65 protein-coding genes and 2 pseudogenes (1 of these 67 only partly in view) are annotated in these 55632 nt (G+C 41.6%); 43 read left to right on the top strand and 24 right to left on the bottom strand.

The features are described 5' to 3' along the window. The 13 genes from ACFX4X_RS00330 to ACFX4X_RS00275 all read left to right on the top strand — a co-directional run. A protein-coding gene (locus ACFX4X_RS00330; RefSeq protein WP_377380707.1) for a methionine ABC transporter permease crosses the window boundary here: on the top strand, positions 1-96 show its end. The gene continues 573 nt to the left of window position 1, outside the view; 96 of the gene's 669 nt are visible here — the last part of the coding sequence; its start codon lies off the left edge, out of view; it ends in the stop codon at positions 94-96. 14 nt (positions 97-110) lie between these two features. Further along, positions 111-947, top strand: coding sequence for a MetQ/NlpA family ABC transporter substrate-binding protein (locus ACFX4X_RS00325; RefSeq protein ID WP_377380704.1), 837 nt, complete (start codon positions 111-113; stop codon positions 945-947). Between the two features lie 151 nt (positions 948-1098). Next, positions 1099-1251, top strand: coding sequence for a YuzK family famiily protein (locus ACFX4X_RS25510; RefSeq protein WP_477626575.1), 153 nt, complete (start codon positions 1099-1101; stop codon positions 1249-1251). Between the two features lie 452 nt (positions 1252-1703). Then, positions 1704-2489, top strand: a complete 786-nt coding sequence (sufC, locus tag ACFX4X_RS00320; RefSeq protein ID WP_061465489.1) for a Fe-S cluster assembly ATPase SufC — start codon at positions 1704-1706, stop codon at positions 2487-2489. A 15-nt stretch (positions 2490-2504) separates the two neighbouring features. After that, entirely contained in the window at positions 2505-3806 is a 1302-nt protein-coding gene (sufD, locus tag ACFX4X_RS00315; RefSeq protein ID WP_061465488.1) for a Fe-S cluster assembly protein SufD, read from the top strand. Further along, positions 3806-5035, top strand: coding sequence for a cysteine desulfurase (locus tag ACFX4X_RS00310; RefSeq protein WP_061465487.1), 1230 nt, complete (start codon positions 3806-3808; stop codon positions 5033-5035). Before sufD ends, ACFX4X_RS00310 begins: the two co-directional genes overlap by 1 nt. Continuing rightward, positions 5025-5453 (top strand): Fe-S cluster assembly sulfur transfer protein SufU, encoded by a 429-nt coding sequence (sufU, locus tag ACFX4X_RS00305; protein WP_284469319.1) that lies wholly within the window; start codon positions 5025-5027, stop codon positions 5451-5453. The genes ACFX4X_RS00310 and sufU overlap by 11 nt, the downstream gene beginning before the upstream one ends. 55 nt (positions 5454-5508) lie before the next feature. After that, positions 5509-6906: a Fe-S cluster assembly protein SufB gene (gene sufB, locus ACFX4X_RS00300; RefSeq protein WP_144478059.1), complete on the top strand. Its 1398-nt coding sequence runs from the start codon at positions 5509-5511 to the stop codon at positions 6904-6906. Between the two features lie 190 nt (positions 6907-7096). After that, on the top strand, positions 7097-7945 hold the full coding sequence (locus ACFX4X_RS00295) for a DUF72 domain-containing protein (RefSeq protein ID WP_377380700.1): 849 nt from the start codon (positions 7097-7099) through the stop codon (positions 7943-7945). A gap of 85 nt (positions 7946-8030) precedes the next feature. Further along, positions 8031-8858: a sulfite exporter TauE/SafE family protein gene (locus ACFX4X_RS00290; protein WP_377380697.1), complete on the top strand. Its 828-nt coding sequence runs from the start codon at positions 8031-8033 to the stop codon at positions 8856-8858. Positions 8859-8874: 16 nt separating this feature from the next. Continuing rightward, positions 8875-10260 (top strand): bifunctional metallophosphatase/5'-nucleotidase, encoded by a 1386-nt coding sequence (locus ACFX4X_RS00285; protein ID WP_377380696.1) that lies wholly within the window; start codon positions 8875-8877, stop codon positions 10258-10260. 60 nt (positions 10261-10320) lie between these two features. After that, positions 10321-10623 carry a YunC family protein gene (locus ACFX4X_RS00280; protein ID WP_061465481.1) on the top strand — a complete coding sequence of 101 codons (303 nt, stop codon included), beginning with the start codon at positions 10321-10323 and terminating at the stop codon, positions 10621-10623. Between the two features lie 174 nt (positions 10624-10797). After that, complete coding sequence (locus ACFX4X_RS00275) at positions 10798-11778, top strand: HD-GYP domain-containing protein (RefSeq protein ID WP_377380693.1); 981 nt, start codon at positions 10798-10800, stop codon at positions 11776-11778. Between the two features lie 132 nt (positions 11779-11910). On the opposite strand, the gene yunB is transcribed toward ACFX4X_RS00275, so the two are convergent. Both yunB and ACFX4X_RS00265 read right to left on the bottom strand, forming a co-directional pair. After that, complete coding sequence (gene yunB, locus ACFX4X_RS00270; RefSeq protein ID WP_061465479.1) at positions 11911-12660, bottom strand: sporulation protein YunB; 750 nt, start codon at positions 12658-12660, stop codon at positions 11911-11913. An 87-nt stretch (positions 12661-12747) separates the two neighbouring features. Continuing rightward, positions 12748-13755 (bottom strand): M23 family metallopeptidase, encoded by a 1008-nt coding sequence (locus ACFX4X_RS00265; RefSeq protein WP_377380690.1) that lies wholly within the window; start codon positions 13753-13755, stop codon positions 12748-12750. Positions 13756-13919: 164 nt separating this feature from the next. Between ACFX4X_RS00265 and lipA the strand changes: the two genes are divergently transcribed. After that, positions 13920-14834 carry a lipoyl synthase gene (lipA, locus tag ACFX4X_RS00260; RefSeq protein ID WP_125162574.1) on the top strand — a complete coding sequence of 305 codons (915 nt, stop codon included), beginning with the start codon at positions 13920-13922 and terminating at the stop codon, positions 14832-14834. 42 nt (positions 14835-14876) lie between these two features. On the opposite strand, the gene ACFX4X_RS00255 is transcribed toward lipA, so the two are convergent. After that, positions 14877-15536 (bottom strand): YhcN/YlaJ family sporulation lipoprotein, encoded by a 660-nt coding sequence (locus tag ACFX4X_RS00255; RefSeq protein ID WP_317777283.1) that lies wholly within the window; start codon positions 15534-15536, stop codon positions 14877-14879. A 112-nt stretch (positions 15537-15648) separates the two neighbouring features. Here ACFX4X_RS00255 and ACFX4X_RS00250 point away from each other — a divergent pair, with 112 nt between their 5' ends. After that, positions 15649-15924, top strand: a complete 276-nt coding sequence (locus ACFX4X_RS00250) for a YutD family protein (RefSeq protein WP_061465475.1) — start codon at positions 15649-15651, stop codon at positions 15922-15924. A 31-nt stretch (positions 15925-15955) separates the two neighbouring features. Here the strand turns inward: ACFX4X_RS00250 and ACFX4X_RS00245 are convergent, their stop codons facing one another. Then, positions 15956-16249 carry a hypothetical protein gene (locus tag ACFX4X_RS00245; RefSeq protein WP_061465474.1) on the bottom strand — a complete coding sequence of 98 codons (294 nt, stop codon included), beginning with the start codon at positions 16247-16249 and terminating at the stop codon, positions 15956-15958. A 66-nt stretch (positions 16250-16315) separates the two neighbouring features. After that, positions 16316-16582 carry a DUF3055 domain-containing protein gene (locus ACFX4X_RS00240; protein ID WP_061465473.1) on the bottom strand — a complete coding sequence of 89 codons (267 nt, stop codon included), beginning with the start codon at positions 16580-16582 and terminating at the stop codon, positions 16316-16318. Positions 16583-17029: 447 nt separating this feature from the next. On the opposite strand from ACFX4X_RS00240, the gene ACFX4X_RS00235 reads away from it, so the two are divergent. Together ACFX4X_RS00235 and ACFX4X_RS00230 are read left to right on the top strand one after the other, a co-directional pair. Continuing rightward, on the top strand, positions 17030-17467 hold the full coding sequence (locus tag ACFX4X_RS00235; protein WP_061465472.1) for a DUF86 domain-containing protein: 438 nt from the start codon (positions 17030-17032) through the stop codon (positions 17465-17467). Positions 17468-17490: 23 nt separating this feature from the next. Beyond that, entirely contained in the window at positions 17491-18258 is a 768-nt protein-coding gene (locus ACFX4X_RS00230; protein WP_284469325.1) for a TIGR01457 family HAD-type hydrolase, read from the top strand. 78 nt (positions 18259-18336) lie between these two features. Here ACFX4X_RS00230 and ACFX4X_RS00225 read toward each other — a convergent pair whose 3' ends face one another. After that, the gene (locus ACFX4X_RS00225) at positions 18337-18834 is read right to left on the bottom strand and encodes a phosphatidylglycerophosphatase A family protein (RefSeq protein ID WP_061465470.1); all 498 of its coding nucleotides are present in this window, start codon (positions 18832-18834) and stop codon (positions 18337-18339) included. 199 nt (positions 18835-19033) lie between these two features. Here ACFX4X_RS00225 and yutH point away from each other — a divergent pair, with 199 nt between their 5' ends. From yutH to thrB, 5 genes are all read left to right on the top strand, one after another. Continuing rightward, on the top strand, positions 19034-20035 hold the full coding sequence (gene yutH / locus ACFX4X_RS00220; protein WP_377380682.1) for a spore coat putative kinase YutH: 1002 nt from the start codon (positions 19034-19036) through the stop codon (positions 20033-20035). A gap of 108 nt (positions 20036-20143) precedes the next feature. After that, positions 20144-21058: a L,D-transpeptidase family protein gene (locus ACFX4X_RS00215; RefSeq protein ID WP_377380680.1), complete on the top strand. Its 915-nt coding sequence runs from the start codon at positions 20144-20146 to the stop codon at positions 21056-21058. 188 nt (positions 21059-21246) lie between these two features. After that, entirely contained in the window at positions 21247-22545 is a 1299-nt protein-coding gene (locus ACFX4X_RS00210; protein WP_284469328.1) for a homoserine dehydrogenase, read from the top strand. Beyond that, on the top strand, positions 22542-23603 hold the full coding sequence (gene thrC, locus ACFX4X_RS00205) for a threonine synthase (protein ID WP_061465467.1): 1062 nt from the start codon (positions 22542-22544) through the stop codon (positions 23601-23603). The genes ACFX4X_RS00210 and thrC overlap by 4 nt, the downstream gene beginning before the upstream one ends. Beyond that, on the top strand, positions 23600-24544 hold the full coding sequence (thrB, locus tag ACFX4X_RS00200; RefSeq protein ID WP_284469329.1) for a homoserine kinase: 945 nt from the start codon (positions 23600-23602) through the stop codon (positions 24542-24544). The genes thrC and thrB overlap by 4 nt, the downstream gene beginning before the upstream one ends. Before the next feature lie 193 nt (positions 24545-24737). Here thrB and ACFX4X_RS00195 read toward each other — a convergent pair whose 3' ends face one another. Then, positions 24738-24974: a NifU family protein gene (locus ACFX4X_RS00195; RefSeq protein ID WP_034310199.1), complete on the bottom strand. Its 237-nt coding sequence runs from the start codon at positions 24972-24974 to the stop codon at positions 24738-24740. 173 nt (positions 24975-25147) lie between these two features. Between ACFX4X_RS00195 and ACFX4X_RS00190 the strand changes: the two genes are divergently transcribed. Beyond that, the gene (locus ACFX4X_RS00190) at positions 25148-25471 is read left to right on the top strand and encodes a YuzD family protein (protein WP_284469330.1); all 324 of its coding nucleotides are present in this window, start codon (positions 25148-25150) and stop codon (positions 25469-25471) included. Positions 25472-25570: 99 nt separating this feature from the next. Here the strand turns inward: ACFX4X_RS00190 and ACFX4X_RS00185 are convergent, their stop codons facing one another. Beyond that, complete coding sequence (locus tag ACFX4X_RS00185; protein WP_061465464.1) at positions 25571-26638, bottom strand: NAD(P)/FAD-dependent oxidoreductase; 1068 nt, start codon at positions 26636-26638, stop codon at positions 25571-25573. Between the two features lie 301 nt (positions 26639-26939). Between ACFX4X_RS00185 and ACFX4X_RS00180 the strand changes: the two genes are divergently transcribed. Continuing rightward, positions 26940-27176: a YuzB family protein gene (locus ACFX4X_RS00180; protein ID WP_061465463.1), complete on the top strand. Its 237-nt coding sequence runs from the start codon at positions 26940-26942 to the stop codon at positions 27174-27176. A 67-nt stretch (positions 27177-27243) separates the two neighbouring features. Here the strand turns inward: ACFX4X_RS00180 and ACFX4X_RS00175 are convergent. Next, positions 27244-27911 (bottom strand): annotated as a pseudogene (locus tag ACFX4X_RS00175) (DUF2225 domain-containing protein). Between the two features lie 255 nt (positions 27912-28166). Between ACFX4X_RS00175 and ACFX4X_RS00170 the strand changes: the two are divergent. Next, the gene (locus ACFX4X_RS00170; protein WP_061465461.1) at positions 28167-28529 is read left to right on the top strand and encodes a HesB/IscA family protein; all 363 of its coding nucleotides are present in this window, start codon (positions 28167-28169) and stop codon (positions 28527-28529) included. A 380-nt stretch (positions 28530-28909) separates the two neighbouring features. Here the strand turns inward: ACFX4X_RS00170 and ACFX4X_RS00165 are convergent, their stop codons facing one another. Next, the gene (locus ACFX4X_RS00165) at positions 28910-29902 is read right to left on the bottom strand and encodes an NAD(P)/FAD-dependent oxidoreductase (RefSeq protein WP_377380674.1); all 993 of its coding nucleotides are present in this window, start codon (positions 29900-29902) and stop codon (positions 28910-28912) included. Between the two features lie 465 nt (positions 29903-30367). On the opposite strand from ACFX4X_RS00165, the gene ACFX4X_RS00160 reads away from it, so the two are divergent. The 4 genes from ACFX4X_RS00160 to ACFX4X_RS00145 all read left to right on the top strand — a co-directional run bounded on the left by ACFX4X_RS00160 (position 30368) and on the right by ACFX4X_RS00145 (position 33569). Next, positions 30368-31585 carry an NAD(P)/FAD-dependent oxidoreductase gene (locus tag ACFX4X_RS00160; RefSeq protein WP_061465459.1) on the top strand — a complete coding sequence of 406 codons (1218 nt, stop codon included), beginning with the start codon at positions 30368-30370 and terminating at the stop codon, positions 31583-31585. A 249-nt stretch (positions 31586-31834) separates the two neighbouring features. Further along, complete coding sequence (locus ACFX4X_RS00155) at positions 31835-32317, top strand: NUDIX domain-containing protein (RefSeq protein ID WP_375166192.1); 483 nt, start codon at positions 31835-31837, stop codon at positions 32315-32317. A 108-nt stretch (positions 32318-32425) separates the two neighbouring features. After that, positions 32426-32743: a YuiB family protein gene (locus ACFX4X_RS00150; RefSeq protein ID WP_061465457.1), complete on the top strand. Its 318-nt coding sequence runs from the start codon at positions 32426-32428 to the stop codon at positions 32741-32743. Positions 32744-32873: 130 nt separating this feature from the next. After that, on the top strand, positions 32874-33569 hold the full coding sequence (locus ACFX4X_RS00145) for a 3D domain-containing protein (protein ID WP_061465455.1): 696 nt from the start codon (positions 32874-32876) through the stop codon (positions 33567-33569). A gap of 64 nt (positions 33570-33633) precedes the next feature. On the opposite strand, the gene ACFX4X_RS00140 is transcribed toward ACFX4X_RS00145, so the two are convergent. Next, positions 33634-34422, bottom strand: coding sequence for a cobalamin-binding protein (locus ACFX4X_RS00140; protein ID WP_284469337.1), 789 nt, complete (start codon positions 34420-34422; stop codon positions 33634-33636). Between the two features lie 9 nt (positions 34423-34431). Then, a complete protein-coding gene (locus ACFX4X_RS00135) occupies positions 34432-34914 on the bottom strand; it encodes a divergent PAP2 family protein (protein ID WP_061465453.1) in 483 nt (160 codons plus the stop codon). 275 nt (positions 34915-35189) lie between these two features. On the opposite strand from ACFX4X_RS00135, the gene ACFX4X_RS00130 reads away from it, so the two are divergent. After that, positions 35190-36695 carry a leucyl aminopeptidase gene (locus ACFX4X_RS00130; protein ID WP_377380669.1) on the top strand — a complete coding sequence of 502 codons (1506 nt, stop codon included), beginning with the start codon at positions 35190-35192 and terminating at the stop codon, positions 36693-36695. Positions 36696-36756: 61 nt separating this feature from the next. On the opposite strand, the gene ACFX4X_RS00125 is transcribed toward ACFX4X_RS00130, so the two are convergent. Then, a complete protein-coding gene (locus ACFX4X_RS00125) occupies positions 36757-37086 on the bottom strand; it encodes a YuzC family spore coat inner layer protein (RefSeq protein ID WP_141133612.1) in 330 nt (109 codons plus the stop codon). Positions 37087-37407: 321 nt separating this feature from the next. Between ACFX4X_RS00125 and ACFX4X_RS00120 the strand changes: the two genes are divergently transcribed. From ACFX4X_RS00120 to ACFX4X_RS00095, 6 genes are all read left to right on the top strand, one after another. Then, complete coding sequence (locus ACFX4X_RS00120) at positions 37408-38157, top strand: GTP cyclohydrolase II (protein WP_284469339.1); 750 nt, start codon at positions 37408-37410, stop codon at positions 38155-38157. 14 nt (positions 38158-38171) lie between these two features. Continuing rightward, complete coding sequence (gene ribD, locus ACFX4X_RS00115; RefSeq protein ID WP_318682483.1) at positions 38172-39272, top strand: bifunctional diaminohydroxyphosphoribosylaminopyrimidine deaminase/5-amino-6-(5-phosphoribosylamino)uracil reductase RibD; 1101 nt, start codon at positions 38172-38174, stop codon at positions 39270-39272. A gap of 16 nt (positions 39273-39288) precedes the next feature. Further along, positions 39289-40383, top strand: coding sequence for an FAD-dependent monooxygenase (locus ACFX4X_RS00110; RefSeq protein ID WP_377380665.1), 1095 nt, complete (start codon positions 39289-39291; stop codon positions 40381-40383). Between the two features lie 15 nt (positions 40384-40398). Next, positions 40399-40962, top strand: coding sequence for a 5' nucleotidase, NT5C type (locus ACFX4X_RS00105; RefSeq protein WP_089361868.1), 564 nt, complete (start codon positions 40399-40401; stop codon positions 40960-40962). Positions 40963-41103: 141 nt separating this feature from the next. Beyond that, a complete protein-coding gene (locus ACFX4X_RS00100) occupies positions 41104-41496 on the top strand; it encodes a hotdog fold thioesterase (RefSeq protein ID WP_284469342.1) in 393 nt (130 codons plus the stop codon). 98 nt (positions 41497-41594) lie between these two features. Then, positions 41595-42314 carry an MOSC domain-containing protein gene (locus ACFX4X_RS00095; protein WP_377380662.1) on the top strand — a complete coding sequence of 240 codons (720 nt, stop codon included), beginning with the start codon at positions 41595-41597 and terminating at the stop codon, positions 42312-42314. Positions 42315-42368: 54 nt separating this feature from the next. On the opposite strand, the gene mnhG is transcribed toward ACFX4X_RS00095, so the two are convergent. The 7 genes from mnhG to ACFX4X_RS00060 are packed head-to-tail and all read right to left on the bottom strand — an operon-like array spanning position 42369 to position 48097. Beyond that, positions 42369-42707 (bottom strand): monovalent cation/H(+) antiporter subunit G, encoded by a 339-nt coding sequence (gene mnhG / locus ACFX4X_RS00090; RefSeq protein ID WP_284469344.1) that lies wholly within the window; start codon positions 42705-42707, stop codon positions 42369-42371. Next, the gene (locus ACFX4X_RS00085; RefSeq protein ID WP_061465443.1) at positions 42691-42975 is read right to left on the bottom strand and encodes a Na(+)/H(+) antiporter subunit F1; all 285 of its coding nucleotides are present in this window, start codon (positions 42973-42975) and stop codon (positions 42691-42693) included. Before ACFX4X_RS00085 ends, mnhG begins: the two co-directional genes overlap by 17 nt. Further along, positions 42975-43451, bottom strand: a complete 477-nt coding sequence (locus ACFX4X_RS00080) for a Na+/H+ antiporter subunit E (protein WP_284469345.1) — start codon at positions 43449-43451, stop codon at positions 42975-42977. Before ACFX4X_RS00080 ends, ACFX4X_RS00085 begins: the two co-directional genes overlap by 1 nt. Positions 43452-43457: 6 nt before the next feature. Next, entirely contained in the window at positions 43458-44939 is a 1482-nt protein-coding gene (locus ACFX4X_RS00075) for a Na+/H+ antiporter subunit D (protein ID WP_377380657.1), read from the bottom strand. Then, positions 44932-45273: a Na(+)/H(+) antiporter subunit C gene (locus ACFX4X_RS00070; protein ID WP_061465440.1), complete on the bottom strand. Its 342-nt coding sequence runs from the start codon at positions 45271-45273 to the stop codon at positions 44932-44934. The genes ACFX4X_RS00075 and ACFX4X_RS00070 overlap by 8 nt, the downstream gene beginning before the upstream one ends. Further along, a complete protein-coding gene (locus tag ACFX4X_RS00065) occupies positions 45273-45695 on the bottom strand; it encodes a Na(+)/H(+) antiporter subunit B (protein WP_377380654.1) in 423 nt (140 codons plus the stop codon). The genes ACFX4X_RS00070 and ACFX4X_RS00065 overlap by 1 nt, the downstream gene beginning before the upstream one ends. Next, complete coding sequence (locus ACFX4X_RS00060) at positions 45692-48097, bottom strand: Na+/H+ antiporter subunit A (RefSeq protein WP_377380651.1); 2406 nt, start codon at positions 48095-48097, stop codon at positions 45692-45694. Before ACFX4X_RS00060 ends, ACFX4X_RS00065 begins: the two co-directional genes overlap by 4 nt. A 508-nt stretch (positions 48098-48605) precedes the next feature. On the opposite strand from ACFX4X_RS00060, the gene ACFX4X_RS00055 reads away from it, so the two are divergent. Continuing rightward, complete coding sequence (locus ACFX4X_RS00055; protein WP_377380649.1) at positions 48606-48737, top strand: DUF5366 family protein; 132 nt, start codon at positions 48606-48608, stop codon at positions 48735-48737. 551 nt (positions 48738-49288) lie between these two features. Here ACFX4X_RS00055 and ACFX4X_RS00050 read toward each other — a convergent pair. Together ACFX4X_RS00050 and ACFX4X_RS00045 are read right to left on the bottom strand one after the other, a co-directional pair. Beyond that, positions 49289-49432, bottom strand: coding sequence for a transglycosylase domain-containing protein (locus ACFX4X_RS00050; protein ID WP_377381048.1), 144 nt, complete (start codon positions 49430-49432; stop codon positions 49289-49291). 13 nt (positions 49433-49445) lie between these two features. Continuing rightward, positions 49446-49685: a transglycosylase domain-containing protein gene (locus tag ACFX4X_RS00045; protein WP_284469348.1), complete on the bottom strand. Its 240-nt coding sequence runs from the start codon at positions 49683-49685 to the stop codon at positions 49446-49448. A 570-nt stretch (positions 49686-50255) separates the two neighbouring features. Here ACFX4X_RS00045 and kapD point away from each other — a divergent pair. Next, positions 50256-50879 (top strand): 3'-5' exonuclease KapD, encoded by a 624-nt coding sequence (gene kapD, locus ACFX4X_RS00040; RefSeq protein WP_061465435.1) that lies wholly within the window; start codon positions 50256-50258, stop codon positions 50877-50879. Positions 50880-50916: 37 nt separating this feature from the next. Here kapD and kapB read toward each other — a convergent pair whose 3' ends face one another. Continuing rightward, complete coding sequence (gene kapB, locus ACFX4X_RS00035; RefSeq protein WP_089361859.1) at positions 50917-51303, bottom strand: kinase-associated lipoprotein KapB; 387 nt, start codon at positions 51301-51303, stop codon at positions 50917-50919. Positions 51304-51481: 178 nt separating this feature from the next. On the opposite strand from kapB, the gene ACFX4X_RS00030 reads away from it, so the two are divergent. The 4 genes from ACFX4X_RS00030 to ACFX4X_RS00015 all read left to right on the top strand — a co-directional run bounded on the left by ACFX4X_RS00030 (position 51482) and on the right by ACFX4X_RS00015 (position 53735). Further along, positions 51482-52072: a peptidylprolyl isomerase gene (locus tag ACFX4X_RS00030; RefSeq protein ID WP_284469350.1), complete on the top strand. Its 591-nt coding sequence runs from the start codon at positions 51482-51484 to the stop codon at positions 52070-52072. Positions 52073-52205: 133 nt separating this feature from the next. After that, positions 52206-52430 carry a hypothetical protein gene (locus ACFX4X_RS00025; protein WP_089361857.1) on the top strand — a complete coding sequence of 75 codons (225 nt, stop codon included), beginning with the start codon at positions 52206-52208 and terminating at the stop codon, positions 52428-52430. Positions 52431-52615: 185 nt separating this feature from the next. Continuing rightward, complete coding sequence (locus tag ACFX4X_RS00020) at positions 52616-53092, top strand: GNAT family N-acetyltransferase (protein WP_377380644.1); 477 nt, start codon at positions 52616-52618, stop codon at positions 53090-53092. Positions 53093-53120: 28 nt separating this feature from the next. Further along, positions 53121-53735 (top strand): PH domain-containing protein, encoded by a 615-nt coding sequence (locus ACFX4X_RS00015; protein ID WP_061465430.1) that lies wholly within the window; start codon positions 53121-53123, stop codon positions 53733-53735. A gap of 41 nt (positions 53736-53776) precedes the next feature. Here the strand turns inward: ACFX4X_RS00015 and ACFX4X_RS00010 are convergent. Then, positions 53777-54632: pseudogene (locus ACFX4X_RS00010) on the bottom strand (manganese catalase family protein). Positions 54633-54773: 141 nt separating this feature from the next. Between ACFX4X_RS00010 and ACFX4X_RS00005 the strand changes: the two are divergent. Next, a complete protein-coding gene (locus tag ACFX4X_RS00005; RefSeq protein ID WP_284469351.1) occupies positions 54774-55529 on the top strand; it encodes a TraR/DksA C4-type zinc finger protein in 756 nt (251 codons plus the stop codon). Positions 55530-55632 lie beyond the last annotated feature (103 nt).

The raw sequence follows: 55632 nt of genomic DNA, 5'->3' as shown, positions 1-55632 counted from the left end.
GACGTTACGCTAGTAGCGACTATCGTTATTCTGATTATCGTCTTCATTATTCAAATTATTGGAGATGTGATCACATCTAAATTAGACAAAAGATAAGGGAGATGAATAGGATGAAAAAGTTTTTAGGGTTTGCATTAGTCCTTGTTTTATCGATTGCTCTGGCAGCTTGTGGAGCCGATAAGGACAAAAGTGGCAGCGATACAGAAAAGGAAGCGAAGAAATTAGTTGTAGGGGCATCCAATGTTCCACATGCCGAGATTCTTGAAAAAGCTAAACCTCTTCTTAAAGAAAGAGGAATAGATTTGAAAATTGAAAAATTCCAGGATTATGTTTTACCGAATAAGGCTTTAAATGATAAGGAATTGGATGCTAACTATTTTCAGCACCTACCTTTCCTTGAGGCGGCCAATAAAGAGAATGGATATAATTTAGTCAATGCGGGCGGAATTCACATCGAGCCTATCGGTCTATATTCAAAAAAATATAAAAGCATCGCTAAACTTCCGGAAGGGGCAACAATCATTATGAGCAGCTCGGTTGCTGACCACGGACGTGCGTTATCTCTGTTGGAAAAGAATGGCCTGATCAAATTGAAAGAGGGCATAGATAAAACGACAGCAACAACAAAAGACATCGTTGAAAATAAGAAAAACCTTAAATTTGATGCTAATTATGAAGCAGCTTTACTTCCAAAGATTTATGAGAATGGTGAAGGGGATGCAGTTCTGATCAACTCTAACTATGCAATCGACGCAGGCTTGAATCCATTGAAGGATTCGATTGCCATTGAAGGTTCTGACTCGCCATATGTGAACGTGATTGCGGTTAACAAAGGTGATGAAAATAAAGAAGAAATCAAAACGCTAGTAGAAGTATTGCATTCTAAAGAGATTCAAGATTTCATCCTTAAAGAATATGATGGTGCAGTTGTACCGGTTGATAAATGATTCAAGAATGGCGGCCTGATATAATTCAGGTCGTTTTTCATGTTTAATCCCGAATCTGAAGGGTAAATAGTTAATGAAGGAAATAAAATGATACACAAATTTGAAAGGATGGTTCACTATCAATACTCTTGATTTAAATGTAACAAGCGAAATGGAAAAGGCGATGCAGTCTTCACATGGGATTGGCTACAGTGAGTACAGTAGGAACTTAGACCTCCGTATCGAGGTTGAGAAGGAACGAGATAGGGAGCATGTAAAGTGCAACAAAATGGTCCTGGATCTTCAACGCAAAATTCACGTCTAAGCATATAAAAGAGTTCTTTAAAAGATCGGTCTGTAGAGGTAAAATGGAAAGTGGTCCGGAAAATAAGGGTTTCCTTATTGGATAAACTTACATAATGCCTGACAGTCCGATTTTTTTCTTTCCAAACCGGAACGTTCATACCTTCCAATCGAATCTGTCGAACATATATTAATAAGAACGAAGGTTTGCCGAATAATAAGATAATTTTAACAAAAGCTAAAATACGGCTGAATATGCTGTAAATATGCCCTATCTGTTAGTATCCTAAGAATAGGACAGGTTTTTACTATGTAATAAGTAGAAACCCCTATCTATATTAGTTGATTCTAAATTGGATTTGTTATAAAATTGGAATGAGAATAAATTGAGAATGCTTTTATGCAAATTATAGTAAAGAAAGTTATCTTTACTTTCTGGTAATAAAATAGGAATTAGTTCACGGAGGTATTATTATGTCAGCTTCTACATTAACGGTTAAAGATCTTCACGTATCAATTGAAGGTAAAGAGATTTTAAAAGGGGTAAACCTTGAAGTTAAAGGTGGAGAAATCCATGCGATCATGGGACCAAATGGAACTGGTAAATCCACTTTATCATCAGCAATCATGGGTCACCCAAAATATGAAGTGACAAGCGGAAGCATCACATTCGATGGGGAAGACGTATTGGAAATGGAAGTCGACGAGCGCGCTCGTGTCGGTCTATTCCTTGCTATGCAATATCCAAGTGAAATCAGTGGCGTTACAAACGCTGACTTCTTACGTTCTTCCATTAACGCACGCCGTGAAGAAGGCGATGAAATTTCATTGATGAAATTCATCCGTCAAATGGATCAAAAAATGGAATTCCTTGAAATGGATGAAGATATGGCGCAACGCTATTTAAATGAAGGTTTCTCCGGCGGAGAGAAAAAACGTAACGAGATTCTTCAATTAATGATGATCCAACCTAAAATTGCAATTTTAGATGAGATTGATTCAGGGCTTGACATCGATGCACTTAAAGTCGTTTCAAAAGGAATCAACGAAATGCGCGGAGAAGACTTTGGATGCTTGATCATCACTCACTACCAACGTCTATTAAATTACATCACTCCTGATTATGTACACGTAATGATGCAAGGACGTGTCGTAAAATCAGGTGGTCCTGAACTTGCTGCCCGCCTGGAAGCGGAAGGTTATGATTGGATCAAACAAGAATTGGGCATTGAAGACGAAACTGTTGGCGAAGAAGCGTAAGTAGGAGGATTTGCAATGACTACAGAAACGAAATTACCGTTTGAACAAGAGGATATAAGCTCTTATTCAACTAAAAATAATGAGCCAGCTTGGCTTTCCGAGCTTCGGATTCAAGCGTTTTCTGAATTTGAAAAGCTCCCGATGCCAAAGCCGGATAAAACGAAAATCGACAAATGGAATTTTACTTCTTTCAAGACCCACGCGGTTGAAAGTGAAGCTTTTGCCTCTAAAGAGGAGCTTCCGGAAGAAATCAAAGCCATCATTGAAGAAAACGGAAACTTATACATTCAACGCAACAATACGCCGGCACATATCAATCTGTCAGCAAATGTGAAAGAACAAGGCGTCATTTTTACGGATATTTTCACAGCGGCACGTGACCATTCCGAGCTTGTGCAAAAGTATTTCATGAAAGACGGCGTTAAAATAGATGAGCATCGTTTAACAGCATTGCATGCTGCATTAGTTAATGGGGGAGCATTCCTTTATGTTCCGAAAAATGTAGAAATCAAAGAGCCGATTCAAGCGGTATTCTTGTTGGATAATCCAGATACTGCACTTTTCAACCATGTATTGATCGTAGCGGAAGATAACAGCTCGGTAACATACGTGGAGAACTATTTCTCAAATGTTGAATCTAACGAAGGCATTGCCAATATCGTAACGGAAGTATTTGCGAATGCGAATGCAAAAGTGGAATACGGAGCGGTCGATACACTTTCAAAAGGCTTTACGACATATGTTAACCGTCGTGGAGTGGCAGGGCGTGACGCTCGTATCGAATGGGCACTTGGCCTGATGAACGATGGAAATACGATTTCAGATAATACAACATATCTAATGGGCGATGGCTCTCACGGTGATACTAAATCCGTTGTTGTCGGACGCGGGGAACAAAAACAGAACTTTACGACAGCCATTATTCATTTTGGCAAACGCTCTGAGGGCTATATCCTTAAGCACGGTGTAATGAAAGACGCAGCATCCTCTATTTTTAATGGAATTGGGAAAATAGAGTTTGGTGCTACAAAGGCTAATGCCGAACAAGAATCACGCGTACTGATGCTGAGTGAAAAAGCACGCGGTGACGCCAATCCAATCCTCTTGATTGATGAAGATGATGTAACGGCTGGTCATGCTGCTTCCGTCGGTCGTGTTGACCCGCTTCAACTGTATTATTTAATGAGCCGTGGTATTACAAAGAAAGAAGCAGAAAGACTTGTCATTCACGGATTCTTGGCCCCTGTTGTTAACCAGCTTCCTATTGAGGGAGTTAAAAAACAATTAGTAGCGGTCATTGAAAGGAAAGTACAGTAATGAACCCATACGAAATTCGTAAGCTTTTTCCAATATTAGATCAAGAAGTCAATGGTCAGCCATTAGTTTATTTAGATAGTGCTGCAACCTCTCAAAAACCGGCTGCAGTGATTGAAGCGATTGAGCAATATTACCGCGGATACAACTCGAATGTTCACCGCGGGGTGCATACACTAGGAACAAAAGCTACGGATGCGTATGAAGGTGCACGTGAAAAGGTACGTAAGTTCATTAATGCTTCTTCTACAGAAGAAATCATCTTCACTAGAGGTACAACGACTTCTTTAAATACTGTAGCAAGAAGTTACGGTGGTGCAAATATTAAAGCGGGTGACGAAATCGTCATCTCCTACATGGAGCATCATAGTAATATCATTCCGTGGCAGCAGCTTGCCAAAGAAAAAGGCGCTGTACTGAAGTATATTCCGCTTCAGGAGGATTGTACGATTTCCCTTGATGATGTGAGGGCAACAATTACGGACGCAACGAAAATCGTTTCCATCATGCAGGTTTCGAATGTACTTGGTGTTATCAATCCTGTGAAGGAAATCGCGCAAATCGCCCATGAACACGGTGCTATAATGGTAGTCGACGGGGCGCAAAGCACGCCGCACCTAAAAGTGGATGTCCGTGATCTGGATTGTGATTTCTTTGCCTTCTCAGGTCATAAAATGGTCGGCCCAACTGGTATCGGCGCATTATATGGCAAAAAAGAACTTCTGGAAAAAATGGAGCCGATTGAATTCGGCGGTGAGATGATTGATTTTGTAGGTTTGTATGAGTCTACATGGAAAGAACTCCCGTGGAAATTCGAAGGCGGAACCCCTATCATTGCAGGTGCCATCGGCCTTGGGGCTGCGATTGATTTCTTGGAAGAAATCGGCTTGGATAATATTGAACGGCACGAACATAAACTCGCCGCTTATGCGATGGAGAAAATGTCTGCAGTTGAAGGACTGACGATATACGGTCCAAAAGATTCAGAAAAACGTGCGGGTGTAGTAACCTTTAATATTAATGACGTACATCCACATGATGTCGCTACCGTACTTGATGCAGATGGAATTGCTGTCCGTGCCGGTCATCACTGCGCACAGCCATTAATGAAATGGCTTGACGTGTCCTCGACAGCAAGAGCAAGTTTCTATCTCTATAACACGGAAGAAGATATTGATAAGCTTGTGTCCGGGCTTGTTAAAACGAAGGAGTATTTCAGCAATGTCTTTTGATAACTTAGATACACTTTACCGTCAGGTCATTATGGATCATTATAAGAAACCACGTAATAAGGGCATGCTAGAGGATGGCAGCATGACGATTGACATGAACAATCCAACTTGCGGTGATCGGATTCGATTAACGATGAAGATTGAAGATGGAAAAGTCAACGATGTTAAATTCGATGGTGACGGTTGTTCGATATCCATGAGTTCAGCTTCCATGATGACTCAAGCCATTAAGGGCAAAGACGTTGAAACTGCTTTAGCCATGTCCGAGACTTTTTCCTTAATGATTCAGGGAAAAGAATACGATGATGATATGGACCTTGGGGATATTGAAGCCCTTCAAGGTGTTTCTAAATTCCCTGCCCGAATCAAGTGTGCGACGTTAGCTTGGAAGGCCATGGAAAAGGGATTGAAGGAATAATTAAATTAAAATGAGCTGTTGTAATTCAGCCATTTGAAATGGAGGAATACGAGCTATGGCAAAGAAAATGCCTGAAATCGGCGATTATAAATATGGCTTTGCGGATAAAGATGTTTCCATCTTCCGTTCAAAGCGCGGTCTGACAAAAGAAATCGTGGAAGAGATTTCTCGAATGAAGGATGAACCGCAATGGATGCTTGATTTCCGTTTGAAATCATTGGAGCATTTTTACAACATGCCAATGCCTCAATGGGGCGGCGACATGCAGAGCTTGAACTTTGATGAAATCACATACTATGTTAAACCATCAGAGAAATCGGAAAAATCTTGGGATGAAGTTCCTGATGAAATCAAACAGACTTTTGATAAGTTGGGAATTCCTGAGGCCGAACAAAAATATCTTGCAGGCGTATCCGCTCAATATGAATCTGAAGTGGTTTACCATAGCATGAAAGTTGAATTGGAAGATTTGGGTATCGTGTTTAAAGATACGGACTCAGCACTTCGTGAAAATGAAGATATCTTCCGTGAGCATTTTGGAAAAACTATTCCGCCTACTGACAATAAATTCTCGGCATTGAACTCGGCGGTTTGGTCAGGCGGATCTTTCATCTATGTACCAAAAGGCGTTAAAGTGGATACTCCGCTTCAAGCTTATTTCCGAATCAACTCTGAAAACATGGGTCAATTCGAACGTACGCTAATCATTGTTGATGAAGGCGCATCCGTTCACTATGTAGAAGGTTGCACAGCACCTGTATATACAACTAACTCCCTTCATAGTGCGGTTGTTGAAATAGTCATTAAAAAAGATGCTTACTGCCGTTACACGACGATCCAAAACTGGGCAAACAACGTGTTTAACCTGGTTACGAAACGTGCGGTCTGTGATGCTAACGCAACTATGGAATGGATTGATGGTAACATCGGTTCTAAATTGACAATGAAATATCCTGCTGTCATCTTAAAAGGTGAAGGTGCCCGCGGTATGACATTATCCATTGCCATTGCCGGAAAAGGCCAGCACCAAGATGCTGGGGCAAAAATGATTCACCTGGCGCCAAATACATCTTCAACTATCGTATCAAAATCAATTTCTAAACAAGGCGGTAAAGTAACATATCGCGGTATCGTTCACTTCGGACGTAAAGCGGATGGAGCTCGTTCGAACATTGAATGTGATACATTAATCATGGATAATCAGTCTACATCTGATACAATCCCTTATAATGAAATCTTGAATGACAACATTTCCCTTGAACACGAAGCGAAGGTTTCCAAAGTATCTGAAGAACAATTGTTCTACTTGATGAGCCGCGGAATTTCTGAGCAAGAAGCAACGGAAATGATCGTAATGGGCTTCATCGAACCATTTACAAAAGAACTTCCGATGGAATATGCGGTTGAAATGAACCGTCTGATCAAGTTCGAAATGGAAGGCTCCATCGGATAATAACCGACTGTCATGCCTGTAAGGCGATTTAGAATAACCCATTCATACAAAAAGCCTGCCAGGGAGACTTGGCAGGCTTTTTGTTTTGGAAAGTGATATTCGACACCCTTATCAAAGATTGAATATGGTATACAAGGGTAAAAAATAGTAGCCAGGAAATGGGGCCTGTCCCGAAAGGAGTGATGGTCAGATGATATATGTTGGTGTGACCGGTTGGGGGGATCATGATAGTTTGTATCATGGCGGTGTGTCGCAACGTGATAAACTCAAAGAGTATGGGGCTCATTTTCCCATTGTGGAGGTGGATGCCTCATTTTATGCAATCCAGCCAAAGAGGAACAGTGAAAAGTGGATATCCGAGACACCAGCGTCATTCCAGTTTGTCGTTAAAGCCTATCAAGGGATGACGGGACATCAGCGTGGGGAAATTCCATTTGAAAGTAAAAAGGAAATGTTCAAGGCCTTTCGGGACTCTCTAGAAGCTTATCAGAAGTCCGGCAAGCTCGCGATGATCCTATTTCAGTTTCCGCCATGGTTTGATTGTAAACGTGAAAATGTAAATTACCTGAGATGGTGTAAAGCTGAAATGGGCGATATTCCAGCTGCCATAGAATTTCGGAATCAAAGCTGGTACAGACCCAACATGGTCCAGCAATCCCTGGACTTCATCCAAAAGGAGGGTTGGGTCCACACTGTATGCGATGAGCCTCAGGCTGGGGAGGGATCCATTCCTATCGTCCTCCATTCCACCCATGAAGATAAAACGCTGATCCGCTTTCATGGACGTAACCTGCATGGTTGGCAGAGACCTTCTTCGGGTGATAATTGGCGTGAGGTCAGGTACTTATACCGATATAATCATCAGGAATTGAATGAATGGGTGGAGAAAATCAGGATATTGGAAAAGGAATCCAAGGAGATATATGTCCTGTTCAATAATAACTCAGGCGGAGATGCCGCTGATAATGCCAAACAAATGATTGAGTTGCTTGGTATAGAATATGAAGGACTGGCTCCCCGGCAGCTTGGTTTGTTTTAAGACGCATTATATAATGAATAAAGAGATGGTATGACAAGCAAGTAAGAGGTAATATCCTCACAAACAGGTAAAGGCGGATTTCTTTATGGTATGGTTAGTATTAGTGGGTATCGGATTATTAGCGGGTTCAATTGGCTCTCTTGTCGGTCTGGGCGGCGGCATCATCATTGTGCCTTCTCTTTTATATTTAGGTGCATCTACAAATATAATAGAAGAACTGACACCTCAGATCGCCGTCGGTGTTTCAACGGTGATCATGATTTTTACCGGCTTATCTTCTACTTTATCTTATTTAAAACATAAAGTGGTGGATTATAAGGCAGGCTTAATCTTCTTTATAGGCAGTGCACCTGGTGGAATAATAGGAGCCTATGTGAATAAAAACCTTAATGTCGAAGCTTTTTCATTGTACTTTGGAGCTTTCATGATTTTCATGGCTATCGTGTTATTAGTGAAAAACCGTTTGAAGCCAATGGTTTTCAAGCCTGGTAAAGCGAAAATAGTTAAGACGTATAAAACTGAAAATGGACATTCATTTTCTTATGGTTACCATCCCCTGATAGCTGTATCGATTACATTTGTCGTGGGATTCAGCTCCGGGTTATTTGGAATTGGCGGTGGAGCCTTAATGGTTCCTGTAATGATGCTTCTTTTCTTCTTCCCTCCGCATATGGCTGTAGCGACTTCGATGTTCATGGTATTTCTATCTTCGGTCACAAATTCGATTACACATATTTCCCTTGGAAATGTAAATTGGTCATATGCTTTTGCCCTGATCCCAGGTGCATGGTTCGGTGCTAAATTAGGGGCTTACATCAATACGCGCCTAAAGAGCGGGGCACTTGAAAATATGTTGAAAATAGTACTGATAATCATTGGTTTACGTCTTATATACCAAAGTATTACAGGATAAACGAGGAGGAAAAATGATGTCAGAAATCATTCATTTATATCACACCAATGATCTCCATAGTCATTTTGAAAATTGGCCTCGTATTGATAAGTTTCTTAAAGAAAGAAGACAACTTCATCAAGAAACGGGAGAAGAGGCAATCATACTTGATATAGGAGACCATGTGGATCGCTGGCATCCATATACAGAAGGTACGTTGGGTAAAGGAAATATTGAACTTCTGAATGAAGCGGGCTACCAATATGTAACCATCGGCAATAATGAAGGGATCACTTTACCTCATGATGCGTTAGACTCCTTATATGATCATGCAAGGTTCAAGGTCTTGGCAGCCAATATTTATTATGGGGATAATGAAAGGCCGGAATGGGCGCTGCCATATTGGATACATACAACGGTAAAAGGCACCAAAATTGCCTTGATAGGTCTGACAGCTTTTTTTCAAAAGTTTTATTCTGCGATGGGCTGGGAATTAACAGAACCATTCGTTGAGTTAAAGGAACAACTAGAAAGGGTTAGAACAGAGGCAGATGTAATCATCATCCTTTCTCACCTGGGCATCCATGATGATGAGCGGATGGCAGCGGACTTTCCGGAGATTGACGTCATACTTGGCGCGCATACCCACCACATCCTTCACCAAGGGAAATTGATCAATGATACACTCCTATGCGGTGCAGGGAAATATGGTTTTTTTGTTGGGCAGGTGGAAATGACCGTCAATCAGGAAAAGAGAATTAGCAAGAAGAGTGCCATTCTCTATGATACGAATGACTTTTCGGAATTAGAGAATGAACGACCATGGATTGAAGCAATGTATCAGGCCGGTGGGGAAACGCTAAAACAGGTCGTAGTTGACTTACCGGAAGCGCTGGAAAATGATTGGTTCAAAGTAAGTGCTTTGACGAAAATCCTTGGTGAGGCCTTAAGGGAGTGGAGTCAGGCGGATTGCACCTTTTTGAATGCGGGTCTTCTGCTCGATGGATTGCCAAAGGGACCTGTCACAAAAGGGGATATTCACAGAATCTGTCCACACCCCATCAATCCTTGCATCGTTGAAGTTAATGGGAATGAATTAAAAGAAATCTTAATGCAATCGAGAAATGAGGAGTGGCCACACATTCAGGTGAAAGGTTTCGGTTTCCGGGGAAAAATCATGGGCGTCATGAATTATGATCAAATTGAATTTAACGAAATGGAGAATGGAATCGTAAAAGGGATATTGATAAAAGGGGAGAAACTGGAGACTGATAAGTCCTATAAACTGGCAATACCTGATATGTTCACGTTTGGGCACTTTTTCCCAAGTATTCAGCGCACAAATCGCAAGAAATATCTATTACCGGAATTCTTACGGGATATCCTTTTATGGAAGTTGAAAAAAATATATACAGATGCCTAACGCTAAATCACGGTTTCGCCTTTTCATTCATAAAGTATGAGGAAGAAAGGGGCGAACCCAATGATTAGCATGATACCAATAATACTTGATAATCATACATTCCTAGCCATTTCTGTCCGACTGCCCAAAACGAATTTACTTGCCGTCGCTTCCGATAAAGGATATATAATGTGCGGTGCGTTGGATGTAGCGCTGCTGAATGATAAATTGAGAGATCGTAAAATCCTTGCAGGCAGGGCTACAGGAGTTAAATCGATTGATGAGCTTTTGGAAGCGCCGCTTGAATCAGTTACCTGGGAAGCTGTGGAAAAAGGCATTTATCCAGGAATGATTGGTAAAGAGGCATTAATCAAAATGATTTGAAGTGGTGGGCTTTCTTTTATCCAGAAGGGGGCCTCGTTTTAATTCACCAAGAAAATAGTCAATATTTTTCAATAAATATTTTTAAACGGATTCATTTATAAGGATATTTTCCGATAACCCTTATAAAGGAACGGTTTGATTTACAAATATTGAATTGGGAAATGGAGTACAAGTATGAGGCTAGCTATTACAAAGTCCCTGAGCCCTGGAGCCAGGCTCGGAAAAGACATTTATAATGAGCAGGGCCATATCCTCTTGTGTGAGGGTCTTACATTAACGCAGAAAATGATCGCTCGACTGGTATCCCTTAATATTCCTTTAGTTTACATTCAAGATTCTAGGACGGATGACATTATTCCAATGCCACCAGTATTCGGGAACCTAAGGAGAGAAGCCATTAATAGGATTGAAACCACTTTCCTGGACATGAAAAACGAAATGAACCTTGATGGATCTTTCACGATGGAGCAACCTAACGTCAAGTTCACTCAAATCGTCCGAAACATCATGGACGAGCTCAATAGGAATAATGAGTTATTGACTATATTGGCGGATGTTTATACATACGATGACTATATCTTTACTCATTCCTTCAATGTGACCCTATATACCCTGGCAATCGGGATGGAGTTGAATATTAATAATAAGAATCTCGAAATTCTTGGGCTGGGAGCGATTTTACATGATGTCGGCAAAATGTTCATACCTTTGGGAATCCTCCATAAACCCGGTAAGTTAACGGAAAAGGAATTTAGACAAATCCAAAAACATGCCGATTATGGATTTCATCTAATCAAAAATGTTCATACCGTTTCACATTTAGTTGCAAATTGTGCCTATCAGCATCATGAAAGGCTTGATGGATCTGGATATCCACGTGGAATAAAAGGGGATGAAATCCATTATTTCGGCAAGATCATTGCCGTTGCCGATGTGTTTGATGCCGTGACTTCCAATCGGGTTTACCGTAAGGCCATGCTGCCTCATCAGGGGTTGGAAATCCTTTATGCGGGAATCGGGAAAAAATTCGACAATACGATCATCGAGGCATTCCGCCGGGCAGTTGCCATCTATCCAAATGGTCTATCCGTAGAATTGAATGATGGGAGAAAAGGTGTCGTATCCGCTCAGAATGAGGGGATAGGGGACCGATAAGGATACTTGAAGAAAATGGGGAACAGGTAAAAGAGTCCTATGAAGTGGATTTGAATAAAAGCCTGCATTTGCTGATCATGAAATGTCTCAATATACAAGAACCAGCCTAAACTCAAGGATAAGCTGGTTTTTTTATTCCTTGTTTTCCTTCATGATGGCAGGTGCCACCGAACCGTTTCCGTTACTATAATAACTTGGTACATCACCCTCAATTAGCAAGCTGCCCACTGTCACTTCCTGACTGACCTTGGTCTCTTTAGTGAAGGAGGGGATGACGATTTGAATATTGACATCAAAATCCACAATCAATTCATAATACACATTATTGATGCCTGCGTTTGTCAATTTTGTCTTCAAATCCGATTCAACATTACCGATGACTGACATTTTCACTGGGATTTCAGGTCCATAGTTGGAAAGGAGGTTATTCCCGGTTACGACACCCAATGGTATATAATAGACTACACTTTTATATTGTTCATCATTTATTTTGGAGGAACCCTTTTTAAAAGGATTTCCCTGTTCGATGCCAAGCTTGTTTTGAATATCCTTTGTAATGTTAGCGCGCAATTCACTGTATATGACCGGATTGAAGCTATAGGAAGAACTGGAGTCCTTACCACCCTCGTTGTTGGTGATGATTTTGTTCATATCAATCTTGGATATATTCTCATCTACAGATTCATGAATCGTTTCCGTTGCAATCCGTTTGATTTCATATTCGGCTACACTCATGATCACCGGTTCAATTGATTTATCAACATACCAAAGAGTCATGATGCTTGATATGATAAAAAGGATAAATGAGTAGAGGAAAACTTTTCGGGTGGGAAGAGGCCCCTTTTTTCGGAATTTCTTTGTTCGAAATCTTTTTCGGAACACGCTTTAGCCCCCTTTACTAATACCTATGCATCAAGTTCGGGGGTTTATGTTCGAATCAAAAAAAAGCAGCGAGAAATTCGTCGCCGCTCACTTTTGTTTTTTAGCTAAATCCTTCCTTTCCCACATTTTTAAATAAGGGTAAGGGTCAAAGCTCCATTCTGTGATTCCATTGTCTTTGTACATCCCATAATGAAGATGCGGAGGGAATTTACCCGCAGTTCCAGGAGGGCCGTAACCTGTACTGCCTACACCTCCGATGATTTGTCCGGGCTCGACGACTTGTCCGACTTTCAATCCTTCGGCAAATCCGCTTAAATGGGCAAAGTAATGATACGTATTATTTAAATCCCGTATCCCAATCCGCCAACCCCCGAATTTATTCCAGCCTTTCATTTCAATGATTCCATAGCTCGTTGACCGAACAGGAAGGCTATAATCCGCAAATATATCTGTACCCTCATGGATTCTCCTTCCGCCCCATCCACGAGCGCTTCCCCATGTATTTAAATACGTATAATGGGTCCGTACTGGAACTGGAAAGGCTTTTTCCTGTAAATCCAGCCGGCCATATTTCTTATAAATCTTCGCATTGCCGATAATGATGCTGACGGCTTTATCTCGTTTATAATATTCCCATAAGCCGATCCGGATATTATCTTCATCTGAACCATAAGTATGGAGATGCTTCGAAAAAGCGTATAATCGATCGGTGTCATTAGTAACATCAGCTTTGCCATCGCCATTCCCATCCTGGCCCAACCCATCAAAAAAGGTGATCGTTAGCGGGTTCACATCGTTTAAGTGAGGATTGAGAGCCCCACCCCACTTTGAAGGCTCGATATTGATGCCAATTAAACCCTTTGCCGGCTCTAAATCCCGTCTGGCAGCCCTTAGGCTGTGCTCATATTGATCAGCGCCAGCAAGGTAATACCATGGGATTTGCAGGGTAGCTTCCATGTTTCTATAAAGCGCCATTCTTCCTGCATAAACTTCAGGGGTATCAGCGGCATTAACCATTTGGCTTGATGCATCCAAAATAAACAAACAAGTTATGATAAGAAGAAATAATTTTTTCAACGGGGCAACTCCTTTCATGAGAATCTCCAATTTATAAAGACATCAGTCCATCTTTTATAGTTTTGCTGATTTGGCTTTAAACATGAAAAATAAATAATGGGAAACCAACTATAACTTGTATAAATGCTTTTTTATTGTTAAAGTAGGGTGTGTTAATTTCTATAGAATGGAGTGACATTTTCATGTCTTCTACAAATAAAGAAATTCTTCGTAAACCAGATTGGTTAAAAATAAAGCTTAATACTAATGAAAACTACCTCGGTTTAAAAAATATGATGCGGGAAAAAAATCTTCATACAGTTTGTGAAGAGGCGAAATGTCCGAATATTCACGAATGCTGGGCAGTGAGAAGAACGGCCACATTCATGATCTTAGGTGAAATCTGTACAAGGGCATGCCGTTTTTGTGCAGTTACAACCGGACGTCCTAATGAATTGGACTGGGCTGAACCAGAGCGTGTTGCGGATTCCGTTGTTCTGATGAATTTAAAGCATGTTGTCATTACAGCTGTTGCCCGTGACGATTTAAAGGATGGAGGCGCTGAAGTTTTTGCTGAAACGGTCCGTGCCATCCGACGCAAGAATCCATTTACATCAATTGAAGTATTACCGTCGGATATGGGCGGGGTGCATGAAAATATTAAGACTTTGATGGATGCTAAACCAGACATTCTGAACCATAATATAGAGACAGTCAGAAGTCTATCCGACCGTGTACGGGCTCAAGCTAAATACGAACGTTCATTGGAGCTTTTAAGAAGAGCCAAAGAACTGTATCCGGAGATTCCGACAAAGTCCAGCTTAATGGTCGGTCTTGGAGAAACACGGGAGGAAATCCTCGAAACGATGGATGACCTAAGGGCTAATAATGTGGATATCATGACGATCGGCCAGTATTTGCAGCCGACTAAAAAGCATTTGAAGGTGCTGAAATACTACACGCCTGAGGAGTTTGCCGAATTGAAGGAACGTGCATTGGAAAAAGGATTCAGCCATTGTGAATCCGGCCCGCTTGTCCGTTCTTCCTACCATGCGGACGAACAGGTTAATGCAGCGGCTAAACATAAGCAAACCAAAGGTGAAGAATTATTGAAATAGAGTGAAATAAAGGACCGAAAAATTCGGTCCTTTCATTTTTAATTAACGGTTATCCATTTTTTGATTGATGTTATCGTGATGATCCCTTTTATCGTTAACCATTTCTCCGTTTTCATTTTCTGCGTTACTCATTTTGTATCCTTGAGGCGATTTCAGCATTCTTTTGATGGTTTGTTCAATCGTATAGTCGATCCCTTTGCTGCCGGATTTCAATGTAGCGAAATTCTCGACATCTTGGGAAAGGTTTTGAAAATCATCACTGACGTAGACGTGATAGTAGCGAGGAACGACGGACATAGCTGTTCGTTTAACTTGGTCAGCGGTTTCAGTCCGATCCTTGGTATTTGTATCGTATACAACAAGAACTTCCTCATCCGTTACGAGGGTAGCCGCATCATTGACATTTGGAATCTGTACACTGAGCTTAGAAATGACATCAGACAATTGTTCACGGTCAATGGAAGCAGCCTTGTTAGAAATGTTACGGCCGTCAATGGTTGTACTATTGGTGCGGGTAAAACCGAAATCATCACTTTTATTGTCATGATTGCGATAATCCTCGTCATAATATTGGGTCGGATTATTTACGTTTGTTGGGTTACCAGCATGATTTTTTGCACCAAGCCCCTGATCATGTTTATTAGAACATCCGGTCAGTGCAATAATCGAACTTAAACCTATTGTTATTATCGTTTTTTTCATCAATAACACCCCCGTAACTTTAGGATGAACATATTTCTCTATTTTTCGCTTAGTAATTGATGGGGAATCAGTTATAATTTAAGAAGGAATGTATTTTTGAGAGGTGAAAGCAATGATTAACATCAATAACATGACCTATGAAATAATCGAGGATGAAAGGGAAGGCTATAACGAAGAAGCGTTTAAAGCCAGATACAGTGAGATTTTAACGAAGTATGATTATATTGTAGGCGATTGGGGTTACGGCCAATTGAGGCTGCGTGGATTTTTTGATGATTCTAATCAGAAAGCGACCTTCGATACAAAAATAAGCACGCTTACTGAATATTTATATGAATACTGCAATTTTGGCTGTCCATATTTCGTCATGAAGAAAATAAAGAAATGAAAAAGGCCAGAATTTACTCTGGCCTTCCATGTTAAGAGCTTCCGTATCCTTTATAAGGAGGCTGCTCATGGTTTTCTGGATCATCATGTGTCGGATGAGCACCAGGATATTTTCGAGGTAAGTCTTCGTGCAACGATTTATTTTCAAAATTAAAGGCACTTTGATATCGTTGCCCTTCCTGCCATGGCGTGTTTTTATTTTGAACTGGTTCATCCTTTGCTCTGGATGATCCAAAAGGTCCTTCGGGAAATTCTTCAGGAATTAAATAATCCCGCTGTTTTTCGACATTGGAGAAATCGTGGTATATTTCCTCTTCTTTGCCCAAGGTAATCCCCCCTCATGTAATCGTACATTCAGTAGGTTTTCCCGATTAAGAAAAAAACTTCAGCTTTCAGACGATTTCCATTAAAAAGTGACTTAATTCTTCCGCTTCCGCTTCTGACAACTGAAAGGCATGCTCAAGATAGCCTTCCTCTTCTAAATCATCAGGTCCAATGATCGCGAATCGGTTACTCTGCATATTTAAAACAAGTTTCTTCCCATAAAAACGATCAGTTGTCGTAATGGCCAAATCGAATCTTGATTCTTCGCCCATGAAACTTATGAACCGGGTTTTTGAATCAACGACGTCATTGTATAAATAAAAACGATCTTCCATAATATCATTCCCTTCTTATGTTCACATTTGTAATTCCATCATAACAAAGTGACTTCAATAGGGGAACAGACATTTTCGGGCTTCCAAAGGTGGAGGAACTTCGTCACGCGTCTTGATGCATTAGGATCGTCCAGCAATCATGCCGCGAGAGAGTTTTCGTCGATTAAAGGAAAATTGTCAAGAATGCAAATGGGACGTAATTTTGGTTACTTTTATTTCAATGGAGGACGGGAAATGCGACCCCTGTAAAGAAGTCAATGTACGTTTCTGCCGATGTTTAGTAGAGGGATCGGTTCAAAGGTTGTGGCTGAAGGAATTGAGAGTAGGGGAGAAGCTATGGTATTATCAAGGAACAAGGTTGTTTTGGTACAGGGTTATAACTCGGCTGGCCAATCAACCATAGTAATGCTTCCTATATCATCTTAGATCAGAAAGGATCTGGAAAAAATGTACTTTGTAGACCGCCAAAAGATTGAACAAATATTAGGTTTTCTTGAAAAGCAGCTTGGGCTTTTTGAAGGGCATGATAATTGGGATGGAGACATTGAGGAACTTATCGCTGAAAGGCTCATACAGACTTCCATCGATTCCGTGTTGGATGTAGGAAATGCAGTAATTGATGGTTTTATTATGCGTGATCCGGGAAGTTACGAAGATATTATCGATATCCTTCATGATGAAAAAGTCATTTCAGAAGAAAAAGCGATACAATTTAAAAAGGTTTTGCCGCTAAGGAAAATGCTGGTTCAAGACTTCATTGAAGTTGATCACAACGAACTGCATAAGGTATTCTCGGAAAATATCGCGGCATTTAAGCAATTCCCGAATTTGGTGAGGAACTATTTAACAAACGAATTGGGACCTGTATCTGCTTTTAAAAACTAGTATTGTTAGGAAGGCGAATTCAAATGAAGTCGTATAAAGGGTATTTAATTGACTTAGATGGCACCATGTATCGCGGGACTGAACAAATTGCGGAAGCTGCAGGTTTTATAAATGACCTAAAAAAAAGGGATATCCCTTATTTATTCGTCACCAACAACTCGTCCCGGACTCCGGCACAGGTAGCGGATAAATTGAGAAGCATCGGCATATCAACGGAAGATGATCAGGTTTTCACGACAAGCATGGCCACAGCGAATTACATAGCTGAACAAAAGGAAGCTGCATCGGTCTATGTAGTGGGTGAAGAAGGCATTATCGAGGCTCTCAAGGAAAAAGGAATGAAGCTTGTGGATGAGCATCCAGACTTTTTGGTAATGGGCATCGACCGCGGCATCAATTATGAAAAGTTGTCAAAAGCCTGCCTTGCAGTTAGAAATGGCGCAGTTTTCATTTCAACAAATGGCGATATTGCCATTCCTACTGAACAAGGCCTTTTGCCGGGGAATGGTGCTTTGACATCCGTTGTTTCCGTTTCGACTCAGGTACAGCCGATTTTCATTGGAAAACCTGAATCCGTCATAGTGGAACAGGCTCTAAGAGTATTAGGGGTACCTAAAGAAGAGACAATCATGGTTGGGGATAACTATGATACGGATATCCTCGCCGGCATTAATGCAGGGATCGACACATTGCTTGTACATACTGGGGTAACGACCAAAGAACGCTTGAAGCAATATAAGGAGCAGCCGACGCATGTGGTGGACACGCTCGACCTATGGCGCTTCGAATGAAAAAACCAGGCCTGCGAAAGCAGCCCTGGTTTTTTTATGTCGCAAAACAGTGAAAATCAATGAAATGAATTTGGCTTACTATTCTGCATTTTCGGTTCTGTGGGCAAGCCGGCTTGAAGCGGCAGCTGCAATTGCTCCGACAATATCATCTAGAAAGGTATTTACCTTACCTGTGCTTTTATCGTTCAAATATTTTAAGATACCCGGTTTTTGCTTATCGATGAAACCATAATTAGTAAAGCCGATGGATCCGTAAACATTCACAATAGAAAAAGCTAATATTTCATCCACCCCATATAGGCCTTCATCTATTTCAATGATGCTTAGCAAGGGTTCCTCGAGCAGTTTTTTCTCGGCTAGAATATCCAACTGTATGCCGGTCAGTATGGCATTTTGGACCTCGCGTTTTGAAAGGACCCGTTCTACATTGTGAAGGCAATCGGCCATTTGGAGATTTTCATGGTAACCTGATTGTAAATACATGACAAGTTCAGCGATATCCTCCAATTTCACTCCTCTTTCAATTAACCATCTTCGAGCCGTTTGTTCAGAAATTGATTGTTCAATATTAGCCATGTAATCACCCATTTCTCTATATTTTAAAGGGATAGTTCTAATGCCGGCAGTTTTTAGTTGATTAAAATGAAAACCCAGTTTTAATGCGAATTTCCAAGAAGGTTTCGATAATCATTCAGAAAACGGATTATTCCACATATATATAAGTATATGATGTCCAATATTTCTATTATATCCATTTATTGAGGGGGGCCATTCCATGATAGAAGAAATCATTTTTAATAATTATGGTATACAGGTAGGGCTTGAAGAAACCAATAGCAGGTTTCCAAGCTTCCGTTCAGGGAATATGGTTTACAGCATCGTTCCCATTGGAAATATGGAGCAGGAGGAATTAGTGGAACGGCATAAAATGTCTCAACACCTGATTTCACAAGGAGATCGCTACGTATCGGCCTTTGTCCTTGCCAATCATGGAAGTTTTGTTTCGGAAGCGGATGAACAATTATTCATCCTTCTTGCCAATCAGGCTTTAGAAGGCCCGAAAAATTTCAACCCAGGAAGACGGCTGGCAAGATTTCACCAGCGTGGGAGAAATATTAATGAAACGATTCGAACATGTTCAAGGATTGGTAAATGGAAAGAGCTGTGGGAACAAAGGATCGATCAGTTAGAAATGATTTGGAGGGATAAGCTCAATGCCCATCCTGATAACCAGTTTGAAAAATTATTTATAGAAACCTTTCCCTATTATATGGTACTTGGTGAAAATGCGATTCAATATTTGGTCGACACGGAAATTGATGATACCCCGCAAATTGTCGATAGTGGAACAGTATGTTATGAACGTTTTTTACATGATACCTGGAAAAGCAATAAATGGATGAAAAATCCGTTTGATTGGGTGTTCGACCACGGCACCAGGGATGTGGCGGAATGGGTGAGGGAACACTATTTTCAAAATGTACATACCCATCAGAAAGGCATTGGCCATTTCTTTCACGAATATCAGGCTATAGATCAATTCTCCAGCTTTTCAGCCCGGTTGTTATATTCAAGAATGCTATTTCCCATTCATTACTTTGAAACAGTAGAAGAGTATTTTTCAAAAACGACGGAATCAAGGTCGAATGAATTGGAGGACAAAATATCGTCGATCACGAAATCCTCCCAACACTATGAATCATTCCTCAAACATTTTTATGAATTGGCGGAAGTTCCGGCCAAGCAATATAATTTACCTCAAATTGACTGGATTTAGGAAAGAAATATGATCCATCCTTAATTACTATGTTATGATGATAACAAGATTTTTTTGAATAGTTAGATATTTAAAGTGAATTACTTAAAGATGTGGAAAGGTGAGTCCATGAAAAGATTGATAATGGCGGCCCTTTTATTCCTTTTAGTCATCCAGACGACAAATCTTGCGAAAGCTGAAACGAAAATAAGTTGCGAAGCAACTCAATTCAAGATTGTCATGAAGTCTACTACTGATATGAAAGAAAAGGCGTCGGCTGGAAGTAAAACATTAAAGAGTTATAACAAAAATAAAGAATTATCGGCAAGTGGGAGAACTGGAAACTGGTATAAGGTCTGTCACTCAAAAAAGACTGCATATATCAAGATGGCAGATGCAAAAGAGGTTTTCAGTTCCGATGAAAAAACCCTTCTGAAGAAATTCGATATGAGAAAGGGTGTTAACCAAGTTGTATCGGTAAAAGGGAAATCGATGAGTGATACGGAGGTCACGATCCAAACGTATGAAAAGAAACAAGGTGAATGGAGACGGGCATTAAAGGGGATGGAAGGCGTCATTGGGAAGAACGGCTTCACGAAGAGCAAAAAAGAGGGCGATGGAAAATCCCCGGTTGGGATTTATTCATTTGGTACTGCTTTTGGAAGCGAAACGAAGCCGGCCGGTATGAAAATGAGCTATAGGAAAACGACCAATTATGACTACTGGATTGATGATCAAACATCAAAGGATTATAACGAGTGGAAAACCTATAAAGGGAATCCGGCAGATAAATGGAAGTCTTTCGAAAGGATGAATCATGAACTATATAAGTATGGGGCGGTCATCAATTATAATACGAATCCCATCATAAAAGGAAAAGGCAGTGCAATCTTTCTTCATATATGGAGAGGCGAAACAAAGCCGACGGCGGGATGTATAGCCACTGCCGAAAAGAACGTCCTCAGTTTACTGAAATGGATGGATCCCTTGCAAAAGCCACATATCGTAATGGGTACAAATGATTCATTAAAGAGCGTTAAGTAATAATCTTCAAAATGGTTTTCCCATGAAAAATTAGTGTTATCCGTTCTTACTCATTCAAGGGATGGACAAAAAAGTTCGTACATCCATCTTTTCTAACTATTGATAATTATATGAATTAATCTTATAATGTCTACTATACAAATACAAATGTTTTCTTCAGGTAAACAGTTCTTAAGGGGGAACCAAATATGAAAGCCATCTCGATCGGTTTATTGGGGTTAGGTACAGTCGGATCAGGAGTCGTACAAATCATCGAAAGTCATCAGGACAAGCTCACGCATCAAGTGGGCTGTTCCATATCCATTAAGAAGATACTAGTCAAAGACACGACGAAGGAGCGGCTTGTCGATATTGAAAAAGATATGTTAACTGACAATCCTGAGGATATCCTTTCGAATCCCGAGATTGATGTTGTAATTGAAGTTATGGGTGGAATTGAAGAAACACGCGGTTATCTGATTGAAGCAATAAAAAATAAAAAGCATATCGTTACGGCCAATAAAGACCTAATGGCTTTATATGGACCGGAACTGCTGGAATTGGCCACAGAGAATCAATGTGATTTATTCTATGAAGCAAGTGTTGCAGGCGGAATTCCGATTTTACGCGGTCTTGTCGATGGATTATCTTCTGACCGCATCACGAAAATGATGGGAATCGTCAATGGAACGACAAACTTCATTTTAACGAAAATGAGCAAGGAAGGCAGAGCTTATGATGACGTATTGAAGGAAGCTCAGGAGCTGGGATTCGCTGAAGCCGATCCTACAGCCGATGTAGGAGGATTGGATGCTGCCCGTAAAATGGCGATACTATCCACACTCGGGTTCTCAATGAACATTGGCTTGAATGATGTGGATGTACAGGGCATCACCGAGATATCCGAAGAGGATTTGAGATATAGTAAAAAGCTTGGCTATACAATGAAGTTGATCGGCGTCGCTTCTAGGGCAGGGGATAGGGTCGAAGTAAGCGTCCAGCCTGCACTTCTTCCGGAGTCACATCCGTTAGCATCGGTAAATAATGAATATAATGCGGTATACGTTTATGGTGAAGCTGTAGGGGAGACGATGTTTTATGGACCAGGAGCGGGAAGTTTGCCGACCGCGACTGCAGTCGTTTCGGATATGGTGACGGTCATCAAGAATATGAGGCTGGGCGTAAATGGCCGTAGTGCGGTTTCACCGCAATACCCGAAACAATTAAAAGCTGCAACTGAGATCTTCGCTAAGTTCTTCATTCGATTGCATGTTCAGGATGAAGTTGGCGTTTTAGCCCGAATCACGAATTTATTTGCCGAGCATGGGGTAGGGTTCGATAAAATCCTTCAATTGCCGCTGGATGAAAAGGAATCTTCCGAAATCGTATTAGTTACGCATACTGCCACATTGGCTGCGTTTGAGCAAATAATACAGAAATTACATGATTACAATATGGTAAAAGAAGTGAAGAGCACATACAGAGTTGAAGGAGAGGACATCAAATGAGCTGGCAAGGACTTATAAGCACATATAAAGATTTTTTACCTGTCAATGAAAATACACCTGCACTATCCCTTTTGGAGGGTAATACACCTTTAATTAGACTGAATCGATTATCCGAAGAGTGGGGAATCGACTTACATGTAAAATATGAAGGGGCGAATCCAACTGGATCTTTTAAAGACCGCGGAATGGTCATGGCCGTCGCCAAAGCGATCGAAGCGGGTAGCGACACGATCATCTGTGCTTCTACTGGGAATACATCGGCTGCTGCCGCAGCTTATGCCGCTCGTGCCAACCTGCGCTGTATCGTTGTCATTCCAGAAGGCAAAATAGCAATGGGCAAGCTCGCTCAAGCCGTTATGTACGGAGCAGAAATCATCTCGATCGAAGGGAACTTCGACCAGGCTTTAAAAATCGTCCGTTCACTTAGTGAGAGCTCACCGATAACTCTTGTGAATTCGGTCAACCCATATCGGATTGAAGGGCAGAAGACAGCGGCTTTCGAAATTTGTGACGCTCTCGGCTCTGCACCGGATATATTGGCGCTCCCAGTCGGCAATGCAGGTAATATCACGGCTTACTGGAAAGGGTTTAAAGAATATAATGAATCGAAACAAACGGGCCTTCCTGAAATGAGAGGGTTCGAAGCGGAAGGTGCGGCTGCAATTGTCAGGGATACCATTATCGAAAACCCCGAAACGATTGCAACTGCCATCCGGATTGGTAATCCAGCCAGTTGGAACTTCGCTGTGGAAGCAGCAAATGAATCCAAAGGTAAAATTGATGAGGTGACAGACGAAGAAATTCTGGAAGCCTATCATTTCCTCGCTAAAAAAGAGGGAGTATTTGCTGAGCCAGCATCATGTGCCTCCATTGCAGGCATCTATAAACAATTAAAAAGCGGTGAAATCAAAAAAGGAAGCAAGATCGTTGCTGTACTTACAGGAAATGGATTGAAAGATCCGAATGTGGCAGTCGATACAAGCACGATTCAACCGACATTGTTGCCAATGGATGAAGAGGTCATTTTAGAACATCTGCAAGGTGTGAACCAGGCATGAGTGCAGATTCCGAGATGTTCTTGATCCGTGTACCAGCGAGTACGGCCAACTTAGGACCAGGATTCGATTCCATCGGCCTGGCCTTAGGACTTTACTTGGAAATACACGGATCTACATCAGATCATTGGGAAGTCGTTCCGCTCTCAGAAGAGATGTCTGTTTTTCCAAGGGATGACCGTAATTATATCGTCCAAATTGCCAAGAAAACGGCTGCTTTTTATGGAAAGGAACTATCCCCATGCCGGCTTTTCGTCTCTAGTGAAATTCCACTGGCACGGGGGCTTGGAAGCAGTGCCTCTGCCATTGTAGCTGGTATTGAATTAGCGAACATCGTTGGTGAACTCCATTTATCCGATGAGGAAAAGAATAGGCATGCTTCCCTCTTTGAAGGGCACCCGGATAATGCAGGGGCATCTGTGTATGGTGGAATGGTTGTGGGTCTGCATACAGAGGAAGGAACGGATGTCGTTTCGTTTCCGATCGAAGGAGTTAAGGTGATTGCAGTCATTCCCAATTTTGAATTGCTTACTGAGGATTCAAGAGATGTCCTTCCTAATTCGCTTTCCTATAAAGAAGCGATAAACGGAAGTGCAGCCGCCAATGTTTTGCTTGCGGGAATTTTATCCAAAGATTGGAAGATTGTTGGTAAAATGATGCAAAGTGATCGTTTCCATCAACCCTATAGGGCGCGGTTAGTCCCTCATTTAGCACTTATAGAAGAAGTTGTCCATAAAGAAGGCGGATTTGGTACAGCCCTAAGCGGAGCAGGTCCTACTGTTTTATGCTTGGCATCCGCAGAAAAATGTGAAAGTGTGTTCACGGGATTGAAGGGGAAATTTCCGGAATTTCTTGTGAAAGAGCTGGAAATCGATAATGATGGCAGCCATACGGCAATCCTTTCGGAACAAGAAAAAAAGGAATTGAAATTTTTGAAATCGTAAGCCATGCTTGATTTAAGTAGATTATAAAAAAGCTGACCCGCGTCAAGCCGTATCAAATCATTTGATAGGGCAAAAGCCGAGTCAGCTTTATTTTATAACAGTCCAGAAAAGGTTCCGGTCTGCATGAAAAAGGTTGAACGTTTATAGATGAGGTGATCCTTCATCCATACGCTGCATGTTATTTAAAGGGCTATTAGAAAACTTGTTCAACTTCCACTACACCAGGGACTTCTTCAAGAAGGGCACGCTCAATCCCAGCTTTTAGCGTAATGGTCGAACTAGGACAGCTCCCACAGGCTCCTAGTAATCGTAATTTTACAATTCCATCTTCTACGTCAACTAGTTCACAGTCACCGCCATCACGAAGAAGAAACGGACGAAGTTTATCTAGGACTTCTTGAACTTGAACTTCCATTGTTTGTTCAGACATTGCAATCGACTCCTTTCCTAATCATATTATAATGCGAAGGTAGTAAAAAATCCAACTGTAACTTTGCGGAAATATAATCTATATTATTCTGGTAAGATGGAAACAGGTGAATGTTTCTTAAAAGTATTCAAAATGAAGTGAAAATATTAAAATGATGGAGGTAGAGTATAGTAATGAAAGAAATTGAGATAGAAGTGTATGGAGCGGAGCAAATTTGCGCGAGCTGTGTAAATCTTCCCTCTTCGAAAGATACTTGTGAGTGGCTTGAGGCTGCATTAACGAGAAAGTTCCCTGAGCAGAAATTCAAAATAACCTATATAGATATATACAATCCTCCAGAAAAGGTGAAGCAAAAGAGCTTTGCCATGAAGATGATCGAAGAAGATTTATTTTATCCACTGGTCCTCATTGAAGATGAAATTATTGAAGAAGGAAATGTGCGGCTCAAAAAAGTGGTAGAAACTATGGAAAAACATGGATATACAATGCAGGTGTGATATATAATGGAAGAAAAAAGAAAATGACCCATAAATAAGCTGCGCTCAGCTCATTTATGGGTCATTTAATAAAATGTAATCGCATAAGAAGGTTTGGAATCAACCGTTATGGTATTTATACATCCAGAGAATGCCTGATTTCATTAATCGTGCCACTCTTCCCGTAATAGGGCGGTTTGCAACAAGACCAAAACCTTGTTTCTTCCCAAGAGAACCTAATGTCCCTTTTAATTTCATGGTAGGGAAGCTTTCTGGAAGTGGTTCATTTGCCCATTTTTTCACAAGGACCTGGACGATTTGCTCAGCTTGGGACTCCGCTAATTGAGCACTAGGTGCATGAGGCAGGCTTGCACAGTCACCGACCACAAAGATGCTGTCATTAGTAGGAAGGAAATGCTGAGGAGTCAGAACCGCTCTTCCTTGACGGTCTTTTTCAATATCCATATCACGGATGATTTTGCTTGGCTGAATTCCAGCTGTCCAAACGATGACGTCACTTTGAACTGCTTCGTCGCCATTATAAAGAAGGTTTGGCTCAACTTTGGTTATATTTGAATGATGGACGATATCGATTGTATGTTTATCGAACCAAGACTCGACAAATGTGCTTAATCTTTCTGGGAAAGCAGATAGAATATGCGGTCCACGGTCAAATAGCTTAACGTTTAAATCTGAACGGCTTTCAATCAATTCACTTGCAAGCTCAACACCGCTAAGTCCGCCACCTACGATAGAAACGGTTGCACCAGCCCCTAAATTATTCAAAGCTGAATATGTGCTGCGTGATTTATCGATTGTTTGGATACTATAGGTGTGTGTGTCTGCTCCAGGAATATTGTGGTATTTATCTTCGCAGCCAAGGCCGATGACTAAATCATCATAAACGACAGGGTCTTGATTTTCTATAATGACTTGTTTATTTTCCATATCGATGGAAAGTACTTCTCCGTATACGTTCTTCAAGCGAGGATGTTCAGGAAATGCAACACGGATGTGCTGATCAGGAATGGTACCTGCTGCTAAAGCATAATATTCCGTTTTTAAGCAGTGATAAGGATTACGGTCGATAAGCGTGATGCTCACATTTTCAGGAAGCTGATTAGGCAGCAATCTTTGCAACATGCGCATACCACCATACCCACCACCAAGTATGACTAAATTCTTCATATTATTTTCCCCTTTATTTGATCTCTTAAAAATTTGATAAATGCTCACTTGTGAAAACAACTATCCCATTATAGGATTTCCCCAAATGAACCTTTTAAGTTTATTTAAATATATATACCCCAATAGTAGTAAGAATAAAAAATTAATTAATATTCTTTTTTACGTACCCCGACAAAAGTATAACGAATATAAAAGGAAATCACAACCTGTATCTTAAAATCGGCTTATTTTATATGCGTAAATATTGACTGTAATTGGGAAAAGTAATAAGATGGTTTGTTAGTAACTGTGAGGTGAAACAATGTACCCGATTATTGAATTTTGTGTAAGCAATCTGGCTAGCGGTGCTCAAGAGGCTCTGGAAAGGTTGGAGCGGGATCCGAATTTAGATATCTTAGAATACGGTTGTTTGGGATATTGCGGCAAATGCTCCAGTAACTTATATGCGCTTGTAAACGGTGAAGTGGTTTCCGGTGACACAACGGATGAATTGGTAGATAAAATATATAAGTTCATTGATGAATTTGACATGTTTTAATCATCAACAACGTAAAAAGGCTGTTCCTGCCTGGGACAGCCTTTTCATTGCTTTATCCATTCATAGCTCAAGCAACGGGTGGGGAGTTGCCCTGTTCTTGCTTAATTTCCTGAAAGCGGTCCCTGGCCATCTGGATGATGGAGGTTTCACGGGCATTTCTTTGTCTTTCGAATACTAACGAAAAATACTTGATTGCTGCCTTTTCATTCCCTATTCTCTTGGAGATGTCGCCAGCGAGATATAGGATTCTGGCTTCAGATACCTGGGTACCGCTGAAGTCCTCCGTTGAATAGGATGCTTCATATTCCTTAAGTGCGAATCTCAAAAACCTTTTTTCTTGTTCCTTGGACCGATTGATCCTATTTAGCCAGGCAATCCGTAAATGGATTCCGGCCAGGATAATATGTTTTTCCTTTTTTAAAGCCCCGCAATAACTAGCCAGCTTGTAGTATTGATAGCGTCTTTAATGGATCTCTCATTGCTGAAATGATGGGGAACCCACTTGGAGCTTACCTTTTCCATAATGATTTCCTTTGTGGCTTGAGGGAAGTACCGGGAGAAATCATCGGAATAGGAAAAGCCACAGTGAGGGCAAACAAAAATATTATAGTAAAGGGCATTAACGGCTGAATCAGCATAAATGGGGCAAAAGTCCGTGTCATATTTTGCTACTTTTACAAAATGCGATCGTACCCTTTTTGTGGTTGATTTTTGTTTGCATAGAAGGCATTCCATGTTTTTGTCATATAGAGGCTGTATATCTTCGATGGAGATTACCTCCCTTACTTTAAATTTTTTTGATTGGGTCAAAATATTCAGTCCTATATACCCACAAACCTTATTATAAACCATTTTTTAAATAATGTTGGTAAAATAGGTGCGGGAATATGAATTTTTTCAAGCCGGAAAATTGAGCGTGGGAAATTCTTTGGTATATACTATAAAGAGAAATAGTTCTATCTCACTTATAAGAAGAAGGAGGGATTTATTGTGAGTGAAGTTGTTCAAATAACGGAAGCTGCTGCTTTTCAGATAAAAGAAATGATGAAACAAAATGGTGAAGAGGGTTCCTTTTTAAGAGTGGCCGTCAAAGGCGGGGGCTGCAGTGGATTATCCTATGGAATGGGTTTTGAAAATGAGCCCGGAGAGAAAGATAGCCAGCTGGAACAGTTTGAAATTAAGATCCTTGTTGATAACGGGGATGCAGATATATTGAATGGAACGGTAATTGATTATAAACAAACGATGATGGGTGGAGGCTTTACGATCGAAAACCCAAATGCCATCGCTTCATGCGGTTGCGGGTCTTCCTTCAAAACGGCAAAAAACGCCGGTACGCCGGAGAATTGCTAACAATTTCTGTTCATTTGGAAAAGGGGGGGCACTTTAACAAGTGCCCCCTTCAGTTTGTTTGGGTTGAAGTGCCATGAAGGTCGAATAAAATCGTGGACGGTCGAAAAAAGTGCCATGAAGGTCGAATAAAATCGTGGACGGTCGAAAAAGGTGCCATGAAGGACGAATAAATTCGTGAACGGTCGAAAAAAGTGCCATGAAGGTCGAATAAAATCGTGGACGGTCGAAAAAAGTGCTATGAAGGACGAATAAAATCGTGGACGGTCGAAAAAAGTGCGGGAAAGGACGAAAAAGTGATCCGATGGAAAACAGTTATCCACAATCATGGAATTAGGGAGAAAAAAACCGGCTTTAAGAAAGCCGGTTTTTGCGTACTATTATTAAAACATGGAAGAACTGTGCATGGGCTGGACTTTTGCTTTTGGGTCAATATATTGCTTGGCGTGATTGACAGCAGTGGGGGCCTCGCCAAAACCACTTGCGATTAATTTGACTTTGCCATCATATGTTGCGATATCACCGGCTGCATAAATTCCTGGAATATTCGTTTCCATTCTTGAATTCACCAAAATACTGTTCTTCTGGATATCAAGTCCCCATTCCTTAATGGGGCCAAGAGAAGAAACGAAGCCGTAGTTGACGATGACTGCATCTACCTCCATCGTCTCTGTATCTTCACCATTTGTATCCTTGATGACAACTGTATGGATCCGGCCGTCTGTACCAATCAACTCTGAAGGTATGTAAGGAGTCTTTATATTAACTTTTGAATTTTTAAGGTTTTCTACACTATGTTCGTGGGCACGGAATTTATCTCTTCTGTGAATGATGCTCACTTTCTCGGCGATCGGCTCCAGCATAAGTGCCCAGTCAACTGCTGAATCCCCACCTCCGAAGATCACCACTTTTTTGCCAGCAAAATGATTGAGGTCATCGATGAAATAGTGAAGGTTGCTGCTTTCATATTTTTTTGCATCATCAATTTCGATGCGGCGGGGTTGGAAAGCCCCATTTCCAGCTGTGATGATAATGGTTTTGGAATAATGGATTTCTTTATCCGTCGTTAACTTGAAAACTCCATCTGCTTGCCTTTCCACTTCTTGAACGGCTTGCTCCAAGACAACAGTCTGTTCAAACTTTGCCATTTGTTCTTTCAAATTATTCACTAGCTCCTGAGCACGCACTTTGGGGAAACCTGCGATATCATAGATGTATTTCTCAGGATAAAGGGCCGACAATTGTCCGCCTAATTGCGGTAGGCTCTCGATGATTTTTACGGATGCCTGCCTCATGCCGCCATAAAACGCAGTAAATAATCCAACTGGGCCTCCGCCAATGATGGTGATGTCATAAACTTTTTCGTTAACTTCCAACTTTATCCCTCCGATATACTAGGTTTGCTGAAATTTATTCTCTTATTTTAACATAGATAATCTTTTAAAAAACGGAGAAAGATTAGAAAAGTGAGAAAGTTTTGACTATAACGGGACGGTTACATTATGAATACTGTTCACCCCCTTTCATAAGTGGGTAAAAATACTCTTTACCAAGGTTGAACATATAGTATGAATATGGTCCTTCACGGGGTGAAAAGCATCGTTTTTTAGCTTTATTTTCACGCGAAAAAGTTCGGTTTGTTACTTGAAAAAGGTATGGAAAAAGACTAAAATTTACTTAGACATCATTTAGTGAATTTTTTATGACAATTTCGAAGTATTACGTGAAATACGTCACAAATGTATAAGAGTGCTTTTTATAATGGAAATTAAAAAGATAGACAATAGATTTTAGTTATGGAAAGCATCACAAGAAAATATCGTAAAGGTGGACGAATACTTTTGAAAAAGCCAACTATCGTTGTTTTAGGAGCAGGTTATGGTGGACTGATGACTGTTACTCGCTTACAGAAGGCATTAGGTCAAAATGAAGCTGAAATCGTATTAGTTAACAAAAATGATTACCACTATGAAACAACATGGCTGCATGAAGCATCTGCTGGTACGCTTCATCATGATCGTGTGCGCTATCCAATCAAAAGTGTCATTAACGGCAGCAAAGTTAAATTCATCCAAGATTCTGTTTTGGAAGTGAAAACAGAAGACAAAAAAGTCATCCTTGAAAAAAGCGAAATTTCTTATGATTACCTAGTGATTGGACTTGGACCGGAATCGGAAACATTCGGGATCCAAGGACTAAAAGAATATGCTTTCTCTATCTCTAACGTGAACACTGCACGTGAAATCCGTGATCATATCCAATTGCAATTTGCTACGTACAGTTCTGAGGTCGAGAAAAATGAAGACCGCTTGACGATCGTTGTTGGCGGAGCAGGTTTTACGGGTATCGAATTCCTTGGCGAATTAGCTAACCGTGTCCCTGAACTTTGTAAAGAATACGACATCGATTTCCAAAAGGTTCGTATGTACTGTGTAGAGGCAGCACCAGCCGTCCTCCCTGGCTTCGATCCGGAATTAGTGGATTATGCAGTTTCCTACCTTGAGAAAAAAGGTGTGGAATTCAAAATCGGTACACCGATCAAGGGGGCAACTCCTGAAGGTATCATCGTCGCAAGAGGCGAAGATGAAGTGGAAGAAATCAAGGCGGGGACCGTTGTATGGGCAGCTGGCGTGCGTGGTAATTCAGTGATTGAAGCATCAGGTTTTGAAGCAATGCGCGGACGTATTAAAGTGAACCTTGACATGCGTGCACCGGGTCATGACGATATTTTCATCGTAGGGGATTGCGCGTTGATCATCAACGAAGAAATTAATCGCCCATACCCGCCTACTGCACAAATCGCCATGCAACAAGGTGAAGTCATTGCGAAGAACCTGACTAAATTGGTTCGTAACGAAAGTGACCTTGAAACGTTCACTTTCGAAAACAAAGGAACGGTATGTTCACTTGGTGATGACAATGCGATTGGAGTTGTATTCGGCAAGAAAGTTACAGGCAAGACTGCATCATTCATGAAGAAAATGGTTGATAACAGAGCATTGCTAATGATTGGCGGAGCTTCCTTGGTTGCTAAGAAAGGTAAATTCAACGTCCTTTGATTTTTTCGATATATAAGTGATGGCCATTTGGGGATTGTCCCTGAATGGCCTTTTCAATGGCATCTATCGATGAGCGTGCCATGAAGCGGGGACGGGGAGTATGCACCTATCATATGTGGAATATAATGGGGGTAAGGATGACGAAGCACTAGAATAAATAATCCTCCCCTTTGACCGCATTGGCATTACGTATGTACTCTAGCGGTTTGGAGTTTACATAACTTATAATGAATGTAGGGGAAGTGGACTTTGGTGGAACGATGCAAAAATGTTTGGTTGGCAGTGTCCGGCCTTGTGATATCTGCTAAAGGCGAGTGGCTGGTCGTGAACAAAAGGTATGGCGGATTGAAAGGGCAGTGGTCGCTTCCGGCAGGTTTTGTCAAAAATGATGAAACCGTTGATGAAGCTGTCGTAAGGGAAGTGTTGGAGGAGACGGGCATTCATACAGAAATCGAAGGCATTGTTGGAGTTAGAAGCGGAGTCATCAAAGGGGATATAAGTGATAATATGTTGGTATTTTTACTTAAACCGATCAGTTTTGAAGTCACCGCTCAACTGGATGAGTTATATGAGGCTAAATTTTATGACCCTGATTTACTCATACAAGAGGGGAAGCAATCGTTATTATTGGAACAGCTTTTAGCTTTTAAAAAGGAAAGAGTGCAGACGATGCTTGATGGGTTGAACCCGGGAAATCATTTTGGCTATACATCATATAAATTATTCATGTGATTTGGGTAATTATCTTTTCTTCGGTATTATTTGGCATTAAGTCGTTGACGTAGCAATTATTTTTTCAGTAAACTAAAGGTGTCGCTTTTAAGGAGGGTCAAGAATAACATGCCATTGCCTGTTTTAATTATCTCAATACTCTTATTTTTCATATTGTTTTTCGGAATTGGCTTTTTGCTGAATATGCTCTTTCGTTCTTCTTGGATCATGGTCATCTTATTTCCAATCGTCTTCATCATCATTGTCAATGAAACAAAGCTAATAGAATATTTTAGAAATCCGGGAATATCTTTTTCTAATCTTGGAACGAACCTTACAGCCCTGCATACGGCAGACATCATTATTTTATCAAGCGGGCTGCTTGGCGCGGTTTTAGCTGGTGTGGTCATCAGGATTCTAAGGAATAAAGGATATCAAATGTTTTGATAATGGGAAGGGCCGTCATTTATGGACGGTCCTTTTTTTGTAAGAAAAATTGGATCTTTTCATGCTTTATGAATACTTTCACTCTGGAAAGGGAACAAATATCCTTGTGAGAGGAGTGGAATTAATACATATGAAGATTGTAAAGGCATTATTTTTGAGGGTTGCTATTATCATATTATTTATCTTGGCCATCGATTCAACCTTAAATCATGTTTTTGGGGCTATGCCTGAAGATCATCCTTTTGAAGGGGCAATGAGACAACATCGAATGCTTGGTCTCGAATATAAAGCGATCCATAGTGGAGGTCAAGTGGCAACGCTAATGTCATCCGCATCCACGGGCAATGGTGGTCCTACGACGATATTGGAGGCAATCGAGCTCTTGAAATATCCGAAGCATGAAGTTTTGGCTACAGGATATACAGCAGGGTATGAATCAACGGGAAAGTACCCGGAGAGCCCATCTTATGGAATCACTTATTCAGGTGTGAAGGTGAAACGGGATCTGTTTTCAACCATTGCCGCTGATCTTGCCGTATTCCCCCTCGGAACCATCCTTTGGATTCCGGGCTATGGATATGGGGTTGTAGCGGACAAGGGCGGGGCAATCAAAGGAAACCATCTGGATCTATACTATGACACCGTACAAGATGTGTACGAGAAGTGGGGAAAGAAAACCCTTGAAGTATATGTTGTGCAAAAAGGGAACGGCGAGTTATCTGAAGAACAGCTAAACAAGTTGAATGAAACCAAGATCAGGCAAGTATTCAAGCCTAAAATCGCCGGAAAAACATTGAACGAGAATGTATCTTCCTTTGCTTTTTAATGAAATGATGGAGTTAAAAAAGCTGCCACAATTGGGGCAGCTTTTTTGTTCATTCGAAACGCCCTTAAGCCATGCCTTTGTACTCCTCAGGATGCAGAGTCTTTGCCAATTTTGACAGCCCATCCAGTAAACGGGGGGAAGGCCGGCAGAATAAGGGTTCTTCCATAATATGGATATTATTAGCCCGGACTGCCTTCATATCGGCCCAACCTTGCCGTTTCTTGACAAGCGCCGGGTTGACTTTTCGTAATGGGACACCGACCCAAGCTAAGCAAATATGGTCGGGATCCTTTTTCTGAACCTCCTCGGACGTGACTTGAATGCTTGCCATTTCCACATCTTCGAATAGATTATATCCTCCCGCAAGAAGGCTGATCTCGGATAACCAGTTAACTCCCCCAGGGCTGAATAAGGGATTTGGCCACCATTCCCAATATAGGGACGGCTTTGTTTCGATTTTGTCGGCGACATTTTTATATTGAAGGATGGCATCCCGGAATTTTGCTGCCTGCTCCTCTGCTTTATCATTAAGATCCATGGCCCCGCCCAAGGTCAGCAAATCCTTTGCGATATCTTCAAGTGATTGCGGATTGAAGATGATGTGAGGGAGGTTTCGTTCTTTTAATCCTTCAATATTTTTTTCCATACCCGGTACACTAAGGGAAGCCAGCACCAAATCGGGTTTCAGTGATTCTACATGATCGATATCAATCGATAAATCCGGCCCCACTCTAGGAAGGTGCTGTATGGTTTCAGGCCAATCAGAGTAGTCATCGATAGCGATCAGCTGATCTTCTATCCCTAGATATGTGCAGAGTTCCGTATTGCTGGGGCAAAGAGAGATTATTTTCAAATTGACCACCTACCCTTGAAAGATGAAAAAGTGAAGTGCCAGTGCAATGAATACTCCGGTCAAGGCTCCGAAAAATACCTCGATTGGCTTATGGCCCAACAGTTCCTTTAATTGTTGCTGTTTCTGTTTATCCGCTTTTTTCTGCCAGTTTTTTGCTTGCTCGACTAATGTATTGAAGTCCGTGACGAGCTGGTTCAAGACGGCTGCCTGTTCTCCTGCCTGCCGTCTTACTCCTGTCGCATCGAACATCGTGATGACGGCAAAGATCGCTGCAACGGCAAATACAGGAGAATCCATTCCGGTCTCAATCCCTACTGCTACGGTTAAAGCTGACACGGCCGCAGAGTGGGAACTTGGCATACCGCCTGTGGAGTTAAGAAGTGACCAGTTAACTTTACGAAAAGCTATGAAGTGGATGGGCACTTTAATGAATTGAGCAAAGAAAATGGCAATCAATGCTGCGATTAAAGGGAAGTTGAGAAATAATTCCAAGAGTATCAGCCTTCTTTCTAGTTATAAGTAACGATGAAATCCATATATGGGTAAATAAGAAATCCTGCTCGGTACAAGGCCCTTATTATTAGTTCCATTCAGTCCTGTCGATTCCCTGCTGGTTATTAGTATTAAATATGATCTTCCTTATACTATTACTCTAAAGTGGCACATTCTAAACAATATCCCTTGTTAATATTATTTTCATGGGCCTTATTCGAAAATTTCGAAAGATTTCGTTATAATGAAGGTAATCGAATGGAGGAGGTAGCAGAATGTTCACAGTAAAAGATTCCTTGAATATAGATTTGATTGACGAATGCCTGATTCTAGGCGTATTTGACAGACCTGTAAAATTCACAGGCATAGGGAAAGAGGCAGATGAACGATTAGATGGTCAGCTAACCGAGTTAGTGAAAGCGGGAGAAATCCCTTCCAAGAAAAAATCAGTAGTTAAAATACATACATTAGGTAAATTAGGCATAAAGAGATTGATTTTTGTAGGATTGGGCAAGGAAAAGGAGCTATCCTTTGAAACGCTGCGCGAAGCGTTTGGAAAAGCGCGTAAAACGATTAAAGAATCCAGGCTTGCGACGCTATCGATTGCTTTGGATACATTCACGACCGAAAACCTGGATGCATTGGACGCAGCGCATGCTTGTTCCGAGGCTTTTGAACTTGCTTCCTATAAGTTTGACGGATACAAGCAAAAATCGAACCAGGTCGAAAAAAGCATTGAATCGATTACGGTTTACAGTGAATCGGATAAAGAAGAGGTCGGGGCCGCACTTCATGTAGGGAAAGTCTTCGGAAGGGCGACGAACTCTGCAAGAACATTGGTTAACACACCAGGCAATTTGTTGACTTCCACGGATATGGCGGATTATTCATCTGCTTTGGGTGAACGTTATGGCTTTGAAGTGGAAATCCTGGAGAAGGAGGATATGCTCAAATTGGGAATGGGAGCCCTTCTTGCTGTCAATCAAGGTTCCGTTGAACCTCCGAAAATGATCGTCCTGAAGTACCAAGGTAAAGATGAATGGAAAGATGTTATCGGGTTGGTTGGTAAAGGCATCACATTCGATACCGGTGGATACTCATTGAAAACGAAGGCCGGAATCGTTGGAATGAAGACGGATATGGGCGGTGCCGCAGCTGTTTTAGGTGCAATGGAAATTATCGGCGAATTAGGGCCGGATCAAAATGTCGTGGCTGTCATTCCATCCACTGATAACATGATCAGCGGTGAAGCACTCAAGCCGGATGATGTGATCACTGCCATGAGCGGCAAGACGATAGAGATATTGAATACGGATGCGGAAGGCCGGCTCGTTTTGGCGGATGCCATAACTTACGCTAAACATCATGGTGCCGACTACCTTATTGACGTTGCTACTTTAACGGGGGGTGTTATAACGGCCTTGGGCATGGATATGACGGGTTCAATGACCAATGACGCAGAATTCTATGAACAAGTGGTTAAAGCCTCAGAGGAAGCCGGGGAGCCTATGTGGAGATTGCCTATTACAGAAAAGGACAAAGAGCGGGTACGCAATAGTAAAATAGCGGATTTAAATAATTCACCTGGCGGGGCAGGACATGCCATCATGGGTGGAGCCTTCATAGGCGAATTTGCCGAAGACACTCCGTGGGTCCATCTGGATATTGCCGGAACATCCACAACCTCGAGCAGTTCCGAATTGTGCACGGCGGGGGCGACAGGTGTGATGGTACGAACGCTTGCACTATTTGTTGAAACCTTTGAATCGAAAACAAAATGAACCAAAAAGGATCCGAAGCCGAAAATAGGCTTCGTTTTTTTTACAAAAAAGGTGTTGGACGTTATATATCCCTCCATTTCAAGCTGATGATGATATGACAATTTTCATCCCCTGTTTTGGGATAGAAATCAAAACGGATCCCATCAGGGTTATACTTGATATCAGGTTCGTTTTTAATCCCTATCTTTCGGATCATATCAACCACTAAACTCTTATTCGATGCTTGGGCGGCAGTCATCAACCTGTTTGAGAAAGGCTTGGATGTGGCTAATGTATCCATGACTTTTTTTACATCAAGCAATAAAGCTTGCGATGACTTTGCCGATTTAACTAACAGATCTGGATTGGTTGCCAAGTATGGACGCAATGTTCCTTCCAGTTCCCGATTCATGTTCACTGACCCTACGGGAAGCGGAAATAGGCCAGGGTCATATAAAAAATAAGGGAAATCCTCCAAAAGGTTTCCTTCCTTTCCTAAAGTCTGTCTATAGACACGTTTTCTTTATACGTTAAAATATGTATAAAGGCCAGCCGTTATGATTACGGATTATGGATAACCCTTTTCTGAAAAAAAATCTTCTTGAATTTATGAAGAAAGACACACTATTATTTGTAAACTGCTTCATTGACAGGTATAGTGTATAGTAATATACTTACTTACCTAAAGTAAGCAGAAGACACACTATAAAATTATAAAATAGGTGATGTTAACATGAAAATAACCCAGCAAACAAAAGACCTTTTAATAGATAAAATGAATATTCTTAAAACCCCGGGAAAGGCTGATATATGCCTAGTGGGGCCTGTGAACCTACCTATTGAACAAGGAGAATTCTCAACGGTTTTTCAATGGTATACATGGCTCCAGCTCGATGGCGAGGATAATGACAAGGAAGCGGTGCTTGATTCGCTTTCGGAAGCCAACCTTGCTTTTGGCCAGCAATCGTCCGTGTTGGTGTATGGGGATTTTAAAAAGTCGGATGATGCACTGGTCCGGATGCATAGCATCTGTCATACAGGTGATATCTTTGGCAGTAAACGCTGTGATTGCGGCTACCAGCTCCATCAATCGATGAAGATGATAGTCGAGCATGGGTGCGGGGCCATTTTTTACCTTGCGGACCATGAAGGAAGAGGGATCGGCCTTTTTTCCAAATCTCTTGCATATTTACTTCAGCAGGAAGGTTATGACACGGTCGAGGCGAATCAGGCTTTAGGATTCGAAGACGATACGCGGTCTTACGAGGGAGCCATTCGAGTGCTGAAGGAACTGCGTGAGGATCCGGTCACTTTAATTACGAATAACCCTAAAAAGTTGGACGCACTTATGAAGCATGGACTAGCGGCAAAGGACCATATCCCGCTTTGGGGCGGTTTGACGGAAGATAATAGTTTCTATCTGGATACAAAGGTTAAGAAGTCTGGACACATACCACACAAGAAGCCAACTTTGATTGTATAAGGAGAGCTAAACGCATGAATGATGATCAATATTACATGAAGCTGGCACTGGATTTGGCTGCAAGTGCTAAAGGAAAGACGAATCCAAATCCAGTTGTCGGTGCAGTCATAGTTAAAGACGGTGTGATAGCCGGGACAGGAATCCACCGTAAAGCGGGTGAACCGCATGCAGAGGTACATGCTTTCAAAATGGCGGGTGAGTATGCAGAAGGGGCAACGCTATACGTGACTCTTGAGCCGTGTTCCCATTATGGAAAAACCCCTCCTTGTGCAAATTTAGTGAAAGAATCAGGTGTACGGCGGGTTGTAGTGGCTACGCAAGATCCGAATCCGGAAGTTGCGGGCAGAGGTATATCGATCATAAAGGATGCAGGCATTGAAGTGGAAGTTGGCGTCCTGGAAAAGGAAGCTCAAAGACTGAATGAGCGTTTTATTCACAATATGCTGACGAGCCGTCCATTTGTCATTTCGAAGTATGCGATGACACTCGATGGAAAACTTGCAACACACACAGGCCATTCAAAATGGATAACAGGAGAAGAATCCCGTCATTCCGTTCATTTGCTCCGGGATGAGGTCGATGCCATTCTCGTTGGAATCGGGACTGTTTTGGCCGATGATCCATCACTTACGACCAGACTTCCGGAGGGCGGAGGGAAAAATCCGATCCGAATCATTTTAGACAGTGAATTACGTGTTCCAATGGAAGCCAATGTTGTCCAGGTATCAGATGCGAGGACCATGATCGTAACGCAGGATCATGCACCTGCCGATAAAATGGCAGCTCTACGTGAAAAAGGGATCGAATTCATTTTCGTCCCCAAAAACGATTCGGGCCTGAATTTAAGGACCTTGATGGAAGAGCTGTATAAAAAGGGGATTACGGATGTCTTGCTGGAAGGTGGAAGCGAAGTGAATGCCTCTTTCCTAAGGGCAGGGCTCATCGATAAATACTTGATTTATATAGCTCCTAAACTATTGGGCGGACGAAACTCACTAACACCGTATAGTGGAATGAATGTAGATACGATGGATGAAGCGATGGATGTTTCCTTCTCTGGCGTGGACACGTTTGGAGAGGACATACGCATCACGGCTTATCCTAAATTAAAATAGACAACAGGTGATAGGCATGATGGTTAAGTCAGATGTATGCATAGTCGGATCGGGACCTGGAGGAGCGCTGCTAGCCTATCTATTGGCCAAACAGGACATTTCAGTCGTCCTGCTCGAGAGGCATTCTGAAGTTGCACGGGAGTTCAGGGGCGAATTCCTGAACGAAGAAGGAGAAGGCATTCTGAAAAAGCACGGTTTATTCGAGAGTGTGGAAAGTCTTGGCTTGCTTAGGATGGAACAAATTGAATATTGGCATGACGGCCAAATATTTAAAAGGATTTTCCCAAAATTACCGGTAGATCATGTTGGGATACATGTCCCTCAGAATCATCTGCTTACTGCTATATTGAATGAAGCTGAAAAGCTGGACTCTTTTCAATTGATGATGAATACGAGGGTTACGGACTTGATTCAGAATGAAATGGGCCGGTTTTCGGGTGTTAAGGCCCGAAAGGATGGAAATGACCTGGAAGTGCATAGTTCATTGATAATCGGAGCGGACGGCAGATTTTCCATGGTTCGAAAAAAAGCGGGGATACCAGTAGTTATTAAAAATCATGGCTATGATTTACTGTGGGCAAAAATTCCCGCTCCAGAGGGGTGGAAGCCCTCGGTCAAGATGGCATTGGTCAATGACTCCCAGGTTGCCCTCTTCACCCAGGCTGGAGGTTTCATCCAAATTGGATGGAATATAGAACATGGTTCATTTCTCCATTTGCGAAAACAGCCCTTTGAGCCATTCATTGAAGATTTGCTTATCGCCTTTCCTGAACTAAAAAAGGTTGTGTGTGAAAATATCCGCTCTTGGAATGACTTCATTTTATTGGATGTTTACAGCAGCTATTGTGAAACGTGGACAAAGGATGGCGTTGCTTTATTGGGTGATGCAGCCCATACGATGACGCCTACAGGTGCGTTTGGACTCAATTGTGCCATGAAAGATGCCGATATATTAGCGGATCTTATTAAAGGATGCATCATGTGGGAGGATACTGGCTTCCTTGGACTTAAAATCGCTGAACCGGAAAGAAAAGCCGAAATTGAAAGATTACAGGCCATGCAGGTGAACAAGGAAATTTCCTTCGCAGCACAGTTTGCCGCTAATGTTTGAATAGGAGTGAAGGATATGAAATTCGGTTTTGATATTGACGATACCCTTATTAATTTGAGGGAGTTCGCTTTCCATCTTTATAATAAAAAGCTTAATAAGAACATAGAGTTAACGAAATTCAGAGCTTTAAAGACGTTAGAGATCCATGAAGCTTTCGGGCTTGATAAAGAGGCTGGGGGCAAGATGTGGAACAGCCTTGCCGAGGAAGTGTATTATTCATCCTGTCCAGCCTTCGAGGGAGCAGTGGAAACGCTGCAGGAGCTTGAACGCGATGGCCATGAAGTCTATTACATCACAGCCAGAAAAGCGGAGCATGGTGAACGGACGAAAAAATGGTTGATTGAAAACGGCTTTCCCGTTAAGGATGACCAATTTTACTGCGGCATGAAGGATCATGAAAAAATTGATACGATTCGCAGATTGGAATTGGATTATTATTTTGATGATAAACCGGCAGTACTTGAAACTTTATTGGATATCCCAACGAAAGTGTATGCAATGGATAACTCCTATAACAGGGATTTGGATATTCCAAGATTGACAAGCTGGTTTGAATTAAAAGAAATACTCTCCAAATAATCGAATTCTCATAATGAGGGATGACTTGAATAGACTTGAGTCATCCTTTTTATGTATACTATAATGAATGGTTATTCATTTTTTCGGAATTTAATGAATCATTTCGTTGTAGAAAAAAACATAAGAGTTGGGGGTATTGGAATGGAGAGAAATATTGAAAGTTCTTTGATAGGCACGCTTGGGATAGAAATGAAGGAAATCGGTGATGGGAAAGTCATTGCGACGATGCCGGTGGATGAACGAACTAGGCAGCCGTTTGGATTATTGCATGGGGGGGCGTCCGTTGCCCTTGCGGAATCCGTTGCGAGTTTTGGCGGAATCCAGCTTGTAGATAGGACAAAACAAGCTGTCGTCGGTCTTGAAATCAATGCCAACCATGTAAGGAGCGTCCGTTCTGGTTTGGTTACAGCAGAAGGGAACATAATCCATCGCGGGAAGACGACGATGGTATGGGACGTGAAAATCCGTGATGAAGAGGATCGTCTTATCTGCATTTCACGCTGTACATTGGCCGTTATCGACTTACCAAAGTGAATCAGGGAACTATCGCTTTGAAATGTAACGTAATGATTTTACAGTGTCCGGTTTAAGTATAATATGGCAGTAGACTATTGTTTGAAAGGAGTTTTTTTATGCTGGTTGGTCATATACAAGAAATCACCCGCCATCCTGTAAAATCATTCACTGGTGAGCATGTACAGAAAACGAAGGTGATGGACTATGGGCTATATGGAGATCGCAGTCATGCCTTTAAAGACAAGCACGGGAAGTTCCTAACGATAACCCAAGTTCCTGAAATGGTCCGTTATCAAGCTGTTTTTTCTGGTGAGGAAACCCTAGAACAATATCCGGAAATAAAAGTGAAGACCCCTTCAGGAAACGTGCTGGCTTGGGGAGAAGAGGCCTTTAAGGAGGAAATGGAACGGTTGTTGAAACAGGAGGCAACATCCGTTGTTTATCCGCCTGCACATATCCCGTTCGGTGCGATTGAGGGAGAAAACATCCTGCTTGTCAGTGATGCCTCGATTGGCGAATTGAAAAAGCTTTGGGGAAAAGAAGTGGATGGCAGGAGATTCAGGCAAAATTTGGTGCTATCTTTAGTGGACAAAACACCCTTTTTAGAAGAGCAATGGTTCGGAAAAAGGATTCTGATTGGAAATGATGTAGAATTGGAGATAAAAAGGCATTGTGAGCGTTGTATGATCATAACAGTCAATCCAAGCGATTCCCAAAGAGATTCATCACTCTTGAAAACTGTCGTCAAGGAAAGGAACAATCATTTTGGCGTATATGCCTCGGTCATTCGTACGGGCGAAATCAGTTTAGGGGACCAAGTATTTTTAAAGGATTGATACATGAAAAGAGCTGCTCCTGTAATCAGGGCAGCTCTTTTGCAATGGCAGGAATCACCGGGTTTTCTTTAAATCATCCTGGACACTTCGATCCCACATTTTAACGTCTGAATGGTAAGCAGAGCGATTGATTAAATGCCCGGCAACAGGGCTGGTCATGAAGATAAAGATGATCGCGAGCACGACCCGGAAATCGAAAAGGCTATGTTTATAATAAAAATATAACAAGGTGCCAATCAGGATGAACATGATTCCAAGTGTCGAGCTTTTTGAGGCAGCGTGATTTCTTGTATAGACGTCGGGCAGACGGATGACTCCGAAAGCCGAGACTAAAAAGAGAAAGACCCCCATTAAAAGGAATAAGGCTGATAGTATTTCAACGATTGCGGTCATTTTCGATAATCTCCCCTTTCTCAAGGAATTTGGCGAAAGCGACCGTTCCGATGAAAGATAGGATTCCGAGCAGAAGAATGGCTTCCAGATAAGCGCTTGTATCCATGACAATGGATACAAGTGCAACGATTGCGATAAGATTTATTCCCATCGCATCGAGCGCGACGACCCGATCCGGTACAGAAGGCCCTTTGATTAAACGGTATAAGAATCCTATCATGGAAAGCGAAACACCGAGCAACGCGATTTTAAGTATAAGATCGAACATTATTTGCTCACCTCCATGATCGCCTTTTCAAATGTATTTTTAATGCTGTCCACGGCTTCTTCTTTGTCGGCAATATCCATCGCATGGATATAAAGAATCCGATTATCCTCCGATACTTCAACGACAAGTGTTCCTGGTGTCAGTGTAATTAAATTCGATAGTATCGTAATTTCCCAATCCTTAGTTAGCGCGGTTTCGAATGCGAATATGCCAGGTCTCATATCAAGGCTCGGTTTAAGCACGACCTTAAGGACGCTAACGTTGGAAAGTAAGAGTTCCCTTGCGAATATAAGCAGCAATTGAACGACGGCATTCACCCTGTTCAGGTAAAAACGGTCATTGAAAAAATGACGGAAGACGAACATGATGCCGAGCCCCAATACATATCCGATGATAAAAGTGCTCCCGTTAAACTCATTTTTCAAAAACATCCAGATAAACGCAAGGAACACATTCAGTAAAATTTGGAATGACATCAGGCACTACTCCTTTAAAACCGCTTTAATATAAATATCGGGATTGATTAATGTTTCTGCAGCTTGTGTAATGAATGGGTAAATCGATTCTGTTCCTACTCCGAATAAAACGGAAGTGATAACAAGGAGGACGGCAGGAACCAGCATTTTATTCACCGTATTATTAGTTAAGGCATAATCAGCTTTTGGGGTTCCCCAGAAGCCATTCATGAATATTTTCATAACGGAATATAGAACCATCAAGCTAGAAAGTAAGACAACGGCCATTCCAAAGTAGGCCCCTTTTTCTGCAGCTCCCTGAAGAATCAAAAGCTTACCGGCAAAACCGCTGAACGGCGGGATTCCCGCCAATGATATGGCAGCTATGAAGAAAGTCCATGCAAGGGCCGGGTATCGCTTGATCAAGCCGCCCATATCCCGTAAATCATCCGATCCGCTGATTTTGATCATGATGCCAACCAGCAGGAAGAGCGCAGCCTTGATTAGCATGTCATGAATGATATATAGGATGGAGCCCGATAAGGCCTGTTCATTCATGACGGAGATGCCGAAAATGATAACCCCGACGGCGATGATGATATTGTAAATGATGATTTTTTTAACATCCCAATAGGCTATCGCACCAATGACACCGATGATGATGGTCAAGATTGCAAGTATCGCAAGGAAAGTATGAGTGAAATCCTGGTCATGGTAAAACATGAGTGTATAGGTCCTGAAAATGGAATATATCCCGACCTTTGTCAGCAATGCTCCGAATAGTGCCATCACCGGGATTGGTGGAGCATAATAGGACCCAGGGAGCCATTGGAATAGCGGGAAAATGGCTCCCTTCAAACCGAATACAATCAAGAAGCCAATTGCTATCACCGAGATGATTCCAGGCTGGTTTACTTCCGCTATCCTTTGGCTGATGTCCGCCATGTTCAATGTACCTAGAACTGAATAAAGGTACGCCACCATGATGACGAAAAAGGAAGAGGAAAGCACATTGACGATGATATACTTCAATGATTCCCTCAGTTGGATTTTCGTCCCCCCCAGTACAAGCAGCACGTAAGAAGCCATCAGCATGACTTCGAAGAAGACGAATAGATTGAAAAGATCCCCCGTAAGGAAAGCACCGTTAACACCAATCAGCAAGAATTGAAATACAGGATAATAATAGTGTCTTTCACGTTCTTCACCTATGGAGTAAAACGAGTAAAGCAGTATGGCAAATCCAATGATATTCGTGGTCAGGACCAGTAGAGAAGAAAGCATGTCTGCGACGATCACGATCCCGAATGGCGCATCCCAGCTGCCGACACCGAGAGTCAAGATCCCATGAGTATGAACCGAGAACACTAGATAAAGGGAAATCGCAATTCCTATAAGAGAGGAAAAAAGGGATATCCCTCTTTGCAGCTTGATTTTTTTTGAAAAGAAAATAAGAAAGATGGCTGTGAAAAGCGGCCATAAAACAGGCATGAAAGTAAGATTACTCATTTGTTTCCGTACCTCTCATTTCTTCCATGTCATCCGTACCGAGTTCCTGGTAGGTCCGGTAAGCTAGAACCAGCAGAAATGATGTGACTCCGAAACTAATGACGATCGCAGTCAAGATAAGCGCTTGCGGAAGCGGATCGACATAGGATGCAACTTTATCACTTAGCAATGGAACGGAATCGCCTTTCAGACCACCCATCGTCAAAATCAAAAGGTGGGCGCCGTGACTGAGCAGCCCAGTACCGATTATGATTCTTAAAATGCTTTTTGAAAGCATTAAATAGGTCGCACACATAAATAGTATTCCAATGACAATGGCCATTAAAAGTTCCATTATTCACTCTCCCCTATCGTTTGAATAATGGTCATCGTTACACCAACAACCACAAGATAAACACCCAGATCAAACAGTACCGCGGTATGAAGCGAGATGTGCCCAAGAAGAGGCAAATCGATATAATGATATACATGTGTCATGAGCGGCACCCCGAAAAGTAACCCGCCGGCAACAGTCAGGCTTGATATGAGCAAGCCTGAACCAATCATTAGCTTATAGTCAATCGGCAAGATGCCTGCGACGGTTTTAATGTCGAAAGCGAGCAACAGCAAGACTATGGCAGCTGAAGTCATTAAACCGCCGACAAACCCGCCTCCTGGCGAATAATGCCCTCCTAAAAAGATGGCTACCGCAAAAAGCAAGATAACAAAGGCGGCTACCTTCGTAACCGTTTGGAGAATCAGGTCATTTTGCTTCATGATTTATCTTTCCCCCCTGTCAAACGCAATTTGATCATCGCGAATATTCCGAGAGCAGCGATGGAAAGGACACTGATTTCAAACATCGTATCAAGTCCGCGGAAGTCAACGAGAATGACATTTACGACGTTTTTCCCGCCTGCTTCTTTATAAGCATTTTCAAGATAGTAACTTGATATGGAATCAAATAGTTTATTGCTATGTGCCGATAAGGCAATCAGTGTCACGATGACTCCTACACCAATGGATATCAGGGCGTTATTCAACCTGAATGTCATCCGTTCTTCCTTTCTGCTTGCCATTAACGGAAGGTGGAAGAAACAGAGCAAAAACAGAGATACCGAAATCGTTTCGATGACCAGTTGAGTCAAGGCTAAATCCGGTGCCCGCAACAAAACGAAAAATAGGGAAATTGTATAACCGACCGCTCCTAGAATGATAATGGAAGTTAAACGGGATCTTGCAAACAAGATGGCGATCGAGCTAATCACGATGATTGCCGCTAATACCAATTCATATAAGCCGATCGGGGCAAAATTTCCTGTATCCAATTTAAAGGCATCCTTCCAATAGAGTGTAAAGCCCAATGAAAGAATGAAGAAAAGGAATATGGAAAGCAAATACGTCCGAATCGAACCTGTCATTAAAAATTTCATGACGGAGGATGCTGATCGTTCCAGCCCCCTTATCCCGTTATCATAAAGAGCATTCAGGGATAAACGTTCAGGCATCCACTGGTGGATCTTTTGCCACCTCGGAAACGTTTTGTATAAAATGATTCCAAATGCAATGATGCCGACAGTCATCCAAAATTCAGGTTGGAATCCATGCCAGAAGGCGATATGGACTTGGAAATCCGGACCCGCCAAGCTTGGCTGTATGCTAGCTACCGCAGGTTCAATGATCGATGAAGATAGCAAGTTTGGAAAGATACCGAAAATGATGACCAACGAAGCAAGGATGACCGGGGAAATCAACATCCCGATCGGTGCCTCGTGGGGCTTCTTGTCCAATAGTTGTAACTGAAGTTTGCCTGTAAAGGGCTTGAGCACGACGATCATGCTGTAAATAAAAGTGAATACGCTGGCAACCCATGCTATCACAGGGAACAGTATGCCCCATGTCTCCATATTGAAGATATTCAATTCCAATACATTCACCATGCTGGCCAGGAACATTTCCTTACTTAAAAAACCATTGAAGGGCGGAAGGCCAGCCATTGAAAAAGCACCTATGACGGCGACGGTGAAAGTAATCGGCATCAACTGCATCAATCCGCCAAGCTTCCTGATATCACGCGTACCGGTTTCATGATCAATGATGCCTGCAACCATGAAAAGGCTGCCTTTAAAGGTCGCATGATTAATTAGGTGGAATACTGCTGCAACCGTGGCCGCCAAGTATATATTTTCCCCTAACGAATCAAAGTGGAGAGCCGCCGCACCAAGTCCCAAAAGCGACATGATCAATCCGAGCTGACTGATGGTGGAAAAAGCGAGAATCCCCTTTAAATCAGTCTGCTTGATTGCAGAGAATGAGCCCCAGAACAAGGTAATCAATCCGGCAATCGAAACGAGCCAGAACCATAATCCGGATTCTGCAAAAACAGGACTTAAGCGAGCAACCAGATAAATTCCGGCCTTGACCATTGTCGCGGAATGAAGGTAAGCGCTGACAGGTGTCGGAGCTTCCATCGCGTCAGGAAGCCAGATATGGAACGGGAACTGTGCTGATTTGGTGAATGCGCCAAGCAGCACAAGCAAAAGTGCAGGAATGAAGAGCGAGTGGTCCATAAGTTCCCCGGTTTGTGCTATCAATTCACGTATACTGAATGTGTTTCCCATAATGGAAAGGAGAATGATTCCTCCAAGCAGGCTTAAGCCTCCAAGCACGGTGATCAGCAGGGATTTCTGCGCTCCATAACGTGAACGCTCCCTTTCGTTCCAATATCCTATTAATAGAAAAGATGATAAACTCGTGAATTCCCAAAATGAATAAAGGACAATTAGATTATCGGAAAGGACGACGCCCAGCATCGCTCCCATGAAAAGCAAAAGGAAGACGTAAAATTGGTTCAGCTTTTCTTTCTCTTTCGATAAATAGAAAACCGAATACAGAACGACAAGTGAACCTATCCCTGTAATGAGCAAGGCGAACAAAAGTCCTAGTCCATCTACATAGAAATCAATATGAATTCCGAGTGAAGGAATCCATGCAGCCCTTTCCGTAATGATATCCCCTTGTTTGGTCAAGGAAATGAACCTTGAAAAATAGGTGAAAAGGAGAATCGGTAAAATCAATACAAACCATCCTGTATGTATTTGTCGGAATAGTTTGTATAATATTGGTACAATAAGTGCAAATAGAAACGGTGATAATACCGCCCAATGCAGTAAAGACATAAACTCCCCCCCCTTTTTAAAACGAAGTCATTCGTCTTATTATGCTTTTTTTACGCAATCTTAGACGTTAGAGAACCTTCGTTGAATATGTATTTTTGATTCGAATACTTGCCTCGCTTAAAAGTATAACGCAATTTATGTGGGTTTGCATGGCTTTAAGAACAGTGAAGGCCGACTAAAAATGGAGTTTTATATATAGGTAGAAAAGGAGGGGAAATCGTCCCGAAAAATTTTAATTTAAAAGTTTTAAAGGGTGAATTAGTAGAGAATTCTTTGTTAAAAAGTGGAATAGTTTGCATAATGTAGGGAAAAGGATGCATGGATGGAGAATTCATGAAAAACGCTTATTTACTTAGCTACTTTCCAATCATTTCAATCCTACTATTCAGCCTCTCCTTTGCCATTTATGGGAAAATGCAAATGCTCATGTTATTTAGAAATCTGCTGATCGTATTGCTCCTAAATTTTTTATGGTTTTTGCCGGATTGAAGTTGATCTCCGATACTATATGGAGCAGTCTTTATTATTCCTTTCCAAGGCTTCGGAAGGTAAAACACTGAACAGTGTAAGAAGGGAATCTGTCATATATGTAATTGGCGGTGCTTATTCATTGTTCAATACATCCTTATGGCGGGTGTGATATAGGACTGAGCAAAGGCAGTACTTAGTGTGTCCAACGCATAGCTGTCACCGCTATAATTCTTTGGACAATAGTTTTTGCTCAATAGCTTGCTCCGCTAACTGGGTGATTGATGTCAGCATCCGTTTCTTCTATATAGTGGGCAGAATCAAGGAGTGGGGTTAATGGCTGACCCTGGCTGCCGATAGTTTTGGTATGCCCGATTGAAAGAATTTTTTTTATAATCCTTTTCCCCAATCAAAGAGACAAGCTCGTGCGTATGATGCTGTATAACCACTAAAGCTTCCTCGATATCATTGCACCGATTTTTGATTGTACAGCAGTCTTGGGCTTTAGTTTACAGCTTGGTATCGAGTGCGGTATGGATGGTTACACCGGAATCAAAAGCTTTTCAATCCTTTTATCCAGCTCTGCCTCACCTGATGGCGTATAGCCACATCAGAACCTTGCAGGGATGTTATGAGACCTTCAGAGGATGTCACTAGGTTTTTCAATTCCTGATGAGCATATGTCACGTAATCGGGATAATAAGTCGACCGAGGTGGACAAGTCTAATTTAATCGTACTTCCGATCTTCGGCACATTAAGAGTTTATAGTTTTTCGGATTATTAAGGATTACTGCCAGTAAGGTGAGTTCTGCCTTTGATAACTTCCCAGTCGGTTTACTGAAATAATACTGGGAGGCAGCTTCGATCCCATATGATCCATTACTGGAAATATATCGTATTCAAATATAGCTCCATGATTTCCGGTTTTGAATTTTTTCGCTCTAATTGATAGGCGTAAAAGAGTTCATTAAGTTTTCGGTTATACGTCCTTTCATGGGAAAGGCAAACACTCCTGGTGAATTGCTGGGTAATGGTACTGCCGCCTTGTTCGATTGTTTTATTTTGTGAATTGATAAGATGCGCCTTCCATGCCGGACAGGCCAACACCTGCATGATCATAAAAATTTGTGATCCTCTGTTATGCTGAAAGGGAAATGGTTTTCCAGAAAAAGGGGATGCCATCAAGTTTAAGATAAGTCCGTTTTTCACCATTGGAAATTTCACTGATCACTTTCCATTTGCAGCCGTCATGTAATTAGTCCTGAGCCAGCTCTATCGAATCAATGGGATTCCTAAGTGAAGTACATGATAGGGAGTTTGGGCTAAGGATCACTTGTGATAGGAAAGGAAAATGAAAAGGACAATACAGGAACTGTGAAGAAAATCGTGATATAACCAAGATACGTGCGCATAGTTCAACTTCCTAACTAATATATTTTTAGTATATTCTTGGCGATAATGCAGGGATTAAAGAATGGTACTTTCGGTTCGTCCAAACACTAAAACCAATTAAGGAAAATAATATATAGTTTTGAGTAAATCAAGAATGATGGCAGAAGTCGTATCTAAATGGTGTAATATGATCCAATGAAAAACTTTCTAAATCTTCTGTTATAATATTCTCATGAGAAAATAAAAACCAATTTTTGTTTGTATGTTGACGTCAAGAATAAGAAGGGGGTCATTAAAATGGAGGAACAACAGCAATATGTATTCATTGATTTTGAATTTACGATGCCGGAAGGAAAAGCGAATCCAGTAGGTTTTTATCCAGAAATCATTGAGGTCGGTTTAGTCAGCGTCATTAATGAGACAATTCAGGAACAATTCTCTTCTTTTGTTAACCCATTGAAATTTCCAGTCCTAACGGGGAGATGCAAGAAGTTCTTGAATATTACCCAAGATCAGGTGGACCGGGGGATTTCATTTGAAGAGTTGATTTCTTTATTGAAGAAAATAGATGAGCAGCACCCGACGACGATTGTGACTTGGGGAAATATGGACATGAAGGTACTTCGCCAGAACTGTCAGAAATCAGGATTGGATTTCCCTTTTTCAGGAAAACAAATAGATCTTTGCCTGGAGTATAAACGCTTTTTCGGAGATCAAAATCAAACCGGACTTTGGAAGGCTGTACAGGCCTATGGCAAAGAAGGGACAGGCAAGCATCACAGGGCGTTGGATGATGCAATTACGACATATAATATATTTAAGTTAGTAGAGAAAGATAAAAGTTATATGCAAAATCATGAACCGACGACAATTGGCGATCGCATTGATTTATCAAAGGTATTGAATCATTTAGCGTTATAAAAGCCAAATCATATACTACTGATTTGGCTTTTATGCTTTATTTGAAATAATCCGCCGCCAGATCTTCAAGCAGCTGTAAGCTTTTATCATTCCACTCTGTGTTTGCTTCGCTTAAGGTGTGTTTCATTTTCTCAACAGCTTCTCTTAAGGACTCCTTATACTCAGGAATTTCCTCTTCAAAGCCCCTTACCATATTCTTAGGTACATTGGTTTGCTCCCGGAATGCAAGAGCACGCCGCTGATGGAACATGGACACTTCTGTTTGCTTCGGGTTATGAAGATCCCCCTGCATGGGATGCTTCATGACAGCCAACACTTTAACAAGATATGCAGCAGGTCTGATATCGGTGATTTCCCCGATGTATTTTCCGGTTTTATATATGGCGGTAACCTTATCGCCGATTTTAAAATCCTGTTCTGACATTTCCCTACCACCTTTCTTTTAACTTCCTTCATGATACATAAGAACAACGATTTTTCACAGCGAATTCGTTCAATTTCGCAAAGATGCTTTTTTTATGAAAATCGTGTAAAGTGTACAAATGAAGATGGAAAATGGCGTTACAGGCCATTTATTTAAAAAAAGAAAGAGGGTATATACAATGACAAATTTTCCACAATTAACAAGTGAAGTTTTGGAAAATGAAAAAGCGGTCATCATGCAAACGACGATGGGCGATATTAAAATTAAATTATTCCCTGAGCTGGCTCCAAAGACAGTGGAAAATTTCATGACTCATGCTGAAAACGGTTACTACGAAGGAATCATTTTCCACCGTGTCATCAAGGATTTCATGCTTCAAGGCGGAGATCCGACAGGTACTGGAATGGGGGGAGAAAGTATTTGGGGAGCTCCATTTGAGGACGAGTTCTCCATGCAATTATTCAATTTGCGTGGAGCTCTTTCCATGGCAAATGCAGGTCCGGGAACAAATGGCAGCCAATTCTTCGTCGTACAGGCCCAGCATGTAGACAGCAGGATGGGTGAGCAGATGAAGCAAGCCGGTTATCCGGAAGAAATCATCAACGCTTATATGGAACAAGGCGGCACACCATGGCTGGACCATAAACACTCTGTTTTTGGACAGGTGGTCGAAGGCCTGGACGTTGTTGATACGATTGCTAATGTAGAGACAGTTGCGGGAGACAAGCCAGCAGTGGATGTAGTCATTAAAGGAATCACCATTTTATAAATAAAAGAGAAGCGGGGGGCTTAGTGCCTCTCGTTTTTTTAGGTTTTAGCGGGTTTGCTCCACTAGTGGATTGTTCTGGCAATTGATATAATGGGCTAAAGCATTTTAATTCCTATAAGGAAGGATGTATCGAATGGACTTTCTCAATCATACTTTACTAGGTTTGTTTCTTTACTTTCCAGAAGACAAGACTGAATATATCTCTGCGGGTATAACATGCTTCATCTTTTTAGTAGCAGCCGTTTTAACGATGAGGGCAATTATAAGATATTCAAAAAAAGAAGAACTGAAAACTAAGCAATTCGAAGATGAAGTCACTAAAAGGAACCAGCGTATAAAGGATGATACTATTTCTTGATTCCGGAAGATGCGAGTGGATTCACTAGAGTGCCAGCCTTTTTTTTTGCTAATTAGAATATGAATGGTATTATGTTTTGTTAGAAGGCCGTAAAGGACCTGAATGAAGAATAAACTGTTCCCTTATCAGCATAAGCAATTTATACTATAAGCATAGAGATAGAAACTTTGGGGGCGTAAATAGTTATGCAAATCGTAGCTAAAAGAATGATTGCGACGGATACAGTTAAGAGTTTTTTCATTCAGCACTGGGAGACGACTCAAGTCGTTTTTTCAAGAGGCTTGTTTCATTATGCGGAACTTGAGGGTTTTGGAGTGATGGACGAGAATGAAAAAATCATGGGGTTGGGAACATATAAGTTGTCCGACCATGTATGCCAAATCATTTCTTTGAATAGTGAGCATGAGAATCAAGGAGTGGGCTCATCGTTGCTTTATGTAATGGAAAATACCGCCAAGGAGAAAAGTTGCCATACTATTAAAGCGATTACAACGAACGATAATTTACAGGCATTGAAGTTTTTTCAAAAGCGTGGTTATGTCATTGCGGAAATCGTTAAAAATGCGGTTGAAGAATCACGGAAAATCAAACCTGAAATACCATTTTACAGTTTTGAGGGAATTCCTATCCGAGATGAGATAATACTGGAGAAATACTTATAATGCCTGAATTTTGATAGGGGGAATAGGGATGTTTAAGAAAATTGCGGCTGATGCCCTTGGACTTAGTGATATTGGAAGTGTGATTAGCCCTGCCAATTATGACAAGGTGGATGCAGATGACTATATCATGCATGAAGACGAGGAAAAAATTTATTTCCTGATAAAATCGAAAACCGATGAGTACTGTTTCACGAATCAAGCGTTCATACATTTGGACGGGACAAGTGCCATAAGCAAAAAACGTACACTTACAAGATATAGCTACAGCCAGTACAATATTTCCAGCGTAACACTTGAAACGGCAGGGACCGTGGATTTGGATGCGGAAATTAAATTTACGATCGGTGCAAAGACGTTCTCCATTGATGTCCATAAGAAGTTCATTGAAGAATTAAAGGATTTGTTCAAATCATTAGTTAAAATATCGGAAATTTGCCATGAGAATGAATATGCCCTTCAATTTGCACAGCAAAGCGTAAACCTTGCTTCTTCCACTTTGAACCAGGTTCGGACAGAGGGAAGCCAAATGGCTGCAAGTTTCAAGGAAATTAATTCCGCAGCTTTCGAATGGTTGATGGACAGTCGGAAAAAGTACCATGTGAAAGATTTTGGCTATGTTTTTGAGAAATATATAAATAATTAAAACAAGGAGGCGAACACGGAATGATGTGTCCGCCTTCTTTTTTAATTGTTCAAATCACTCAAACCAGGGCTGTGTTCATTTGGCATATCTGGCATTTCCGGGACCGGGAATCCTTTTGGCGGCTCGGTAACGGCAAGGTTTCCGCCATTTCGGCTCGGTGTCTCCCCTTGGAAAATTTAGCCGATTTGAGTTTGATCCAGCCTGAAATTGAATTGAGCATTATGATAGCCCAAATCCACATATTTTCGGCATTCAGGATATTTGTTCAAATCATAATTAGGTATAGGGAAGATCTTCCCCCAGCTGACCCCAAGAGTTTCCAATGCCTTGGCAAATGCATTTTGATGGGCATTGTCGCGGACCATTAAAAATGCCAGTGTTTCACGCATTGCTTTATTGGAGCTCATTTCATATATCCTCGACTTTTGCAAAACCCCCGTAGATTCAAGGATGACATTATTCAAAAGGTTCGCCACAAGATTGCCGTGATCATAAACCCAAGATCCATTCCATGGATTGCCGCCAGCGTCGACGTAGGGACGCTTTCGCACCGATTATGAAATGATGTGGATTTGCACCACTCTGGATGGCATCATCCAATGGGGCACCATCGATCCCGGAATCTCCGGGCATATCCCCACCAACCTCATTCAGCAACTGGTTGATGGTTGATTGGACAAGTTCTACGTGGCTTAGTTCCTCTAGGAAAACCCCGCGGATTAAATCACGATATTGTTTAGCGTTGCCGCGGAAGTTGGCACTTTGGAAAGAATACTGCATCATCGTCCGCATTTCACCGAATTGCCCTCCAAGCGTTTCCTGAAGAACCTTTGCTGCATTGGGATCAGGCTTATCTGGAACGATCATATTGATTAAATCTTCTTTATAGAAATACAATGAAAGCCCTCCTAGAATCAATATTTCTAATTTAGCTTCTGTTGCCTCAATTAAATTATTCCTAAGGTAAAAAGTACCTTTATGGAATGAAGGGAAGAGAGAAATACTAGAGGGAAGAACGATTTTGAAAGGATGTTGCACATGCTATCCAATCAGCAGCTAAAAGAATTTCAACAGCAATTGCAGCAAACGAAGCAAGAGTTGAAAGAGCGATTAAATGATTCAGGCAACTACGATTTAAGAAGAAGCTTGGAGGATTCGACAGGTGAGCTATCGAGTTACGATAATCATCCCGGCGATGAAGGAACCGAGTTATATGAACGGGAAAAGGATTTGGCCCTTTCCGAGCATGATCGGGATGAAATAAGGGATATTGATCGAGCGCTTTCTGCCATCGAGGCAGGTGAGTATGGAAAGTGCGAGGTTTGTTCAAAGGAAATACCTATTGAACGTTTGAAAGCCATGCCTACAACGACTTATTGTGTCGAGCATACCCCATCACAGGAAACTTCGCACAATCGGCCGATCGAAGAGGAAGTGCTGGGACCACCGTTTGGAAAGTTTGATTATGATGACCGGCACGAATCGGTTGCTTACGATGCGGAAGATTCGTGGCAGGATGTTGCCAGTTATGGAACATCTGAATCGCCTTCCGATTTTGTAAATCCGCCAAGCGATTACGAAGATATGTATGTTGAGTCCGAAGAAAATATCGGATATGTCGAAGATTATGAAAATTTTGTTGGTGTGGATATATACGGTAAAGAGGTAACGGTTTACCCGAACTCCCAATATCAAGAATTGAAGGAAGAACTTTTTGAAGAAAATATTCAAACTCCGTTTGGTGATTTGCCGCGATATGAGCATGATCCTTATGTTGATGAAGAGAAAGATTGAAAAAAAGAACCAGGATTTTTTAAACCTGGTATTATCCCCTACAGGTAGACAGAGTAAAAAAGAGAGCATGATAAAATGTTCTTAACAGTCTATCTGGGAGGGG

Source organism: Peribacillus sp. YIM B13481 (assembly GCF_042787985.1).
GTDB lineage: Bacteria > Bacillota > Bacilli > Bacillales > DSM-1321 > Peribacillus > Peribacillus simplex_A.
The sequence above is the reverse complement of the archived record's forward strand: the minus strand, read 5'-3'. Positions and strand labels throughout refer to the sequence as shown.

What these genes read in the sequence shown, in the direction of transcription:
- ACFX4X_RS00325 (WP_377380704.1), top strand. Translation starts at nt 111, where the DNA reads ATGAAAAAGTTTTTAGGGTTTGCATTAGTCCTTGTTTTATCGATTGCT.
- ACFX4X_RS25510 (WP_477626575.1), top strand. Translation starts at nt 1,099, where the DNA reads ATGGAAAAGGCGATGCAGTCTTCACATGGGATTGGCTACAGTGAGTAC.
- sufC (WP_061465489.1), top strand. Translation starts at nt 1,704, where the DNA reads ATGTCAGCTTCTACATTAACGGTTAAAGATCTTCACGTATCAATTGAA.
- sufD (WP_061465488.1), top strand. Translation starts at nt 2,505, where the DNA reads ATGACTACAGAAACGAAATTACCGTTTGAACAAGAGGATATAAGCTCT.
- ACFX4X_RS00310 (WP_061465487.1), top strand. Translation starts at nt 3,806, where the DNA reads ATGAACCCATACGAAATTCGTAAGCTTTTTCCAATATTAGATCAAGAA.
- sufU (WP_284469319.1), top strand. Translation starts at nt 5,025, where the DNA reads ATGTCTTTTGATAACTTAGATACACTTTACCGTCAGGTCATTATGGAT.
- sufB (WP_144478059.1), top strand. Translation starts at nt 5,509, where the DNA reads ATGGCAAAGAAAATGCCTGAAATCGGCGATTATAAATATGGCTTTGCG.
- ACFX4X_RS00295 (WP_377380700.1), top strand. Translation starts at nt 7,097, where the DNA reads ATGATATATGTTGGTGTGACCGGTTGGGGGGATCATGATAGTTTGTAT.
- ACFX4X_RS00290 (WP_377380697.1), top strand. Translation starts at nt 8,031, where the DNA reads ATGGTATGGTTAGTATTAGTGGGTATCGGATTATTAGCGGGTTCAATT.
- ACFX4X_RS00285 (WP_377380696.1), top strand. Translation starts at nt 8,875, where the DNA reads ATGTCAGAAATCATTCATTTATATCACACCAATGATCTCCATAGTCAT.
- ACFX4X_RS00280 (WP_061465481.1), top strand. Translation starts at nt 10,321, where the DNA reads ATGATTAGCATGATACCAATAATACTTGATAATCATACATTCCTAGCC.
- ACFX4X_RS00275 (WP_377380693.1), top strand. Translation starts at nt 10,798, where the DNA reads ATGAGGCTAGCTATTACAAAGTCCCTGAGCCCTGGAGCCAGGCTCGGA.
- ACFX4X_RS00265 (WP_377380690.1), bottom strand. Translation starts at nt 13,755, where the DNA reads ATGAAAGGAGTTGCCCCGTTGAAAAAATTATTTCTTCTTATCATAACT.
- lipA (WP_125162574.1), top strand. Translation starts at nt 13,920, where the DNA reads ATGTCTTCTACAAATAAAGAAATTCTTCGTAAACCAGATTGGTTAAAA.
- ACFX4X_RS00255 (WP_317777283.1), bottom strand. Translation starts at nt 15,536, where the DNA reads ATGAAAAAAACGATAATAACAATAGGTTTAAGTTCGATTATTGCACTG.
- ACFX4X_RS00250 (WP_061465475.1), top strand. Translation starts at nt 15,649, where the DNA reads ATGATTAACATCAATAACATGACCTATGAAATAATCGAGGATGAAAGG.
- ACFX4X_RS00240 (WP_061465473.1), bottom strand. Translation starts at nt 16,582, where the DNA reads ATGGAAGATCGTTTTTATTTATACAATGACGTCGTTGATTCAAAAACC.
- ACFX4X_RS00235 (WP_061465472.1), top strand. Translation starts at nt 17,030, where the DNA reads ATGTACTTTGTAGACCGCCAAAAGATTGAACAAATATTAGGTTTTCTT.
- ACFX4X_RS00230 (WP_284469325.1), top strand. Translation starts at nt 17,491, where the DNA reads ATGAAGTCGTATAAAGGGTATTTAATTGACTTAGATGGCACCATGTAT.
- ACFX4X_RS00225 (WP_061465470.1), bottom strand. Translation starts at nt 18,834, where the DNA reads ATGGCTAATATTGAACAATCAATTTCTGAACAAACGGCTCGAAGATGG.
- yutH (WP_377380682.1), top strand. Translation starts at nt 19,034, where the DNA reads ATGATAGAAGAAATCATTTTTAATAATTATGGTATACAGGTAGGGCTT.
- ACFX4X_RS00215 (WP_377380680.1), top strand. Translation starts at nt 20,144, where the DNA reads ATGAAAAGATTGATAATGGCGGCCCTTTTATTCCTTTTAGTCATCCAG.
- ACFX4X_RS00210 (WP_284469328.1), top strand. Translation starts at nt 21,247, where the DNA reads ATGAAAGCCATCTCGATCGGTTTATTGGGGTTAGGTACAGTCGGATCA.
- thrC (WP_061465467.1), top strand. Translation starts at nt 22,542, where the DNA reads ATGAGCTGGCAAGGACTTATAAGCACATATAAAGATTTTTTACCTGTC.
- thrB (WP_284469329.1), top strand. Translation starts at nt 23,600, where the DNA reads ATGAGTGCAGATTCCGAGATGTTCTTGATCCGTGTACCAGCGAGTACG.
- ACFX4X_RS00195 (WP_034310199.1), bottom strand. Translation starts at nt 24,974, where the DNA reads ATGTCTGAACAAACAATGGAAGTTCAAGTTCAAGAAGTCCTAGATAAA.
- ACFX4X_RS00190 (WP_284469330.1), top strand. Translation starts at nt 25,148, where the DNA reads ATGAAAGAAATTGAGATAGAAGTGTATGGAGCGGAGCAAATTTGCGCG.
- ACFX4X_RS00185 (WP_061465464.1), bottom strand. Translation starts at nt 26,638, where the DNA reads ATGAAGAATTTAGTCATACTTGGTGGTGGGTATGGTGGTATGCGCATG.
- ACFX4X_RS00180 (WP_061465463.1), top strand. Translation starts at nt 26,940, where the DNA reads ATGTACCCGATTATTGAATTTTGTGTAAGCAATCTGGCTAGCGGTGCT.
- ACFX4X_RS00150 (WP_061465457.1), top strand. Translation starts at nt 32,426, where the DNA reads ATGCCATTGCCTGTTTTAATTATCTCAATACTCTTATTTTTCATATTG.
- ACFX4X_RS00145 (WP_061465455.1), top strand. Translation starts at nt 32,874, where the DNA reads ATGAAGATTGTAAAGGCATTATTTTTGAGGGTTGCTATTATCATATTA.
- ACFX4X_RS00130 (WP_377380669.1), top strand. Translation starts at nt 35,190, where the DNA reads ATGTTCACAGTAAAAGATTCCTTGAATATAGATTTGATTGACGAATGC.
- ACFX4X_RS00125 (WP_141133612.1), bottom strand. Translation starts at nt 37,086, where the DNA reads ATGAATCGGGAACTGGAAGGAACATTGCGTCCATACTTGGCAACCAAT.
- ACFX4X_RS00120 (WP_284469339.1), top strand. Translation starts at nt 37,408, where the DNA reads ATGAAAATAACCCAGCAAACAAAAGACCTTTTAATAGATAAAATGAAT.
- ribD (WP_318682483.1), top strand. Translation starts at nt 38,172, where the DNA reads ATGAATGATGATCAATATTACATGAAGCTGGCACTGGATTTGGCTGCA.
- ACFX4X_RS00110 (WP_377380665.1), top strand. Translation starts at nt 39,289, where the DNA reads ATGATGGTTAAGTCAGATGTATGCATAGTCGGATCGGGACCTGGAGGA.
- ACFX4X_RS00105 (WP_089361868.1), top strand. Translation starts at nt 40,399, where the DNA reads ATGAAATTCGGTTTTGATATTGACGATACCCTTATTAATTTGAGGGAG.
- ACFX4X_RS00100 (WP_284469342.1), top strand. Translation starts at nt 41,104, where the DNA reads ATGGAGAGAAATATTGAAAGTTCTTTGATAGGCACGCTTGGGATAGAA.
- ACFX4X_RS00095 (WP_377380662.1), top strand. Translation starts at nt 41,595, where the DNA reads ATGCTGGTTGGTCATATACAAGAAATCACCCGCCATCCTGTAAAATCA.
- mnhG (WP_284469344.1), bottom strand. Translation starts at nt 42,707, where the DNA reads ATGACCGCAATCGTTGAAATACTATCAGCCTTATTCCTTTTAATGGGG.
- ACFX4X_RS00085 (WP_061465443.1), bottom strand. Translation starts at nt 42,975, where the DNA reads ATGTTCGATCTTATACTTAAAATCGCGTTGCTCGGTGTTTCGCTTTCC.
- ACFX4X_RS00080 (WP_284469345.1), bottom strand. Translation starts at nt 43,451, where the DNA reads ATGTCATTCCAAATTTTACTGAATGTGTTCCTTGCGTTTATCTGGATG.
- ACFX4X_RS00075 (WP_377380657.1), bottom strand. Translation starts at nt 44,939, where the DNA reads ATGAGTAATCTTACTTTCATGCCTGTTTTATGGCCGCTTTTCACAGCC.
- ACFX4X_RS00070 (WP_061465440.1), bottom strand. Translation starts at nt 45,273, where the DNA reads ATGGAACTTTTAATGGCCATTGTCATTGGAATACTATTTATGTGTGCG.
- ACFX4X_RS00065 (WP_377380654.1), bottom strand. Translation starts at nt 45,695, where the DNA reads ATGAAGCAAAATGACCTGATTCTCCAAACGGTTACGAAGGTAGCCGCC.
- ACFX4X_RS00060 (WP_377380651.1), bottom strand. Translation starts at nt 48,097, where the DNA reads ATGTCTTTACTGCATTGGGCGGTATTATCACCGTTTCTATTTGCACTT.
- ACFX4X_RS00055 (WP_377380649.1), top strand. Translation starts at nt 48,606, where the DNA reads ATGGAGCAGTCTTTATTATTCCTTTCCAAGGCTTCGGAAGGTAAAACA.
- ACFX4X_RS00045 (WP_284469348.1), bottom strand. Translation starts at nt 49,685, where the DNA reads ATGATCATGCAGGTGTTGGCCTGTCCGGCATGGAAGGCGCATCTTATC.
- kapD (WP_061465435.1), top strand. Translation starts at nt 50,256, where the DNA reads ATGGAGGAACAACAGCAATATGTATTCATTGATTTTGAATTTACGATG.
- kapB (WP_089361859.1), bottom strand. Translation starts at nt 51,303, where the DNA reads ATGTCAGAACAGGATTTTAAAATCGGCGATAAGGTTACCGCCATATAT.
- ACFX4X_RS00030 (WP_284469350.1), top strand. Translation starts at nt 51,482, where the DNA reads ATGACAAATTTTCCACAATTAACAAGTGAAGTTTTGGAAAATGAAAAA.
- ACFX4X_RS00025 (WP_089361857.1), top strand. Translation starts at nt 52,206, where the DNA reads ATGGACTTTCTCAATCATACTTTACTAGGTTTGTTTCTTTACTTTCCA.
- ACFX4X_RS00020 (WP_377380644.1), top strand. Translation starts at nt 52,616, where the DNA reads ATGCAAATCGTAGCTAAAAGAATGATTGCGACGGATACAGTTAAGAGT.
- ACFX4X_RS00015 (WP_061465430.1), top strand. Translation starts at nt 53,121, where the DNA reads ATGTTTAAGAAAATTGCGGCTGATGCCCTTGGACTTAGTGATATTGGA.
- ACFX4X_RS00005 (WP_284469351.1), top strand. Translation starts at nt 54,774, where the DNA reads ATGCTATCCAATCAGCAGCTAAAAGAATTTCAACAGCAATTGCAGCAA.